Consider the following 52134-nt stretch of genomic DNA (forward strand, 5'->3'; position numbering starts at 1 on the left):
ACCAGCGACAACGGCTTCCCGCTGAAGGCCAGCTACCCCTCCATACAGGAGTACCAGCGCACCGAATAGCCCCGCCGCACCGGCAGAGGAAAGGAGGGCAGGCCAATGCGGCAGCGGATCCGCTGGACCAGAACAACCGAAGCCGACATAGACATCGACCCGGACACCGTTGCCGTCTGGGCCGCCTCATCCCCCGCCTACCGCCACCTCGCACCGGGACATACCACCCCCGGCACCGCATCGACAGCCTCCATACGGCACATGATGGCCGCCAACGCTCACTTCGCCGCCATGGCCACCACCCACTACGCCATCGCCCACGACCTGCTCAAAACCACGGACGCCGAGCGCGGAGACGGCCCGCCGGCACCCTCCCCGACCCTCGCCCGGTCGGAAGAGCCTTAATCCCGTCCCTGACCGCCACCCCGGGCGACAAGGGGCCGGCTGCCGCTTCCCTGAGGGGAGGCGGTATGTCCCCCTTCCTGCTAGAAAGAAAATCGAGACCGTACCCCGTCAAAAGGATTCCCATGGCCACCGATGCCCAAGCCCAGCTGCAGGTCACCGCCGAGAACCTCCGGCAGGTCAACGAGCAGCTGGCACGCCTGCGCGGGCATAGGGCCGGCCTCATCACCAGCGGTCTCGCCCTGGGCATCACCGCCACCGATCTGGCCAAAGCAGCCGGCATCTCCCGTCAGCGGCTGTATCTCATCCGCGGCCCGGAGCCGGTCGAGCCTCCGTCGGCTTCCCCCGCCGACATCCTCGCCGAGCTCCGCCAAACAGCACTGGACCACCAGGACCGGGAAACCGAACACGCGGCACTGACCGGCCGGCTCAACCAACTCATCCTCACCGTCCACGCCGAAGGAAAGCTCAGCGTTGCCGACTTGGCGAAGCTGGCAGGGGTCAGCACCGAATACACCCGCAGGATCCGCCGTCAGGCAGGACACTAGCAAGGCCGGCCAGCCCCCGGTGGCCGGCCGCAGCACCGGCCCGCCGCTGGCGGGCGCAGGCCGAACCACCCCGGGGGTTGAGGGGTTGGGGCGGAGTTCTTCCCTCGGGGCCGGGTTCGGCGGTTCCGGGGCGGTGGGGGCGGCATAAAAGCCGCTTTCAGCGGAACAGCCCGCGAAGCAGCCGTGTTGGGGAAGCGCTCGTGATTGACGGAATGGTTCCATTAGTGGAACCATGGTGGTGTGGCGTCGGTGGAGAAAGTTGAAGAGCAGGCACGGAACTCACCCCAGAACCTGCGCTTCAATGATCTCTACCGGTTGTGCACACACTACTTCGGGGAACCCCGCACGGAACAAGGCGGATGCCACGCCGTCTTCAAAACACCCTGGCAGGGAGATCCCCAGATCAACATCCAGAACAAGGGCGGCAAGGCCAAGCCGTACCAAGTCAGGCAAGTCATACAGGCAATCGACAAACTGAAGGAGACGGGCCATGGCAGATCCTAACGTCTCACTGGTCGCTCACTACCGGTACTCGGTGACCTGGTCGCGCGAGGACCAGGAGTACGTGGCCACCGTATCCGAGTTTCCCTCCCTCTCCTGGCTGGATGAGAACAAAGAGGAAGCACTGCGCGGACTCGAAAAACTCTTACGCGAAGTAGTTGAAGACATGCGCGCCAAAGGAGAAGAGGTTCCCCTTCCCTTTGCCGAACGCACCTACAGCGGCAACCTGAAGGTCCGGGTCACCCCGGAAAAGCACCGCCGCCTGGCCATCGCAGCCCAGGAACAGGGCGTTTCCCTCAACCGTTACCTGAACGACCTGCTCTCAGCCTAGGTCTCATCCACCGGCTCCAGCACAAGCCCCCGGCAGGGATTGCTGAGGGCACGGCTATGGCCGGATTCAGCACCAAAAACCTTCAGCAATCCCCTGCCCCCTGCCGCACGTGTGACTGCATCTCTGCCGTCCTGGATGCTGCGCCCCCAACAGATCCACCGCAGCACCGGTTCAGGCGCGGGCGCCGAGGGCATCGCAGGAGAGCAGAAGCAGCGGCCCGCCAGCGATGATCATGATCCCGAAGGCACCCCTGATCCGGCCGAGCCGGGGACGTACCGTCCGGCGGTGCTCAGGTCTCGTCGATCCAGAATTCCTCCCCAGAAGTCGGGCCCGCCGACTCAGCGGCGCGGTGCAGGGCGATGTTCGCGGCGTGCAGCGTCTCGATCACGGCTTCGTGGGGACCGGCCAGGACGCCGCTGCTCAGCAGGGGGTGGGTATCGCCGGCTCCGGTGATTTCCCGGATGAGCCGGTGCACCACAGCGGATTCATACCGGTTTGTTTCGGCGTTGAGACGGACTTTCAGGTGCGGTGTGCTGAACGGAATCAGCTCGGCATAGCGGCCACGGGCCCGATCATAATTGGCCCAGGCATGGGCCTTCTTCTCCTGCGCCTCGTCGCGGCGGCCGGCGTCGTTCGTGTGCCCGGCTGCCTGGAAGTCTTCCTGCGCCTGCTCGTACTTGTGCCGCCTCTGAGCAATCGTGGCAAGTTTGCTGGGGGCGTGCTCGTTGGCTGCGGCTGCGGCCAGGTTGCGCAGGAGCTCGAACCTCTGCCAGCTCTCCTCATACATTCTCGCGCCGATGCTCAAGTGCTCGACCAGCACGGGCCGGAGCCGGTGAAATACCCGGGCGCTCGCTGACGGTACATTCTGGTGCAGCCGGACAGGGTCAAGAACCTGTACTGCCGGCCCGTGTCCTGTGCCGGGTGCTTCTGCTTCCAGGGTGAAGAGCATGCGCAGGGTCTCGTGACGGCCAGCGGCTGTTGCCGCGATGCCGGCCGCATAGAAGAGCTGGAGGGCTGCCAGGTTGTGCAGCTCCAAAACGGCTGTGTTCCCGTCGGCGTGCGGGGCCGGCAGCAGGGCTTCGATCTCACTGCTCCACCACCGGTCCGTATCCGTGCTCCCCCAGTAGGCGGATGCAGCCACCAGTGCGGCCATGACGGTGGAGGCTTCCTCGAGCCGATCGGCCATGGCCCGATAGCCGCCGTCGGGGGATTCGGTTCCGGTGTAGCTCTGGAGCAGGTCCGGGTGTTGGTGAAGGCGGTCCGATTCCCGCTTGAGCAGATCATGCAGGGGAATCGCAGTGTACCGGCCGGCGAGCTCACGCTTCGCGGTCGCCATGGCGACCGGCACGCTCAGCGGGTCCCTGGCCGCCGCCCGCTCCGCGAGCGCCCGATACGCATCGTGCAGAACCCCCAGTGCCTCGTCGGCAGTGGCCTGAACCTGTGTCGCCCCCAGATGCGCACCCAGCTCCCGGGCCTCATCGGTGAAAGGCCCGGATTCGATCCAGTAGGGCACATAGATCCGTCGGAAGCTGCGGGCCAGCGCCGCCCGCAGCCCGGGGTCGTAGGTGGCCGGCCACCCCACCAGCACCAGCCCGTACTCCTGTACGATCCGGTCCAGGAACGCTTCCGCCACAGCGGAATACGCCCCCGGCTCCGCGACCGGATTGAGCATCTCGGAGGGGACGAGGTAGTCCCCGTGCAGATGCACCACCAGAGCCCGGATCGGATGCAGCGGTCCCAGTCCCGCCAGGTCTGCCTGGTCATGGGCCACGACCGGATGGATGCCCCGGGCTCGCAGGGCTGTTTCCATGAGGTTGTCGAAGTTGAGGGTGATGATGATGTTGACGGCGCCGGCTTCGACGAGGCGGGCGAGGGCTTCGTGGGCTTTGGTGGGCTGCTTGTGTCCGTCTTCCTCCTCGGCGGGTGTCGGTTCGAAGTAGCTGCGGAGGATTGCCTGGCGGGCGTGTTGGGTCGGTGCCAGGTGTTCGAGGAGGCGTTCCCAGGTTGGGTCCTGTCCGTAGGTTGCGGTGTACCAGGCGAGGCGCTCGTCATCGGTTCGCGGGTTCGCGCCCTTGATCGTGGCCAGCCGAGCCAGGAGGTCCTGCAGGACACCCCAGGCCGACGGAACCCCAGCAGCGGCGGAGGCGCCGGGGCCGAGGATGACCGCGTAGGAGCCGGGGGTGGAGGTCAGGGAGAAGGCAAGGCTGATCAGCTGCTCGTCCGGGGCTTGCTGCGGGTCATTGCTCACTGTCGTTTCCTTACCAACGTAAGTTCAGGTCCGAGCATAGGACACCCGCAAACCCCAGAACACCGGGGTGCCCGGGGACATACCACCGTCAGGTCAGGCCTCGTCAGGTCAGGCCCTTCTTGGGTGGGCGGCCGCGCATGCCGATGCGTTTGGTGGCCCGCTCGCGCAGGTAGGTGCTCACTTCCTTCTCGTCCCAGAGTTTTTCGTCGATGACAGGTTCGGGGAAGTCCTTCATCCGGGACCGCTCGGTACGGGAGGACGGGACGGTGACGCCCATCTTGGCGGCGACTCCTTCGGAGTTGATCAGTCCCCTGATGCTGCGGGGCCCAAGACCTGCGGCGTGGATCTTTCGGGCCAGGGACTCGATGTCCTCGCGGACCGTGTCGTCGGAGACGGTCGTGAAGGAGTCGTAACCGCGGTGGCGGGCGATGATGTCGAGCAGTTTTTGTTCCGTGACGTTCATCGTTTGCGTCCTCGTGCCCTGCGGCTGCCTTTGGGTGCCGGGGCGGGCCGGTTCCGGCGCCGGGTGCCCGCTTCGTCCATTTCCTTGCGCTCTTCCTTGGGCCGGACTGCATTGAAGACCGTCATGGTCACCTTCACGACCGGGGCTTTGGTCGGGTCCAGGTCGGCGTAGCGTTCTCCGGACTGGGAGAGGATCCAGCTGGTCATGTCCCCGCCGTGCAGGTCCCGCACGTCGGCCAGGATGTCGGAGGCCAGGTAACCGGCCTTGGAGCCAATATCCATGACGCGCCCCCGGCCGTCGCCGGTGTCGAAGACGACATTGAGCTTGACCCGTTTGTCCCGGCGGGCCTGGCTCTTGGCGACGTTGCGGATCTTGTTCATCAGTTCGTTGATGCCGGCGGAACGCCCCTTGGCTACCTTCGTTTTTGGCATCTCGATCACATGCTGCCGCCCCCCTTCCGGGAACGCGGTCGTCGTCGAGGTGAAGGCACCACGCCTGGGCCTGGGTTCATAGGTGCCGGTGGTGTCCTTGGGCACCGTGACCTTCTCCCTGGCTCCGGCCTTGGCACGCACCGGCACAATGTGCCCGTCCTTCGCCCGACGCCGGGGAGTCAGGTGGGTGACCGTACCGGTGCTGTACAGCTCGGTCAGCGAGCGCCGGTAGGCTTCGCCGCTGGTTTGGCCGGTGGCGACTTTGCGGAGCATCTTTTCGCTTCGGCCCAACTGTTGGCCCAGTTCAGTCCAGGTGTAGCCGTAGATGGAGCGGATGTGCTGGACGAGTTCGGCCGGAGAAAGCTCGTCCGGGTTGGGACGTTCAGGCATGGTACGTCCCCGTCCTAACTGCGGCAGTCATGGGTCTTAGTCCTCCGGTGTCAGGAATTCGGTCTCGAAGAAGGCCGCGTCGATGCCGGCACGGACTGCCCTTTCGCGGAGCCGGTCGCGTTCGTCCTTGGTCACCGGGGTTTTCACCGGCCCCTGCAGCACACCCTGCAGGCGCAGCCGGCCGGTTTTCCCGTCATCTCCCCCGCCCTGCTCCACCGGCAGCGCCCAGCGCGGAACCTCGGTCGTATAAATGGCGTCACCGTTAATACCGATCAGCGTCCGGGCCGGCACGGCGAGCGCACCGCCGGTGTGGTTGTTGGCCATGGGGGCGGAGAGGACTTTCGCCCGCCCCCGAGCCCAGACCTGGGCGGCCAGTTCGGGACGGTAGAACGCCTTGGCCCGGCCGGACAGAGCGCTGGATTCCTTGTAGATGAAGGCCTTGCCCTGGCGCCGCATGCTGGACAGATACTCGGGCGGGACATCTTTGGGGTCCCAGGCTACGACGGTACGTCCCCGTCCCCGGGAGGCGAAGGCGCCAATGGACTGGATAACGATCGCCCGCAGCGCGGCGCTGACGGCAGCGCGGATAATCGGCGGCATTTCCTCATCATTGGTCACCCAGTCCCTGGCCTTAATAATCCGCGCGGCAAAGGTATCCAGCGGCCGGGCAGCGACCGGCTTATCCCCCCGCCGGGAAGGCATGTACTTATTGAAGACCACCGACTCAATCGGGTCGATCATCCACCCGTACTTGCGGGCCACATGGATCTCCGCGGTATCAGCCCACGTCTCCCCCACAGCGCCGGGCCGGTTCGGGTAATACCAGCCCTGGTCCAGCCGCTGATGCTGCACCCCGAAAATCCCCACATGGTCCCAGCTATCGGGGACCCGGAAGCGGATCAGCACCCGCGCCCTCGCATACGGATCAGCGGTCAGCAGGTCCATGGTGTCCTGACGGTTCAACCGCACCCCCGGCCCCACCCCCAACTCCCGACACAGCGACGCATACATGAACCGGCCATCCGTATACGCAAACGTCTCCAACTTCGGAGTGACCACCGGATCCACCAACGGGATGCAATCCTCATGCGCCGAAAACGAAGGACCCGCCACCAAATGCTCCAAATGATGCTGACCCGAAGTGCGATGAATCTCCTCGGCAATATCATCCGAAAGAGGCTCCGGATCCAGATTCTTCGGCAACGACAACGCCCACAAATTCGTCCCCGTCGCCGCCGGCGTCAACGCCAGCGGCGCCCCCTCAAACGCCTCCGACACCATAAACGCCGTCGCATCCCAGGCCTGCCGCGCCTGCTCCGGGACCAACGGAACATTCCCAAACCACTCCGCCGCAGTACGCACCTCAACCCGCTGCCCCGTCGCAACACGCTCAAACCGACCCGTCACCGGCATCCCCAACCAATGACCAATCGGCTTCCACCCCGGAGTCTGCACCAACAACCAATGCCGCTGCCCCTGATCCGCCAACGGCACCCGCCCCGTAAACATAATCCGCTCAGCACCCGCATCAGCAGCCGTATCCAACATGTCCTGCAAATTCGGATTCTTCCGGCGCTCGCCGATTTTGGGGCGTATGGTCTGGCCGTTGGAGGCCACGCCGCGGCCGGTGGTGTAGTCGACCCAGATGGTGGGGACGTTGCGGAGCCCGCCCCAGGGTGTTGGTCGCATGCGCCGGCTTCCTCCCGCTCACCAATTTTGTTGATTCAACAATAACAAAACTGTCGAGGGAGAACGCACGTTCAAACCACCGAAATCTTCGTGTGGCACCGAAGGCATGCCTCTGCCTTCCGAATAGAGTCAAAGGCGGCGAACCGGCAGACCCCACCGGTATACGAAGTAGATTGTCAGCTTAGGCGGGAAATGGTTGCGAACACCATTCGACTCGGAGCGTCAGCGTTTGCGTGCGCCAGGGGCCAAATGCCGTCGAGGACTGATAGCGGCGGTGTGCCACCGGCCCACCGCTTGGCCAGGTGCGCTACGGTCGCTCAGCCTTCGCACTCAGCGCAGTAGGCCAGCCCGTTTTGCTCCCGGGCCTTTTGGGAGCGGTGATGGACCAGGAAGCAGGAGCCGCAGGTGAACTCGTCCTGTTGGATGGGAATAACCTTGACCACCAGTTCCTCACCGGACAGATCGGCACCCGGCAGGTCCACACCATCGACGGTGTCGTTCTCGTCTACGTCGATGACAGCGGTCTGCGCTTCTGCCCGGCGGCTGCGGAGGGCCTCCAGCGATTCGCTGCGGCCCTCGTCCTCATTCTGCTTCGGCGCGTCGTAATCAGTGGCCATCTTCGGGAATCATCCTCCTCGTTGCTGATATGGGCAGAGCAACAATAGCCGATGTCCCTCCCCGAACCTCCGCCAATTCAAGTGCACCGGCAATTTGCCAAAGACGTAGCAGCAGTCTTCGGCTTATCTAGAGCCGCTGCAACGACAGGAATCCGCACCCGAACTTGCAGGTCCGCCTCAGGCCAGGCTTCAGAGCTGATCTGCAGCCAGTCAAAGTCGGTCAAACCAGGCAAAGTCCCCCGCCGGCACTAGCTAGCTTCTGCCGGATAAAGGGGCTTTGTGGCTCATAAACTCACAAGAAGCCCCAAACTCACAAAACTCACAGCTACTCACAGTAGGATGCTGTCCATGGAAAATCCGTTCCGGCCCTCAGCCGGTGCTACACCCCCGGAGATCATCGGACGCTCGGGTCTGCTCGACGAGTTCGATTACGGGCTCAGCCTCGGTTCGGGGGCGCCGGGGCTGCTGACCATCTTCACCGGCGCCCGGGGCATCGGCAAGACCGTCATGCTCGGGGCGGCCCATGACCTGGCCCGGGAGCACGGCTGGGCCGTGATCGCCGAAACAGCCACCGAAGGATTCCTGGGCCGGATCGGCGAATCCATGCGCCGTCTCGCCGAGGAACTCGGCGACGGCCCGCAGCTCCGGCGCATCACCGCCATCGCCGCCGCCGGTTTCAGTATCACCACCCAGCTGCCGCCCGAGCGGCAGGTCGCCTGGCGGACCATCGGCGAAGAACTGCTCCGGCTGCTGGCCGCCCGGAACACCGGACTGGTCATCACCGTCGATGAAATCCATGCCGCCGACCGCGCTGAACTGGCTCAGCTGGCCGCCAGCGTCCAGCACTTCATCCAGGACCGGCTTCCCATCGGCCTGGTCTTCGCCGGACTACCGGCCGCCGTGTCGGACCTGCTCAACGAAGGGGTAGCGACCTTCCTTCGCCGCGCCGACAAGATCGACCTGCACGCCGCAGCCGTCCGCGACGTGGAAACCTCCTTCACCGCAACATTCACCGCAGCAGGCTTCACCGTCGCTCCAGACCTCATCCGCCGCGCGGCGGAGGCCACCGGCGGATACCCCTTCCTCATCCAGCTGGTCGGATACTTCCTGTGGCGCGAAGCCGAAAACAACCACGGAACCCTCACCCCCAACGCGGCCGACAGGGCCATCGAAGCAGCCAGCAGGCGCAACGCCCGCACCGTCATCGAAGCAGCCCTGGCCGCAGCCTCCCCCAAGGACATGGAATTCCTGCACGCCATGGCCCAGGACGACGGCCCCTCGACCGCCGGCGACATCGGACGCCGCATCGGCGCCAAAACCAACCTCGTCGCCAACTACCGCGCCCGACTCCTGGCGGCCGGACTCATCGAACCGGCCGGACACGGCAAAGTCGACTTCGCCATCCCCGGCCTGCGCCAACACCTCCGAAACAAACCCCTGCCCTAACGACCACCACACGGCAAAGGGCTAGCGAATCTGAATTCCGGCGCTTCCAAATCCGGCGGACTTCGAGCGTCTTTCGTGGCCCTGGAGCACGCCCCAACCTGACGTCAGAACAGCATCTGAAAGGCGTCAGATAGAGTTCAAAATCCTGTTTCTTGACACACTCTCGAGAAACTCTTGGATTTCAACCTGACAATCTAGGGGTTGGAGGGCAGAATGGCGGGTCAGCGGATCGGATACGTGCCGGCCAGCACCTGGACCAGAACGAACAGCGCCAGCTCGAAGGCCAAACACTCGACCGGGTCTTCACCGACAAGGCCTCCGGCCGGGAATCACCCCATCCCAATGGGCTTCTATGCTGGCTCCACGCTCCCAGGGTCTTGCGATTCGGTAATCACTGGCACCAGGTACGGCGAGCGGAATATCAGCTTGGCCGCCTTGGCCCACTTGTAGGGGTTATCTTCGAATCGGATCCACTCGCGTGGGTTGTCTGCGTCAGGAGCTGCCGGCGTTGTGTCGATGATCTCGGGATCACCTGTGATTTCGATGGAATTGTCGTCGTGGACGATAAGTACTGCCCTGGTTTCCCAGGTTGCTAATGCGTCGTCAGGTACTTGAAACTCAACCTTGATCACCGCCGCACCTCCTTTTCCCCGGTCGAATTTGTTTATTTTGAATAAACAATATCAATAATCCCCGAACCTGAGAAGAGTCCCTGTTTCGAGCATTCTCTGGGCTCTCCTACGCATGGCTTCGATACGCTCCGGTTCCAGCACCCCATTCAGGCCAAAGGAATCGGGGGAATCCAGCAGCTTGCGCAGTGCCGCCTTCTCATGGTCTTTCAGCAGGTGACGTCTGCTGTCGATTCGTTCGGCCAGGAAGTGGTTGACGTTCCGGACATCCCCGGGACGAGCGAAGGAGAATCCGTGGTCGATGAGGTGCAGTGTGTCGTGGCCGCCCAGGTAGTTGCCGCGGTGGCGGTCCTGCTGGCCAATCAGTGCATCAAAGAATGCCGCGTCGTCTTTCAGGCCGTCGGAGGCACGTTTCTTGTAGCCTTCCCAGCCCGGGACCCCGTAGGAGATGGATCCCATCTGCCCGTCGATCTCCCGCAGAACGCAGGGTGGAACCAGCTTTTCCCACCGTTCTCCCAGATTCCTAGCCATGTGCCAGGCGGCGAATTCGTGAATTGGCTGCACCCGATCCGACTGCCCGTAGGCGCGGGCACAGTTCTGGTCGACGCCCCCGAAAGGCTTGTGGAATCCTTTCAGCCCCTCGAAACCGAACGATACGCAGTTGGTGGTATTCACGCCCGCCACCACGGGAACGGATTTTCTTGGGATGGATTCGAGTAGTTCCCGCTCATCCGGGTGGCCGCCCTGCAGCTTCAGAACGTTGTTGATGCATTCTTGCAGTTGGGGCGTCACCCACCGATCGGAGGAGCGCCACAAAGGGCCCTTCTTATTCTCCGGCTCTTGCCGAAGGGCCTTGTTCGCGGTGTTCCGGCTGCCTTGGAGCATGCCGGACGGTGCCCCCAGTTCTCGGGCCATGGCCTTGAGCTTGTCTGCCGGCTTCCTTTGAAGTGACTCGAGCACCTCGACTGGCAGCTGCTGTTCCCCCGCCCATGCGAGGACGTCTTTGCGGATTTTCCTGTTTTCCCGCCGACGACGGTTATGCGCTTCGAGGGCCTTTGTGCCTTGGCAGCCGGCACATCGTCGGCCGCCTTCATGCAGTGCCCTACACACCGGGCGCATCTTTCCGGGATTGCACCTGAGCTGCGTTTGTTCGCTTCACACAGGGAGTAGGCCTGTTTGCCGGAAGAATTGCTGTCAGGCTGGCACCGGTGTTGATGCTGGTGTGACACATGTTGTCTTAAACGGCGTGTCGGAACCCACAAGGCTATTGATATTGCTAGGTTCGGTTCATGAGCGCAACGAGACTACGACGCCGCCCGCGTGGCACAGCCGTCAATACTGTCCAACTGCTCGCCCATGTAGATCCGCAGGCCAAAAGGAACCTTCAGGACATCGCCCAGCGGATGGGGATTTCCTTGGGCGAGTTCGTGGAGAAAATCGAGAAGAATCTCGAGCTCGATGGCCGGGGCTTGCCCACGTGGTGGGACCCGGAAGAGCAACGCCAGGAAGAACTTTCCCTAAATGAAAGGTCCCTGATGACCGGTTAAAGAAAGAGTGGGCCGCCGCCAAGCAACCCACTTCATTCAAGTATGTAGTTTCTTCTGAACAACCGATCGCCAAATCCCTGTTCAGAGGTTCCTTGGGAACCAGCGCCAACTGGTTCCCGATCTTCATCCAAGGCCTTTGCCATGCCTAAATGAAAGGTACGCGTCCAGAGTACATGGACACCATTTCAAAGTCGAGTATGCCTGCCCGCGCGTCTTCGGACGTCGATAGCGGAAAAGTTTGGGCTGCCCTGGCCCCGCTGATCGCGGGACGCCCCTGGTATCGGTTTGCCGATGCCCATCAGCAGTATGTCCCCCGTAATGAACGCAGGTTGCGGGAGTTGCGCCCCGGGCAGCCGGCGGCCGTGATGATTTACGGCCCGGACGGGACAGCCCAGACCTTATGTCTCGATATAGATATGAAGCTGGGCCAGAACCAGGCTCAGCGGGACGCAGCCGGCATCCGCACGTGGCTGTCTGATTTCGGTGTTTCATATGTCGAGGATGTGTCTCCGTCCGGAGGGCGCCACTTCTATATCCCGCTGCGTCATCGGATGCCCTGCGATGAGGCTCGGGCTTTTGTCGAGGGCCTGAAGACCAGGTTTCCCTCACTCGATCCTTCCCCTCATCGTGCCGCACGCCATGGCTGCATCCGGGTTCCCGGATCCGTTCATAAGCTCGGGGGTTCCCAGCGCCTGGTTACTCCTTTTGATGATGCGCTTCGAATTCTTTCCGTGCGCAATCCGCGCGAAACGGTAAACCGGCTTGTAGCCGATCTGCGCCCCCAGATCGAGGAATGGAGTTCGTCCCGACTTCCAAGCTCAACCCCTGCCCCTGTTACCCGTTTGCCATCGGCTCCGCCGCTTCAGCTTCAAACCGGTCCCATTGCCAGGGACATCGGAATCAACGGGTTCTCCCACCACGGCAGCTACCAGTCCCCCTCGGAAGCCCGTCTCGCGGTACTCAACTCCCTTGCTTCTTCCGGTTGGACCGAACAGCAGGTCCAGGACCAGTTGGCATGCGGTGCCCTGCCTGGACTAGCTGCCCTCTATGCGAAGTACAAGCCTGCAGCTGCCGATCAGACCCTCAGGATCGAATGGTCAAAAGCCGAGAGCTTTGTACAAAAAAACCCCTCCTTCCGCCCCCCGAACAGACGTATCCGTAAATGCGACATAAACGGGACTTTTAACTCACAGGGGGGCGGTACTGGAGGGTCAGCTAAGCGGTTAAGTCACCAGAAGATTCGTGAACTTCGAAGTGTGCTGTTTCTCTTCGACCAGAGGCTGAGTGGTCGGCGCTCCGGTATCTATCAACGACTCCTGCTTCGAGCTTTGATTGCTTACGCACACATGCTGGGTTCTACCACCGTGGACGTAGGATGCAGGGCACTGGCGGTGGCAACAGGACTGCACCACGCCACTGTGGCACGCTTGCTGAAGGAATTAAGCCGAATGCCCGGGTCTCCCCTGCAGCTACGGGAACACGCACAGGGCGTCAAAGCGGATGTCTACGAGCTGGAGCTATGCCCGGAAGACGCGGCAGTAGCAGAAACCAAACCCTGGTCTAAGGGACGTATTCATGCCTTACGCCCTGTATTTCGGGCACTGGGAGCTGTTGCAGCACTCGTTTATGAGGCGGTGGAAACACTGACAGCACCACGCACGACAGACATCGTCAGACAGAGCGGCATATCAGCATCTGCGGTAGATCAGGCACTGAAAACCCTGCACGAGCTCGACATGATCGAACGCTGGCACGGAACATGGCGGATCGTTCATACGACAAATTTGATGCAACTGGCAGACCGCCTCGGCGTTCTGGACGACGTCAATCGGCAGATCCAGCAGCATCGTCGTGAACGCCGAATCTGGCATGAATTCCTGGCAGGCCTCCCCGGCAGCACGCTTTACACCCCGCCGCTCATTGAAGCCGAGGTCTGGGACCGCGAGCGCGAGGATTACTGGTTGCCGCCGCCGGATGAAGATGCTTCGCTGGTTGGATTAGCTGCCTATGCGGCGTAGGTCCTTCACGGATCTGAACCGGATGGTCTTAGTGCTCAGTCGGATTGCCTATGTCTTGGCGAAGCCGAGTCTTGCTCGATGGCCATTTGGCATGGTTATTGCTGCTGTGCCAGGAGCCGGGGTTGCCGAGGAGCGGCAGGCTGGATGCCTTGGGTGAGATTTCTATGACGGTATGTCCCTCTATGTCCTATTTGTCTCGGCTGCGGGTTCGTCGGATGCTGAAGGCCGCTGCGGTGATGATGAGGATCAGTGCAGCAGCGCCGATGATGAGGCGGGGCAGGTCGAGGCCTGCGTTGATCTGGGGCAGGGTCAGGAGGGACTGGGAGGCCGGTACGAGTATGCCGTGCTCGAGGAGCCATTCTCGGATGGTGGTGAAGGCGGCGCCGATGGGGATGATTCCAAGGGCCACTGCTGCTGCGCCGAGGAGAAGCAGGACGAAGTTGTCGGTTTCGTTGTCGTTGTTCACTGATGTCCTTAGAGGTTTGGGTGCCGGACGGGGATCAGCGTTGATTCGTCGAGACTGACGGTGTCTGGTTCACCGGTGTCGAAGGCTCGGTAGTCGAGGACGAGGCAGGTGTCGTCGAGGCCGTCGGGTTCGATGTTTTCGACGATTCCCCAGAGTTCGAGGGATTCGTCGATGAGTGCCAGGTCGCCTTCTGTCAGGTCGGTGATTCGGAGGTGTTCGGGTTCGGTATAGCCTTCGAAGTCCTGGAGCTCCCCGGCTGCTTCCGGTGGCTGCTGCAGGTCTTCCTCGTCCGGGGCCGGGACATACCGGGAGGTATCGGGTGCCGTGGCATCGGAGGGGTTTTCGGCGGGAATGTAGTCGATGATTTTGGCTTGGGCATAGTCATCGAAGGTCAGTTGGATGGGCTTGCCGTCGAGGTCGTCTTGGTCGGGGTCGAGGATTTCGATGGATTTGCGGGGATACAGGGTTTGTGTGGGCCGTAGTTGTGCGACGTCGTCGGCGGCGAAATCCGGGCCGTTGGGGTTGGGATCGGGGGCGTAGAACGTTTGGATCTCTGTGGGCTGGGAGTTGTCGTTGAGGCCGATGCCGCGGCCGCGGGCTGCTCGGGGAATGCTGGTTCCGATGGCGGCGGATTCCCACATCATGAGTGCTCCCTGCGGGGACATTCTTCCCATGGAGACGCGGGCGCCGAAGTTGTCCCGCATTTCACCGCCGACGAATTCGACGTCCGGACGCTGGAGGCCGATCACCATGTGGATTTTCGCGCTTCGTGCCAGGCGGGCCAGATCGGCGATGAGGTCCAGGACCGGTGGTTTGGCCGGTGCGCCTTTGGGTTTGACTTGTTTCCACCAGCGTTCAACCCGCTTGAGGAAGGTGGTCAGCTCGTCGATTACGAGTGCGAGGGGTTCGAAGTCGGCCAGATTCGCCCGTCCGTCTTCGATCAGGGCGTAACGCTCTTCCATTAGCTCGTGGGCGGCGAGCACCAGGCGCACCTGATGCTCGATTCGGGAGGCCACCAGTTCAACATTGGGCCAGTCGCGGAAACCGACGAATTCGATCCGTTTGCCGTCGAGGATCCAGGTACGCCAGCCGGCCTGGGTGATGCGCTGGACGATGTTGTGTTCGAAGACGGTCTTTCCCGTGCCGGTGCCGCCGACCACCATCATGTGGGCCTGGACAGCGGGCCACCATTCCAGCGTTGTGCCGTCTTCGTCCACGCCGTAGGGAATCCGGAATTTCTTATAGTGCTCATGGTCGACGGCGAGCGCGGCCTGCTCTGTGGGGGGACGGACCAGGGTGGGGAGCTGGTTTCTGAGCGTGAAGGTGACGGTATCGTTTTCCAGATCCCAGTGGGCTTTCCAGCGTCCTTTGACTCTGGCGCTGAGGACCCGTTCGACTCTGACGCGGCGGGATCCCATGGCCATATTGTTGCCCTGCTGGTGTTTGATGCTCAGGGTCTTGAGCTGGCCGCCTGTTTCGTCGAAGGTGACGTCGGCGGATTCTCCGAAGAGGTCTTTGATCACTCTCTGGGCTCGTTTGGCTTCCGGGCTGGCGTCCTTGGGCGGCTTGTCGGCGGCGGGGTCGGTTTTGAGGCAGAGGAGTTTGCTGCGTTGGTTGTGTTTGTGGATTTTCAGGTTCGCTTCGAAGGTGCGATTGCAGGTGTCCACGACTTTTGCGGCCCAGGCCGGGTCTGAGCCGTTGATGTGTTTGGCGTACCGGATTGTGATGCTGCCCGGGGTGCCGACGAATCCTCCGTGCCAGTTCGAGCAGCGGATGACAGTGCGGGTGGGCTTCCGGACCCCGAGGAGGCTGCTGAGTTCCTCTACGGCGTTGTCATGGATGTTGCCGCGTTTGGCCGAACGGATTCCGGCTGCCACGGCCAGGATAAGGAGGGACATACCGCCCAGGCCGATGAGCAAGATCAGGGAGGGGCGGCCGGCCAAGGACGCTGCGGCTGCGCCGGCCGCTGTGGATGCGGTGATGGCAACGGCGGCGTAGGGGTAGATGGGTGTTCGCGGGGTCAGCTGTGTGAGCTCCGGTTCGGGACCTGTCCACCGGCTATTGGCTGTCTTGATCGTACGAACCACTTTTTGCCTCTCGCCGTCCGGTTCCTTCTCACCTCCTGTAGGCCGCTCGGCCGGCCGTTGTTCTATTCACTCCACGCCCGGTGCCGGGGCGACACGCCGTCGGAAAATGCCGGTTTCCTCTTGACAGTAGGGTCTATCATCGACACTAGGTTCGCTTGCGGTTCTTAAGGGTCGATGAATCATCCCCCACCGTCAGGAAAAGTATCTCCATCCAGATCCACCGGTTACCTGCCTGCAGGGTTTGTTGCCGTAGCCCCTGGCAGCCGCTCCCTCTTTACTTCCTCTGCCGGATCTAGCGTGAAAGCTGGCAGCGGTTATGGCCTTACGGACCGCACGAGCGACAGATATCCCCGGGTGCTGCCGGGACATACCGCGGAGGGCTCGCACCCGCCCGGAGTGCCCCCTTTTCCGTAGGCCGCCGGGGTCCCGGGTCTATGGGCGGGGTGAAAGGTCAGAATAGCCGCTGACCTTCCAGCCGTCCCCGACCTGTTCAAGCTCGATCAGCTGCTCATACTGGACCGGGTTAGCGGCTTCCCACGGATCCTCGCTGAGCACGCGCACGTCATAGGCCACCACCACAGAGGCGGTGCGGGACCGGCCAGCCTCGGCCACAGCTGCCCGGTTGATATGCACCTCGGTACGGGACCGGCCAGCGACAAACCGCTCCCACGCCACGGACGAGTAACTGACGTCGGAGCCCGTGAGGGCATCGGTGAATCCCGGGGTGGCCGTCCGCGCTATTGCCTCACCCCAGATGCCCGGGGAGTCCTGCCAGGATCTGCTGTGATAGGCGATGACAAAGTCCCGCGCCGCCGCCGAGAGGATCCGCTCCTGCTCCGGGGACATACCGTCCAGAAACGTGTTCACCGGTTCTGGAACAACCGCCGCAGATGCCTGAGTCTGCGGCACTGCGGGGACATCCCCGGATGCGGAACCAGCCGCCGCCGGGGCGGGCCGTTCCAGAACAGCACCGGCCGTGGAGCCGGCATCGGAAGTCTGGAACAGCCAGCAGCCGGCCGCTGCCAACACCGCGGCACCACTCCAGATCAGTGCCTCCGGCCTGAGCCTCACGCAGGTCCCTCCTCGCTGAGCAGGACGAAGTATTCAGAGTCCTCGCTCCAGGAGACCGGATGCAGCAGCGTCCCCTTCTGCGGGTTCAATGCGCTGTACATCATGCCGTTGCCGGCGTAGATACCCACATGGCCCCACACCTCATTCTGCTCGTCCCAGTTCTGGACCACGAGGTCACCCGGTTGCGGATCGGAGGTCTTATCTCCGGCTTTCCATTGGCCGGTCCGCGGCAGCTCGGCCCCGATCTGGGCATAGACCCATTGAACGTAGCCGGAGCAGTCCCACTGGCGAAAAGCGGTTCCGCCCCATTGGTAGCTGCCGCCGATTCCCTCCCGGGCCGCAGCAATAAGTGCCGCCCGGGTGCCGGCGGTGTCGACGGCCTCGACCGCCGCGTCCCGGGCCGGATCACACTGGGCCGGTATGTCCCCGCCCAGAGCAGCCAGGATCTGCTTCGCCGTCGTCTCCCACTTCGCATAAGCGGACGGGAACGCGGAAATTTGAACCGCCTGCGCCGCCTGCCCGTACGGCATACCCTCCCACCCCGGAATGTCGAGCAGACCACGGGGAGACCCGCCGTTCGGCCCGGTCGGCCCCCCGAAGAAGGCACGGGCCGCATAAGCCGGATCCATCAGCTCCCCCACACTCCCCCAGCCGGAGGCCGGCCGCTGCTGAAAGGCATTGACCGAATCATGGTCTGCCCCGACCTGATCGTGCGGGTAGTCCAGCGACTCGGGCACCGCTCGGTTGGCGTACACCTGCAGGTTCGATTCCTGCAGCGCCGTCATCAACGCAATGACCAAAGCGCTATCGGGCACCCCCAGCCGGTGACCCTCACCAATGATGGCCCGGGCCACCCCGACCTGGGCATCGGAAAGCACCATCGGCTCCCCGGACGGGGCCATCACGCTCAGACCGGCAGCAGCAACCGCTTCCGGGGTCTGCGGGACCGAAGAGTCTTCGGCCCCTATGGTGATGCCCCGGTCGGCCAGAAACGTCTCAGGATTGACCGGTTTTCCATCGACCTGGATCTCCAGGTGCAGATGCACCCCCGTGGCCGCTCCGGTGGCTCCGGTTCCGCCCAGCGGATCTCCAGCCCGGACTGTGTCACCGATCTGCACCCTGATGGTTCCGTCGGCTCCGTGCGCATACACAAACCGCGTCCCGCCGCCGGCATCGACGTAAATGACGTTGCCGCCCGAGGACGGCCCGACATACGTCACGGTGCCCGCAGAGGCGGAAAAGAACGGCGTCCCCTCCGGCACCCCGGCAATGTCCACCCCCGCATGAAACGTCAACTGGTCTTCAGAAGTGAAAGGCAACGGGACAACACCCGCACCAAACGGATTCGGCCGCTGCCCGAACCGGTCCGTCACCCGCCCCACCAGAGGATTCGCCACCGACCCCTTGACCGCAGGAACAACGCACTGCCCTGAACCGACCTGCCCCGCACTGAGCTGTTCCGGACGCGACCCGCCCAGCGCACCGGCCATCGTCGTGACCGCCAGCAACGGCATCACCACCAGAGCCAGGACCGTTAACCCGGCCAGGACGGCCCCGCCAATACAGAGCTTCCTCACCGCCGGGCTGCCCGGGCCGCCATCCTGGCGGCCGCCAACTTCCGGGCCAGCGCCTCATGCCGCGGCCGGGGCGTTCGCCGGGCCGCGGGAGGAGTGAGCACCCGTCCTTCCAATGCTGTCTGCACGGAGGCCCGCCCGTCCCGCCCGACCACAATCCGACGGGACACGGACGGTACAGTCCGTGCAGCCGGCCCCGCTGCCGGTGCCCGTTTCCGCTTGACCTCGATGGCTTTGGCCGCTGTCCCGGCAGCCAACGCGATGGCCGTGCCGTGAGGGCCGCCGGCCACTTTCGCCGCAGTGGAGACCGCCTTCAACGTCGTCGCGGCTTTGGAACCCGTTCCCCATCCCGGTGCAGGAGCCGGCGGGCCGGCGGCGGCACTGTCCGGGCCTGCGGTCAGCGCCGACTGCCGCCGGCCGGATACCGCTTTGAGACCCGCGGCCGGGGAGGAACCGCGGCGCTCGCCCAGATCCTCGAACCGTCCACCGTCCTGCTGGAACCGCCCGCTGCCAGCCGCGGAATGACTCCCCGCCCGCCAGGAGCCACCTGCGGGAACGGGGCTGGCCGTATGTCCCCCCTGCCTGGGATCAGCGTGCCCCTTTTCGTCCTGGCGCTTTCGATGCCGGTTCCAGGCATCCCGGGCGTAGGGTTCTGCCTTCTCCATCAGGGTCTTGATCGGGCCGGGCCGCGCCTTGCTTTGGGCACCGGTGATGCCCAGTCGGGAGATCCGCTGGGCCAGCGACTGGCCGCTGGCTTTGGCCTTCCGCCAAATCATCCAGAGCAGAACCGCCAGGAGGATCATCATGAGGTTCACAAAGGCCATCTGCGCGATGATGCCCAGATGGGCGGTAGACCCGGATACGTAGACGATGATTTTCAGATAGGCCGCTAGCAGGACCTGCGCCATGACAATCATGGAGGCGTAGAGGAACACCATGGTCAGTGACTGCCAGAATCCGTTGCGCGCTACCCCGGGCAGGATGCCCCATAACGCTGTGGCCATCAGCTTCAGACCTTCCCAAAGGGTCAAGCCGACAGCGGCAAGAAACACCACAGCCAAAGCGAGCGCGATGATGATCAGGCCGAGGCTGCCGGTTTGAATGATGCCGGCCACGCCGAGCTTGGTCAGTGATGCTGAGGAGCTGTAGGCCTTGGCGTCGTCGTCGCATTCTCCTACCCGGTCGCGCAGGGTGCTGTCTTTGGTATTGAGCGGGTCGGCACCGGTGATGTTGTCGTCAAAGATCTGGTCGCATTCGTCGGTCAGGACATTGCCGAAGGAAATGGTCTGGGCGGGGATGCGGACGAAGATGTCGGAGAGTTGGGCCATGACGGTTTCGCTCAGTATGTCGCTGGGGTCCGTGCTGTGGGCGGGGGACGGGGCATTGGGGTCGGTGACCAGTGCGACGGCGAGTTCGCCGCCGTAGTCCTGGGTTTTGGCGAGCAGTCCGGTGGGGCCCGTGACGGTCTGGACGGGATTGGCCAGGATTCCGGTCGCCATGACGGCCAGGAGCCCGGCAATGATGATTTCGAGGAGTCCGGAGGAGACTTTGCCGCGGATGATGTAGAGGATGGCCACGCCCATGGTCAGGGTCATGGCGAAGGGGACCCAGTGCAGCTGGGAGGTGAGGTCCTGAAACGATAGCGCGATTTCATTGACCGGTGTGGCGATGAAGGCGACCCATTCGAAGGAGATGAGGAATTCGATGAGGGTGAAGACGGCGATGACCAGCAGGATGTGGATCGTCCAGAAGATGTCGATGAGGGCACCGAGCCACCACATGTCCATGTTGGTCAGTCCTCCCCGGTCGATGGGCAGGCTGAGGTATTGGTAGAGGCTGATGCCGTGGCTGTCTTTGATTGCCAGGCTTTCAAACATGGCATCGAGGGCGTTGCCTTCACCGGTGTCGGCGTGGGCGGCAGGTGCGGCTGCCAGGGTGGCGGCCAGGGCCAGGACCGCGGCCGTCAGGATCCGGGTAGCGGCCGTGGATGCCCTCGTCCCGGAGGCGCTCTTCCCGGGGGTACCGGGCTGGGGTGCGGTTGGCTGTTTCCTTCCTTTTCGGACGGTGCTGGGCAGCATGTCAGCGCACCTCCTGGCGGCTGACCTTGGGTGGGGTGGTGAGTACGGCTTGGCGCCTGGCCGGTGAGCGGGGGATGAGGACCTGCATTTTGCCGATGCGGTTTCTGGCATCGCGGTAGAGGCATTCTCCCCGGCGTTCGGGGGCGACACCGCCGCGTTGCAGCGGTGAGAGGTGGTTGGTGACGACATCGACCCATTCGGGAGTATCCATCTGGGCGAGCCAGCGCAGGTTATTGCGGGCCAGGTCATCGTCGCGGTTGCGGAAAACGAAGCGCTGGGGAATCAGGCCCATCAGCTGTGCTGAGCCGAAGTCCGTGGTGGCGTCGTGGGACCCGAGGCCGACGGCTGCTTTGTGCTTGCGGCCGTAGCGGATGACGTCCTTGATCTCGTTTTCTCCCTCGGGTGAGCTGGTCATGTGGTGGGCCTCATCCACGATGAACAGGGTTTCCTGCTCATCGTTGGCAAAGCACAGGGATTTGCCGATGCCGGCCAGCAGGGCGTAAGCGGCCCGGCCGAAGATTTTCTCCAGGCCCAGGTCTTCCTTCAGGGACGGATTGAGCAGTTCATCCCGATTGGGCAGGTCCAGGCCGTGGGTGCAGAAGATGACCGCCTGTGCGTCCAGGGAGAGCGCCGGAAGACTGTCGTCAAAGAGGACGTCCCCCAGATCGGTGCTGGCGATGGTGTTGATCCGGTAGGCCAGGTTCTGGCAGGTCTGCGCGTGGGTCGCTGTGATGCCGTGACCGGATTCGAGGTGGGCCAGCAGAGCGCGCAGTGAGGTGATGTGGTGAGTGGCCGCGTACCCGGGGTCGAGGATTTTGCCGATCAGGGACCCTTCAAGGCTCATCGGCTTGATGCCGAGCATGACAGCGAACAGGGACTGGACCATCCGGGACCCGGCCCGGGGTCCGAAGATGCGCAGCGGATCGAGCGTGCTCGTCGGCCGGGCCAGATCCACCACGGTCGAGCGGGCCGGATCGAGCTGCCGGCCCAGGGCGGCCCATTCCTGATTGTCGGAACGGTCAATGACGACCAGCCGGCCGCCCCGGTCGAAGGTGTAGCCGGCCACCACTTTCAGGAAGGTAGATTTTCCGGAGCCGTTTTCGCCGGTCACCCCGAAGGAGCCCGAGATGTCGTTCTCCATGTTGCCGCCGAAATTCATGTACACCGGTGAGCGCCTGCCGCTGGAGATGTTGTCTCCGATGCGGAATCCGTGGTCTTCGCCGATGTCGGTCGAGACGATGGGCACGCCCATGGCGAATTCGCGTCCGGTGGTGAGCTGGGATAGTTCCATGGTCAGGCGGGTGGAGGGGATGCCGGGGATCATGGACCACCACAGGTCTTCCTGGCCGCCGAGGGGGGCTTCGAAGAGGAATTCGCGGCGTTTGTAGTGGCCGGCGATGAAGCGGGCTTTGTCTTTGGCGTCGTCGGGGTTGTCGGCGCCGACGGCCACGATGATGGTGGCCTGGACTTCCACTTCGCTGTCGGAGTGGGCCAGGGCGGATTGGTAGTTTCCCAGGTCGATGGCGATTTGTTCGAGTTCGCCGCCGGTGCCGGTGAGGGCCAGTTCGCCGTTGTCCTGTTGGTCGAATTGTTCGTTGAGTTTTCGTTCGGCTCGTTGGTTGCGTTGTTTGGCTTTGTCGGCGCGGGTGATGGTGCAGCGGATGGCGAAGTCGGCGTCGACGGGCAGGTCGTCGAGGGCGGCGATGAATTCGACGCCGGGGAATTCGAAGCCGCCGCGGGGGCTGCCGGTGAGCGCCATGAGGGTTTGGTAGGAAGTGGTTTCGGTGCGCTGATTGCCGATTTTGAGGTAGCGGCGCTTGAACGGGGTGAAGCGGGTGAGGCCCTCGGTGTCGGATTGTCCGCCTTCATCGATCCAGGGATCGGTGAAGACTGCCCCGGTGACGGGGCGTGTTTCCAAGGTGGGGTCGGGGTCGGGGACGCCGGGGTCCATGCCGAGTCCGCGGTTTTGCATGTGGTCGAGGATCCACAGGATTTCGGCGGCCGTGGCGGGTGTGGGGTGGAATTCGCGGGGGATGAGGGCTTCGACCTCCCCGCTGATCTGGATGGTGTTGGCCAGTTCCGTGGGTGAGGCGAAGCGGCGCGGCAGCCCGAAATGCTCTCGGAGGACGGCGTCGGCGGCATGGAGTTTGGCGGTCAGGTTCGTTTTGAGGTCCGGTTCGGACAGCGGGACGGCGAGCCAGAAGGCCCGGGTGCCGACCGGGACGGATTCGAGTTCCTGCAGCGTGAGCTCGGCTTCTTCGAGGTAGTCGGGGCACTGGTCCAACGGCACGCCTTCGAGCATTTTGTCGATGACGGCCGCCGGATCGAGGTCGGCGCACAGGCCGAGCAGCAGGGATTCGCCCAACAGGGATTGGAACAGGGCCTGATGATGGCGTTTGACCAGGAACTTGGCTTCGGCGGTGCCGTATCCGTAGGGCTGGGGCTGGAGCCGCCAGAGCGCCCAGACCGTGCCGGCCCGCGTCCACAGCAGGTTGCCGGCCATGGAGGTGATCGGGATACGGCGCATAGGGGTTCTCCTTGGCTAGCGGGAGCTGGTCTGGGACAAAAGGCGCTGGACACCGGAGGTCACGGCGGCCGGCCGCGCGGACACCGGCGGGGCCCCAGGGGGATGTGGCGGCACCGGTTCATCCGATGGGGCTTCGGCCGGTGAGGGTTCGGCCGGTGAGGGTTCGGCCGGGGGCGGTTGGGCTGTTCGTCGGGTGCGGGGCCGGCGCACCGCGACCGGCCGGCCACGGTATGTCCCCTGGCGGGGCCGGAAGGAGGCGGCTGCGGCGTCCAGGACCATGGTGGCCGGGTTCCGTCGGGTGGGCGGCAGTTTGCCGCTGAGCCAGGCGGCCGCCCACCCCGCCCCCAGGGCGAGAACGATATCCAGCAGCATGAGCCCGGAGGACCACAGGCCGCCCCGCGTCAGCAGCGCGGTGAAGCCGACGAGCAGAGCGAAGAACCCCTGGACCAGGGTGTAGGGCCCGCCGGGGATGGGGGTGCCCTCCCAGAACCGGCCCAGCATGGGCTTGACCCGGCGGACCCGGGTGTAGAACTGCCCGACTTCAGGTTCGATGGCGGCCACCGTCAGCGTCCCGAGGCGCTGAATTCACTGTCGATCAGGGACTGGACGTAGTCGGCACCGCTGATCACTCCCCAGATCAGAAGCCCGGCGGCCAAGATGCCCAGGATGATGCCGGTGATGGTCCACCGGCGCCGGTGCGCAACGTACAGGCCGATGCCTGCGGCCACGACGGTCGCCAGGCTGACGATCGTCACCTCGAGCAGGCCCAGCTTTTCGTTGACCGTGGCGATGATGCCCGTGCCGGCCTGGATCAGAAGCGAGTTCATGGATTTATCCTCCGGTTGATTCGTTGTCAGGTGATGCGGTGGGTTCCCCGGCGGGGGTCTCGGCGAGCACCGGCACCGGCCGCAGCTCTGCCACTTCCCAGCGGCCCGCCCGGGACTGCAGGGTCAGTGCATAGGTAGACGGGCTGGCCCGCTCCCCGGAGAGCAGCGATGCGGTCGCGAGGACCTCGAGCCGATCGCCGTCAGCAGGTACCTCGGCCGGGCTCGAGGCGGACAGCAGTGAGACCAGACGCACCTGCCGGTACGGGGCAGGATCGATCGGGCCAATACGTGAGCCCGGGCTGACATACCGCCCGACATCACCGTCTGCCGCCGCATAGGCGCCCAGGAAACCGGTCACGGTCGCGGCCACATCCCCGGACACGGGCAGGGACTGCGGATACTCCAGGGAGACGGCAGTGTCCGAGACGGCCGGGCCGGCCACCGGGGCCGGCAGCCCCACCACCGCCAGGCTCCCGTTATCGCCGGCAGCGACCACGACCTGATAGTGCCGCCGGACCCACGAGGCCGTCGCCCCGCCAGATACACCCTGACCAGACACATCCTGACCAGAAGCATCCTGAACGGACGCGGCCACGGTCACGGCCACCAACGGCCCGCCGTCCTGATCCACCGACACCACCGCCAGATCCTTGTACACCCACGGCACGGCCGGCAGCGCTTCGGCGGCCGAGGCGCCCAGAAAACGGTCCAGCTCCGCATGGTCGGTGCTGGTCGCGGACAGCCACGCGGCCAGATAGGCCGACGCATAGGATGAGGCCGCCGACGACCCGGAGGCTGCGGGCTGAACCGGCGCGGCGGTACGCTCCTGTGCCGACACGGCCACGGCAGTCACACCGGCCGCGATGGACAGCACACAGCTCAGCGCCACAACGCCGTAGAAGGCGCCCACGACAGCCCTGGGCAGGACGGCATGCACACCCGTCCCCGTGCGCACCGGTGAGACGGCAGCACCGGTGCGGGGTCCGGCAGACTTGCCTTTGCGTCGAAAGAATCCCGAATCCATCACTGCTCCTTCGGCATCCCGATCCGGCGGGCGGCAGCATTGGCCTGCCGCAGCTCCGGGGACCGCAGGAACGAGGCCAGGTTCTCCTGACACCCCTCATCGAAGGGACGCTCCAGCAAGTCAGCGATATGACCGTAGATCTCGTCCTCGGTCGAAATGGCAGCGGACGCGTCCGTCAGGAAGCCGGAGAGATCCTCATCCTCCAAAGCAGGAAAAACTGCTTCGCCGTCCTCGCTCATGGGTACTCCCGCCTGATCCTGTTTTCCTTGTCACCCCATGTAGGTCACCGGAAAACGCAGAGTTCCAGACGAATCAAAAAAGTATTTCCCCCGCACTCCCCCACACCCCGACTCCCCGCCGGCACGCGGAATACGGCCGCTCAATCCAGACCCCACACGGGCTCGAAACCGGTCCGCCCCCGGCGGCCGAAATTTTGATCCAGAAGCTCATCCAGAGCAGCTGAGCAACGTGGGCTCCACAGAACCCCTCGACAAAGGAGCCCCCATGAACACCGGAACCGCACCCGTGCGCATGACCACCAGAGGCGTCATCGGCAAACTCAACGCCGAATGGACCAACCGCCTGGCCAGCCGCACCGCCCACTACGGCTCCCTGGGCCAGCTCAGCGGCAGCCAGGCCGTCACGCTCCTGCAAGGATCCACCGGAGCCGAACGAGACCGCCTCTTCTACGCCATGCTCTCCGCCGCCGCCGCAGGAAACCCAGCCGCCGAACGGACCCTCCTGCAGGCCATGCTGCCCAAGACCGTCCAGTTCACCCGAACCTGCAAGGGCCTGGTCACCCTGGCCCACCAGGACGCCCAATGCCACGCCGTGGCCGCCATGTGGGAAGCCATCAGAACCTACCCCCTGCACCAGACCCAAAAGGTCTGCGCCACCCTCGTCCTCAACGCCCTCAGACTCATCACCAACTCCCACCCGGCACCGTCCCAACGATGCTTCCCCACCGACGACGCCATGCTCGAAGGCATCCTGACCAAAACCCGCGCCGACCACGGCGACGACCCGCTGCAGGAGAAGAGCGCATTCGAAGAACTCATCACCGTCATCGGATGGGCAACCGAACACGGAGTCCTCCGACCCGACGAAGCCAAACTCCTGGGCCGCTACACCGTCTCCACCAACGCCGAAAAGCACGCGCTCGCCGAAGAACTGGGACGCACACGCCGGGCACTGGGCCAGCGGATCTATCAGATCCACCGCAAACTGGCCGCAGGACTGGACCACTTTTCCGTATCCCGGGGAGATCTGGTCTAGGTGAGCACCACCAGGCGAGCACAGTATCCGGCGGCGAAGGCAACCGGAGGACCCAGCCAGGTGATAGGCCACGCACAGCAGCCCCTGTGCGGTGCATCCGCCCCTGCCGGGACCAAGTCCACATATCCACAGCAAACCGCGCACCCACTATATGAAATTAAGAAATGGGTTTTTAACTACATGGGGACCCCCGCGCATCCCTTACCGCACAAGGGATGTAAGGCAGCAGGCGTCACAGGATGCACGTGGTCAGCCGTCACAGGATGCACGTGGATAACTCCCGATTTGTTGAGCAGCGATCAACAAAACGTCACAGGATGCACGCGCTGCATCCCTGTGATTTCGGGGATTTCCCACCCTGCCAGCCGGCCCTCTGGCGGCCGGAAGACAGGCGTCACAGGATGCACGTGGAAAAACCGGCTCATCCACAGGAACCGGCCGGGCTGACCGACGGAAGAGCTCAGCACCCGTCACATCCGTCGAAAGCCGAAATCCCATGCCTGACTATCCCCAGGGCCAGCTCCTGACCGAGCGCCAGCTGCACCTCATCGACACCGCCACCAGACTGGAGCAGGAACCGGAAGCATCCGAACCCTACAGCTACGCAGCCCGCCTATGGGCCCAGCTCTCACTGCCCTACAAGGACCCGGGACAGACACCGGAGTGGACACGGCGGAACAACTCCATCACGCTGACCATCACCCCCGGGCTGGTAACGCGTCCCGACGGCACCCGGGAGCGGGCCTACCCCTACGGCGTACTCCCCCGCTATCTGATGACGTGGATGACCACCGAAGCCGTCCGCACACGCTCCCGGCATCTGGAGCTGGGAGCCTCACTGACCGCGTACCTGGCCAGGCTCGGACTGAACGGTTCGGGAGCCACCGGCAGAAGGGTCATGGACCAGCTGCACCGTCTTGCCGTCGCCAGCATGAACATCGAAGACTTGCGCACCCGGGAAGACCGGTGGGGCGTGGCGGGCGCGAACTTCAATGTCGCCTCGCGCTACGAGCTCTGGTTCAGCCGCCGGCAGACCGAACAGCCGGACCGGATGCTCGGCTCCACCATCACCCTTTCGGAAGACTTCTACCGCTCCGTCATGGAAGCCCCGGTCCCCCTCCGGCCGGAGGCGCTGCGGATCCTGGCCGGTTCTCCGATGCGCCTGGACCTGTACACCTGGCTGGTCTACCGTCTGCGCTACCTAGCCAAGCCGACCACGGTCACCTGGGGCCAGCTCGCCGGTCAGTTCGGCAGCGACTACAAACTGCAGCGGCAGTTCAAAGCCGCCTTCACCAGGAACCTGCGCGAAGTTCAGGTCATCTACCCGCAGGCGCGTTTTGCCATCATGGGCGCCGGCCTGCGGCTCCAGCCCTCCCCCGCCCACATTCGCAGCCGCAAATCCTCCAGCTGACCCCGGCACAGACGGCATGAGGGGCCCGGCACAGACGGTCTGCGCCGGGCCCCTCATCATCGCCCGATCAGAGGTAGCGGGCCAGAACAGCCGAAACCAATGCGCTGCGGGACGGAGCGCCCAGCTGTTCGGCCTTGGTATCGATCCAGGTTCGCTGCGCCGAATCCAAACGAAGCTGGATCTGAATACCTGCACCGCCCCGGCGACGGGTCACCCGCCGCGGAATCCCCGAGGAGGTGGGCGGAGGCGGGGCCACGACTGAAAAGTCTGCGGCCAGGGCACCCTCCGGGACGCTGTCGAAGGCATCGATCAACACGTCAGCATAGGTTGACCGCTCCCGGTACGTCCTTTCCTTGAGTCGCTCGAGCAGGTCGGCAGGCAGATAGACCGGGACATTCTGCGGTGCGCCCGCAACGGTCTGGGACGCCTTGGCCGGCTCGGCGCCGCTACGAGCATCGGACGCCGCAGTGTTGACCGGCGCAGCCGAGCGCGCCGGAGCCGCCTTGGGCTTGATCGGCAGGGCCTGCTTCAGCTTTGCCCCCCGGTCGGGGGTCGTAGCGAACTTGGTCGCCTGAGACTCGCGGGCAGGCATCACTTCGCTCCTTCTTCAATCTCGGCCAGGCGGGCAAGAATCTCCTCGGTCAGGGCCTCGTACTCCCCCGCCAACCCATCCATGCGCGAGGCATGGAAGCTGGTTCCATCCACCTTTCCGCTGCGCAGCGCAGCAAACCGCGCCTTATGCGCCTCAGCCACCTGCGACTCCAACTCATGAATCAGCTTGCCGGCCTTACGGGCATCGACAGCAGCGCCCTCCTGATGCCGGATCCGCGTCCTGAAAACCGGCGCGACCTCCCCCAGCATTTCTTCAAGCGACGTCCGCACCCAGCGCTCGAGCCGGCGGGATTGAACACCGACGGCAAAAAGCACAGCCCCGGCCAACTGCAGGTCCGGATTCGAGGACTTGGCCGCGACAAAGCGGTCCGCGGTCGTCTCCACCCCATCCAGCGATGCTTCATCCGACCGGGTCGTGATGACCACCGCCGTGGAGACGGCGAAGGCACCCTCCACCAGCAGCTGCTCGCCGGGAGACGTATCAATCAGGATCAGGTCATACGGATCCGCCACTGCAGAAAGACCCGAATACAGCAGGTCCGCGAAGGACCCGGCATCATCACGGCGGTTCATTCGGGCGAAAAGAATGCCCTGGAGATCGAAGAGCCCGGGACCTCCTTGAACAACATCAAGGTTCTCCCGGACCCCGATAGTGACAGGCAAGGGCTGACTGTCACTGAGGGCATCCCGCAAAGCCCGCCCGTCACTGCGCTCGTACCCCAGGTCCCGATTCAGGTTCCCCTGAGGGTCCAGATCAACCAGGAGAACACGCAGTCCCGCCGCCGCAGCGAGACCGCCCACATTGGCCACCACACTGGTCTTGCCGGTACCCCCTTTGCCATTACCGACCGCAATGACACGGGGAATCGCCTTAGCCAGCGGACGCTCAGGCGCCGAGGCAACTTTCAGAGATCGAGCCATAAAGGAAATACCTCCAGATTTCCCGCCATCAGGCGGGCTGACAATCGTGCTCCAAATCCTACTTCCCTACTACCTACATATCGGGCGACGACACCCGCGTGACGCACAGCCAGTGATCCCGATGCGAAGACACCGGTAGAACTCGCCACTCGCCTAGCCTGAGGGCTGGCAAGTTCTTTAGCCATTTACCAGGCGGCAAATACCTCTGTAGTGCAAGCTAGCTGCACTGCTAGGAAAGAAGCCGTCTAGCTAGCCGTAACCAAGGCTTGAGAGATAGCTATATGGACAGGCTGAGATATGGCTATATATATAGCCATACATATGGTTCTAGTTATGGCCTTATTTGGAAGGTCGCGGGGGGGGGGATCCTCTGAGGGAGATCGGGAAGCTGCCCCGGGAGCGGGGCAACTGCTTCACGAGTTGGCCCTCCCAGCAGAAGAGCCTCGAGCAAGAGACCGAGCCTTCATGAAAGCCAGTTGGACCGAAGACACCGGTAGCACTGGCCGCTTCCCGAGCCTTACGGATGGCCAGTTTCTTAGCAGGTCCTCAGGCGAGATATACATCTGTGCTGCAGGCTAGCTGCACTGCTAGGAAAGCAGCGGTTCAGCCTGCCCCAACCGAGGCATGAAGGATAGCTGTATGGACCGGGTGATACATGGCCATATATATAGCCATACATGTGGTTTCAGTTATGGCCTTATTTGGAAGGTCGCGAAGGGATCCACCGAGGGAGATCGGGAAGCTGCCCAGGAGCGGGGCAACTGCCTGCGGGAGCTGGCCATCCCAGCAGCAGGGCCTCGAGCAAGAAACCGAGCCTCATGAAAGCCAGTTGGACCGCCAGATGGTGGGCAATCCCAATAACAGGCAACCACGCGTCCCGCAGCGCGACCTGAATAGCAGCGGATATGGCTAGCGATACCGCTATACATATGGTCTTGCTTATGGCCTTACCGGAAAGTCACGCAGAGACCATCCGGTCGAGGGCAGGGGGAGTTCCCGGAGAATGGGGCAGGCGGGTGGCAGACTAAATGCTCGGGAGCAGTAGAAGAAGCCGCAGGATTTCGACCTACACCCATTGAGGAGAACACAAGCAAGACGACGAGGCGGGTGGATTAGGTGGGCGGCGGTGAAACGGTTCGCTGCAGGATCTCGAAGAGCCGTGCGAGCTCGGCAGCATTAAAGCTGTACTTGACCCGCCTGCCGTTGCGTTCACCTCTGGGTACATCAGCGCACACGGCGCCGGCCTCCTCAAGGACCGCCAAATTACTGCTGACCGTAACCAGGCGGAGCCCCAGAGCGTCGGCGATGACGCCGGAACCGGCCGGTCCGCTCATGGACAGGTATCGCAGGATGGCGAGCCGGATAGGGGATCCCACAACAATGCTGGCGCGTTCGGCGTCTTTCGGCAGGACCACACGGGCAATTCGCGGCATGGGCCAATTCTGCCCCACCGGACAAGAGGCGCAATCCCAACCTTTATTAAAAATAAGAGCTATGTTACTTTCACCGTGTCAGATCAGCAGGCCGCACAGAAGGGTCCTCCCGTGACAGTCATCGAGAAGGAAGCACCCGAAGGCAACCAGGAACCCCTAAAACATCGGGAGCAGGGACACGCGCCGTGGAAGCCACCTGCGCGTATCGCCAAGCAGAGGCCCGCCTTCCTCGCAGTGGCGCTTTCGCTCGCACTCCTCGGCGGCCTGATCACCTGGTACGGCGTCAACGCCAACGGCCAAAGGCCGGTGATCGTGGCCAAAACGGACATCCTGCGCGGGGAGACCATCGAGGCTGCGGACCTGGGAACCATCGAGGTAGCCAAAGACGCCTCCAACCTCGTGCCCGCCGAACAGTCCGGCCAGGTCATTGGCCAGAAAGCGCTGGTGGACATGCCTGCCGGCTCCCTCTTTACCGGCTCCCACACCGGATCTTCGCTCGGAGTTGAGGAAGGCAAGTCGGTGGTTGGCATCGGTGTGGGCTCGACCAATGTCCCCTCGCGCCCCCTGCGGGCCGGGGACAGGGTTCGGATCATCCAAACGCCCCTGGAAGGACAGGCTGGTGCGGCATCGGATGAATCCGTGCCCGGAATCGTGGACGCAACCCGCTTCGATGAGGTTAAAGGAATAACCGTTGTGGACGTCATCGTCGACTCCGGCACCGCCCCCACAGTGGTCCAGTGGCCAGCAGCCGGCACCGCCGGCATCTCACTGGAAGCAGGGGAGGGCAGCGGCGAATGAGCATGATCGCCCTCGCAAGCGCAGGAACCTCTCCCGGTGTCACCTCGACAGCGGTTGCCCTGACCCTTGGCTGGACACGGCCGGCGCTGCTGGTCGAAGCCGATACCTCCAAGCCGTCATCGGTCATCCCGGGCTTCATGCAGGCGGGAATGGATGCGAGCCGGGGTCTGCTGCCGCTGGCGGTGAGTGCCTCGAGGGAAGGAATGAGCGCCGAAACCGTGTGGGAAGAGCTGATCCCGCTTCATCATGAGCCCGGTTCGGTGCCCGAAGGCTATGACAAGTATGTTCTGCCGGCCTTTTCCAATATCACCGCAGCACGCGGAATGGACGGTCTCTGGTCGGAGCTGTCCCAGACGCTTTCTCAACTGGGAACCGCCGGGGTGGAGGTTTTCATCGATGCCGGGCGGCTTGCGGAAAATGATGCGCGGCTTCCCCTCATCACCGGATCCGACATGGTGCTCCTGGTAATCCAGCCGACCCTGGCTGCAACAGCTGCCTTGGCCGCCTACCTGAACGGGGTGAAAGCGGCACTGGCCGCCCACGGAAAATCCGAACGTCTGGGACTGGTGGTGGTGGAACATCCGACCCAGAACATCCCTTCGCGGGAAATAACGCAGTATCTTCGGGTGCCCGTGCTGGCCCGGATCCCGTGGGACCCGCGTGCTGCTGCCGTGTATTCGACCGGCGCCCCCAAGCCAACCGGTTTCCGAAAGGCCGCCCACGGGTCGTCCATCCGGGCGCTCGGTGCCGCCCTCGAGGGGCAGCTGAAGGCCTATGCGGATGTGCTGGACCGCGGGATCACCTACCGCCAGGAGGCTGGGAATGTCCGATAAACCGTCAGAGTTCAACCTCCAGTCGCTTCCTTTTTTCACTGCACGCAACCGGGACAGCGGCGAAGTGAAAGTGCCCGTAGCAGCTGCCGCCCACCTCACCCGGGGAGCTTCTGCAGCCGCACCTTCGGCGACCATGCCCGAGGACCTGGCCAGCATGTCCGATTTCGAACGCGACCTGCAGACCGCAGAAGAGGCCGACAGCCTCGACAGCACACAGTTCTGGACCGTGGTGGCGACCCTTCGGGGACGGGCCGCCGATGCCCAGGCCAGAGAGCTGGAAGGCCGCAGCGGGCTCTCGGACCGGGAGAAGGAAGCGCTGGGGCAGCAGTGCATCATTCAGGTCGTCTCCGAACATGTCCAGGAACAGATGCGTTCGGGAGGACAGCGGCAGGTATGGTCCGAGACCTATCAGAGCCGGGTCCGCCAGGCCGTGTTCGACCAAATGTTCAGGCTGGGCCGGTACCAGGACCTGATCGACGATGAAAACGTGGAAAACATCCACATCCACGGACACGACGTGGTCTTCGCCGAGTACGCGGGCGGCCGGATGGTCCGCAAGGCCCCCGTGGCGGTTTCCGATGAACAGCTCATGGAGGACCTGCAGTTCTTCGCCAACAGAAACGGCGAAGGCGCCCGGCCTTTTTCATCGGCCCATCCTGACCTGGACATGGACCTGCTGGGCTACATCCGCCTTGCAGCGGTAGCCCCGCCCATTGCTGAACGCCCATCGGCCGTCTTCCGCATCCATCGGTACACCAACATCACCCTGGAAGAACTGGTCGGGCTCGGGACCCTCACACCGGCCATGGCGCATTTCCTCACAGTTGCCGTAAAGGCCAAGAAATCGATCGTCATCAGCGGATTCGGCGGGGACGGAAAAACAACCCTGATGCGGGCCATCGCCGCCAAGATCGGCCCTGATGAGCAGATCGTGACCATTGAAAAAGAGCGGGAACTGCACCTGGACCAGCTTTCCGGCCGCCGGGTGCCGCCCTTTGCCCTGCAGTACCGTCCGGGCACGGGCGAGCGCGACGCCAACGGCCATTCGCCGGGGGAATACACGCTGGAAAAGGCGATGGAGAAGGCGCTGCGGCTCAACAGTCAGCGGATTCTGGTCGGTGAGGTCCGAGGTCAGGAAATTGTGGCCATGCTGCAGGCGATGCAGACGGGGGCCGGGACCTTCAGTACCACCCATGCCTATGATCCGGATGACTGCATTGACCGTCTGGCCGGTCTGGGGTTGAACATTTACGGCGAGGAGTACATGAACCGGCAGCTGGGCCGGCACCTGGACTTCGTTGTTCAGCTGGCCAAGGTAGACCTGCCGGGTGGGAAAGTGGTCCGCAAGGTCACCCACATTGCCGAAGTGCTGCCCGGCGAAGGAGACCGCAAGGTATCCACCCAGGACATCTTCCGTCTTGAGCCGGGGGAGGACGAGGCCCGGTTTGTGGCGCTGCCCTCCAACGTCCGCCTCCGGAGCGATCTGGCCCGGGCAGGGCTGGATGCCGGCCGCTTCCAGGCGGGAGGGCGGGCATGAACGGGTTGATGATTTCCTTTGGGGTCGTTCTGGTGATTTTCGGTTTGCTCGCCGCGGCCGTCTTAGCCCTGACTGCTGCGCCGGAGGCCCGTTACCGGCCGCCGGGTCGGCTGGAGCTTCGGATCCGCGCTCTTCGCCACGGTATGTCCCCCAGGCTGCAGCTGCGGTTGCTGGCGGGGCTGGTGCTGGGTGTGGTGCTGGCGGCGCTGACCGGCTGGATCATCTTCGTGGTCCTGAGTCCTTTGGTCATTGCCGGAGCTCCGGTGATCTTCTCTGATGCCGCGGAGAAGCAGCAGACGGAACGGCTCTCGGCACTGGAGGGCTGGTCCCGGTCGCTGTCCGGGCTGATCGTCAGCGGGGCGCCCCTTGAACGGGCACTGATTGCCTCGCTGTCCAACGCCCCGCCCCCGATATACCGGGAGGTTTCCCGGCTGGTGTCCCGGCTTGAAGGCGGATGGCCCACTTCGGAGGCCCTGCAGGCCTTCGCGGATGATCTGGACGATCCGACCGGGGATCTGGTGGTCATGAACCTCACCCTGGCAGCCAAACAGCGCGGTCAGGGCCTGGTCAATGCTCTGGATGATCTTTCCGGCATCGTCTACGAGGAGGTCAAGGTCCGCCGGCAGATTTCCTCGGATCGGGCCAAGCCCCGGTTGAATGCACGCATCGTCATGGCCATCACCGTGTTCATGCTGGTCTGTCTGCCCTTTGTCGGGACGTTCGCTGAACCGTATAAGACGCCGCTGGGCCAGCTGATCTATGCCGGGTGGATTGGCATGATCGTGGCCATCCTCCTGCAGATGCGACGACTCGTCACGCCACGGCCGGCCGCCCGGCTGATGGGAACCACCGGCGGAAGGAACCTCTGAGATGGAGATCTTCATCGGGGGAGCGCTGCTGGGGCTGGGTCTTGCCGTTCTGGTGGCGCCGCTGCTGCCGTCCCGACCCAAGCTTGCGGCGGCCATGGAACGCATGGGGTCGGCCGAAAGCAGAATCGACACCGGTCCGGCTGATTTTCAATCCCGTATCGGCAGCTGGATCGTCCGGCATCTTCCGGCCCTTCCCTTTCTGGCAGCGCCGGCCAGGGATCTGGTGCTGGTCGGGATCAGCAGTGCCAGGTTCTACTACCAAAAGGCCGTTTGGGCCGTGGGATTCATCGTCTTCGTCCTCTGCCTGGGAATCTACAGCCAGCTGCTCACGGGCATCCCGATCATCATTCCGGCCGCTGCAGCGGTCCCGGCGGCAGCCATCGGCTGGTTCATCCCTGACTATCTGCTGAAAAACCAGGCGGCCAATGCCCGGCAGGAATTCGCCCGGGCGGTCGCGGTCTATCTTGAACTGGTCGCCGCCGAACGGCGCCGGGACGCACCTCCGGCCGTGGCCTTGGAAAACGCCGCCCAGATCGGAGGTTCCTGGGTCTTCCGCCGCATCAACCAGGAACTGACCCGGTCCCGCTACGACCACGTTCAGCCGTGGGAAGCGCTGCTGAATCTGGCAGATGAAATCGGGGTGCCGGAGCTGGCAGAGGCAGCAAAGATCGTCCGCCTCTCCGGGAACAATGGCGCCGCCGTCTATGAGGCGCTGCGCAGCGCCGGGAAGGGCTTGCGGCTGAGGATGCTCAACAACGAACACACCAAGGCCAACAAGGCCTCCGAACAGATGGCCATCATGATCACGGTGCTGGCTCTGGTCTTCACCGGCATCGTGCTGACCCCGCTGATCATGAACCTCATGTAAAGGCCACTCTCGATCCGACCTACCCCAAGTGACCGTCAGAAAACCTCAACAGGGAGTAAAAATGTACAGTCTCATCCTTAAGCTCCAGCTGCTCATTCTCGGGCTCTCCGATGCCGCCACCGGCCGGATGCGCAGACTGCGCGCCCAGGCCGAACGCGGTGACAACGGAGTCGGAACCGTCCTGCTTATCATCGGCATCATCGCCATCGCCACCATCGTCGTCGGTGCCATCACCGCCTTCGTCAACAGCAAGACCGCCCTGATCAAGTAGCGATGACCAGCCGTGCGCGCCAAATCCCGGAGCAGGGAAATTCACCGGTCGGATTCGTCATCATTGCCCCACTGCTGTTCTCCATGATTTTCGGACTCGTGCAGGTGGGCATGATGTACCACGCCCACAACGTGGCCCATGCGGCTGCCTCGGCTGCCTACAACGACTCCCGCACCATCAACGGAACCACTTCCTCGGCACAGGCAGCCGCCGGCGCAGTCCTGGCCGAAAACGGTACGTCCCTGACGGCAACCAACGTATCGGTGCATCGAACAGCCGCATCGGTCACCGTCACCGTCACGGGCAAAGCTCCCGCGCTGGTCCCGCTGGGGCAGGGCCCGGACATTCGCCAGGAAGTCTCCGGGCCGACCGAAAGGTGGATCAGCCGATGAGAAAGCGTTTCCAGAGGCTTCGGGCACGAGGCAGGGAAGCCGGCGAAGGCGTCAGCCTGGTCATCATCCTTCCGGTCATCATTCTCATCCTGGGCCTCTTCCTCCTTGCCGGACGGGTCGCGATCGCCGGCAACGCTGTCACCAGCGCAGCGAACGCAGCCGCCCGTGACGCATCACTGGCACGTGAACCAGGCACCGCCAGGCAGAACGCCCGGCAGGCGGCACAGCGCATCCTGACCCAGCAGGACATCGCCTGCTCATCCCTGTCCGTGGACGTTGATACCGCCGGGCTGCACGCAGCCGTCGGACAACCGGCCACGGTGTCAGCCACCGTCACCTGCGTGGCCAATCTCAGTGACATCGCCATCCCCGGAATCCCGGGTAGCCGCACCATGAGCGCTTCCGGGGCCTCTCCGGTCGACATGTACAGGCAAAGATAGGAGGTACCGCAATGCACACCAGCCCAGATCACCGCGAGCGGGGCGACTCCTCGATCCTCCTGCTACTTCTTGTCCCGGTCCTGCTTCTGGTCGTCGGGCTCGTGGTCGATGGCGGAGGCAAGATCCAGGCAGACGAGGAAGCAACTCTGGTCGCACAATCAGCGGCCCGGGCAGGTGTCAACGCCGCGGTGAACCCGGACCTCGGCACCGGCGGCACCGCCCGAATTTCCCCCGGGCAGGCCATACAGGCGGCCAACGCCTACCTGGCATCCGCCGGGGTATCAGGACACGCCACCGCCAACAGCCAGACCGTCACCGTCACCGCCCAGATCCCCTACACCCCCAAATTCCTGCCCGTTGGTACGTTGACCGGAGAAGGAAGCGGCTCAGCCGAATTGCTGCAGGAACCCTAGAGAGGAAACAGAACTGATGATGAAGAACCGCGGCGGGGGAATGACAGCAGTAGTACTGGCGGCCACCGGCGTCCTGCTCGCCGGCTGTGCCCCCGCATCAGAAGGCACCGCAAGCCCTGCCAGCGAACCGGCCGGCACTCCGTCGGCGAGCGCCAGCCCGAGCCCCAGCACCAGCCTGGAGGCGAGCGCCGGTACCAGCCCGGAGGTTTCGCCCGTGAGCGGACCGGTGAAACGCGAAGCACCGAAGTCCGAGGACGAAGCTGTAGAGGCTGCCTTTGAGACCGTGAAGCTGCTGTGGCGCACCGAAGACGAACTGAGCAATGCCAGAAAGGTGGAGTTCGACGTCGTAGACAAAATCACCGTCGAACCGACCCGCAGCAATGTCCATCAGTTCCTGGAGAAGTCAGCGACGGTTTCCACTGATTATGACGGTCTGCGCACGATTGAACTGCTGAATGGATATTCCTCGGTAATGGCGATTGAAGGGGCACCGCAGGTTGAGCATGGCTACGTGACGGTAGAGATCTGCAACGACACTTCTGCCATTACGGGGACTGAGCCAAATGGTGAGCCAGCCGAGATGCCACAGATGCTTCGCTTCAAGATGGAAGTGGGCGTTCTCTATGATCCGACGGACGGGTACTGGAAGGTCCGTGATACTCCGCTTCCAGAGGAACCCGAAGCATGTTAGCCCGGGGGATCTCAGCCGCCCTGACGGTCCTGCTCATGGTTCTACTGGGGATTGCACCAGCTGCGGCTGCAGCCGAAGTGATTTGTGACTCCCGAGGCAAGTGCACATCGGTGCTCAAGCAGCCAAGCGATACCGGTGGCGGCAAGAGTGATGGGCCGATCGTTGAAGCAGATCCAGTCACTGGGATTCAGCCGGGGCCGACGACCTGTGAAAACGGCGGCAAGGAAATCGCCTGTACTGATGAAAAGCATGGTGCATGGTCAAATGCCGACAGTTGCTACTGGAAGCTGCAGTCGCCTCAGGATCTGCCGCCGTCCGGGAAGGATGCCGGTGAGGGTGCCTGGTACCTGTGTACCAATGCTGCGAGTGAGTGCGATGACGGGGATCAGTTTTGTCGCCCGGGAATCCGCACGTCAGTCAGAAGGTGGCTCTCTGAGCCCCCGGCCGGTGTTGACCAGTTGACCCCGGCGCAGGCGGCCCAGGTGCTGATCTCCACATTCCAACTCAAGGGTGCGGACATCGGCATGGTGCCCCGGTATGAGGAGGGCGGGAAAGGTGCGGTGGGCTTGCCGGTATGGATGTGGGTCAAAAACACAGCCGATCCGCTTGCCTGGGGTCCGTATGAGCGCACCGCCACTCTGGGCGGTGTCACGGTGACCGCGACGGCGGAAGTCAGTGAGGTGGTGTGGAACATGGGCGATGGAAATACGGTGGTCTGCCGTACGGCCGGGACGGAGTATGTGACCGGGTACGGCAACAGGATGTCTCCTGACTGCGGGTACCGGTACCCGCAGATGAGCCCGCGCGAGGGGCAGCTGCCTTATACGGTGACTGCTTTCTCGAATTGGCAGGTGTCGTGGACCGGTGGCGGTCAAAGCGGATCCGAGAGCACTCAAACCCAGTCCGAGGCACAGGTCAGGATCGGCGAACTGCAGGCGGTAAACGTCAACCGGTAAGGCAGAGCGAATCGCAGGACAGCAAAAGCCAGCATGGAATGACCTATACCGAGTAGACGCCCATTGCGGTCAGCAACGAAGAAAAAGGGACAGATGAGATTCATCAAGGGAGCGGCTGCCTTAGCGGTCCTCGTGGCGCTGACAGTCGGGATTCCCGCTGCACTGATCATCGTGGCGGGCAATCCAATACCGCCAGTCGAGGAGCTGCGGACTCTCCTGACCATGCCGGACCTCGGCGGCAGGCTCCTGATGGGCACCGTCATCCCGCTGATTGCCTGGGCGGCCTGGGCAACTTTCGCCATCCCAGTCCTGCTCGCCATCCCCGCAGCCCTGCGGGGCCTTCCCGCCCCGCGCATCCGCGGACTGGGGACACAACAGGCCTTCGCCTCGCTGCTGGTCGGCTCGGTCGTCGCCATGCTCTCCATGTCATCGGCCGCTCCTGCGCTCGCCGCTGACAACCAGCAAGAGCCCGTCGCCGTCGCTGCCCAGGTAGAGAAGACAGGCGCGGAAACCGGGACCGGGGGACAGGGGAGGACCATTACCGCAGGCCCCGCAGCAGCAGACCGGGCAGCGGAACAGCAGCAACCGCAGTACACCGTCGCTGCCGGTGACTCACTGTGGAAGATCGCCGAAGAACGGCTCGGCGATGGTGCCCGTTTCCTTGAAATCGCCCAGCTGAACTATGGCAAACCGCAGCCGGGCGGAATGAGCCTTGGCGCGGACCACTGGATCGATCCGGGATGGACCCTCGTGCTGCCCGCCGATGCCAAACAAGCCCCGGCGGCAGCTGATTACACGGTCGAGCCGGGCGATACGCTCTCCGCCATCGCCGCCGAACAGCTCGGTGGCGCTGACCGGTACCCGGAGATCTTTGAAGCCAGCAAGGGCCTCGACCAGCCCCACGGACAGCAACTGAACGATCCGGACCTGATCCTGCCCGGCTGGCAGTTGGATCTGCCCAACGGTACGTCCCCCCAGACCATCCAGGACGGTTCATCCGCCGCTCCACCCGCCGTAGCCCCGGCTCCCGCCCCGGCCATGGATCAGGAGAATCCCGGACCATCAGAGAGCTCCGCGGCGGCCGAAACCGCGCCGGAGACCGGCCCGGTCGCCAGCGGTCTTGGCCCCAACATCGTTCTCGACGAGCCGCTCGAAGCCAGCGCCCAGGCCACCCCGGAGGTCTCGGAGACAGAAGATACCGCCGAAGCCGAGGAACCCCTGCCCGTCCGCACCGCCGGAGGAATCGGAGCGTTCATGGCCGCAGGTCTGCTCTCGGTTCTCGGCTTGCGCCGGATGCGCCAGCGCAAACGCCGCAAGGCCGGCGAGCGCGTCGTGATGCCCGAAGGTGAGGCTGCGGTGATGGAAGCCCAGCTGCGCGCCGTTGCTGATCCGCTGACCGGTGAGGATCTGGATCAGGCGCTGAAATTTCTGGCTGTCTGGGGTCAGGACCACGGTAAGGCGTTGCCGCAGATGTTTTGTGTGCGGGTCGCGGCGGATGAGATTGCCTTGTACCTTGCCGAGCCGGCGGAGCTTCCGGCCCCGTTTAGGAAGGCTGAGTCCGAGGGGACGGTCTGGACTGTTGCTCCCGGGGACGTACCGGTTCCGGGGCGGGAGCCGTCGGCTCCGTATCCGGCGCTGGTGACGGTGGGTCACGACCGTCATCAGGCTCAACTGCTGCTGGATCTGGAGTACATCGGGGCTTTGGGGGTGGAAGGTGAAGCCGGGTACGTGGGCCAGGTGCTCAACGCTCTGGCCGTGGAGCTGGCGACCTCGCGCTGGGGTGAGCAGCTGCAGATCAGTCTGGTGGGTGTAGCCGAAGGTCTGCCCGGTGCCCTCGGTACCAGCAGGGTTCGGCACATTGAGGATGTGGATGCCTTGCTGGTGCGGCTGCGCGGTCGTGCGGACGCTACGCGTGAAGCCTTCAAGCGCCTGGGCGTGGAGGGGGTGGAACGGGCCCGGACCCTGGGAGCTGACGCTGAGGGGTGGATGCCCGAAATCGTCATCCTGGGCATCGAACCGACAGCGGAGCAGCTGAAGGATCTGCGGGACCTGGTCTCGTCCATTCCCCGGCTCGGTATTGCCGCGGTGACCGCCGGGAAGCTGTCCGGTGACTGGGTGATGCATCTGGCCGGCCGGAATGAAGCGCGGCTGGATCCGATCGGCCTTGACCTGATGCCGCAGTCCCTGACTGCCGAGGAGCACTGCAGAATCGCCGATCTGCTCTCCACCGCTTCGGCGGACCCGGAACCTGCGGAAGGGACAGGACAAGCGGCGGAGATCGGCCTCGGGGACATACCGTCTGCCGCCCCCGACCGGCCTCTGCACTCCGTGAACGATCCTGTCCTCGAAGAACCCCGTCCGGAGCAGCCCCAGGAAGCACCGGCCGAGCAAGCACCGGCCGAGCAGGCATCGGTTGAGGAAGCGGTTGAGGAAGCGGAGGAGCTTGATGACGAAGCCGCGCAGCTGCTCTCCGGGCTCCAGGACGAGACGGCAGCCGAGCCCATCGTGACCCTGCTCGGACCGGTCACCATCCTCCATGCCAAGGGTGAGGCTCCGCGCACCCCGGGTTCCGGTGCCGTCTCACCGGCAGCTGTCGCCCGCTGCACGGCACTGGCCGCCTACCTCACCCTCCACCCCGGCGGCAGCTCCGAGGAATACCATGCCGCGTTCTGGCCCACCCAGGACCCCAACGGCTCCAAGGCTTCCTCCAGCCGCAATAAGCTCTCCAACCTGACCCGAAACTACCTGGGCCAGAACGAGGCCGCAGAACCGTACTTCCCCCACGTCACCACCGAGGGCTACCGGCTCATCGACAGCGTGCGCAGCGACTGGGACATCTGGAAACAGCTCATCGGCACCGACCCGGCCCAGACCAGCACCCTGCGTCTCGTCGCCGCCATGCGCCTGGTCCGCGGACAACCCTTCACCGGAGTCAAGGAAAAGCTCTACAGCTGGGCCGAACGCGACCGGCAGGAAATGATCGAAGCGATCTGCGACGCCGCCCACGAACTGGCCCACCGCGCCCTGACCACCAACAACACCGCCCACGCACGACTGGCCGCCACCGTCGGACGCATCGTCGACCCGGCCAACGAACAGATGTGGCGCAACGCCCTGCTCGCCGAACACGCAGCCGGCGACGGCCCCGGCGTCGAACGCATCATCAACAACCTCACCGAATACCTCGAAAGCTTCGACGAGGACTACGAACCCGAAGAAGAAACCCAACAACTCATCGACGAACTCCGCACCCACCAATACCCCGTTGACGGATAACCCATGACCAGCACCCTCACCGCCCACCTGCACCGCATGAAGGCCAGCGACGGAATCAACCCATTCCCCCTCGCCGCCGCCAGCGCCGCCGCCAGCGCCGCCGCCAGCGCACTCACCATCACCGCCACCGGCCCCCACCAGGCCATGACCGCTGCCGCCTGGACCCTGCTGGCCGCACTGGCGATCTACGGCACCTGGCTCTCCATCATCGACATCCGAGAACACCGGATCCCCGACGCCGTCCTGATCCCGCTCTACACCACCGCCGGTACGTCCCTGACCACGGCAGCACTGCTGGACCCATCAGCGCTCACAGATCTGGGCAGGTCCCTGGCCGGGGCAGTCCTGCTCTGGGCCGCCTACCTCATCCTCGGCCTGGCCGGCGGTCCCGGCTGGGGGGACATCAAACTGGCAGGAGTCATCGGCCTGTCCTTGGCCTACCATTCCTGGTTCACCCTCGTCGTGGGGGCCGCAGCCGCATTTATGCTCGCAGCACCACACGCCCTGATCGCCGCCGCCCACAAACGCAACCTGCAGGCCCGGCTGCCCATGGGCCCATATATCGTCGCCGGCGCCATCCTGGTCCTGCTCCCCGCCACCATCCGGACATGACAACAGCACAGGCAACCTGGAGGGACATACCAGCCATCGCCTGGACAATGAGCTGCGCCTACACCCGCAGAAAAGGCAAAGACCGACCGATCCATGCCGCCCTGGCCTACCCCGTCTACGCCGCCATCACCGCCGGACTAACCGCCCAGGGAACGCTGTACCACCACAACCGGATCACCGTCGCAGCCATGGTTCCCCACGGTACGTCCCCCCTCCGGCCCGCTGCGGCCATGACCGCGGTCATCCTCACCGTCTTCACAGCAGCCCTCACCCTGACCGGGCTTCTCCAGCTTGGGCTGCTTGCCGGCTACACCCTCTCACTGCTCATCCTGCTGCCCGGCCTCATCTCCCTCGCCCGCCGAAACCTCACCGGCCCCCAAAGGACAGCGGAGAAGATCCTCAAAGACTTCACCCAAACCCGGAAAACAGCAGTGATCTCCAATGTCGCGCGCTCGCTGTCAGACCTGTCTGGATCCGGGACACGCCTGATGCTCGAGCTCGCCGCGGATGCGGCCCGGGAAGGGTATGTCCCCGCATGCACGGCTGCTAACCCTAAACTTCAGTTCATCTATGAGCACGGCGGCTTTGTGTCTATTCAAGGATCGTTGGCCATGTACTACCCCGGAAGGTAGAGAAGGAACACCCTCCATCCGTTCATTCCTGCATCGCATTTTGCCCGGAAGAACGTACCCCCCGGCTGCCGCCTTCGCATGAGCATGGGCGCAGCTACACGCACCGTCGGCACCGGCCGCCGGACTACAGTGAGAAAAACAGCCCCGTGAAAGGACCATACGCATGGGACCTGACCTGCACCACGAACACCACGGCAGCAGTCCGGTCAGCGCCAGCAGCACCGAAACCGGTCTCGCCGCATCGGCTCCGCCGGCACGCCCGGGCCCCGTGGCGGATCTGTCCTGGATCTACGAGGGACGCGACCTGACCGGACCGGACACCGATGACTGAGACGCCGAAGCAACCGCGGTTCATGACCCTGCCCCAGGTTTGCGAGGATCTGGCCATCACCCAGTCCCAGGCCTACGCACTGGTCCGCTCCGGAGAGCTGCCGGCCATCCAGATCGGCGGCCGAGGTCAGTGGCGCATCGAACGGTCCAAACTGGAGGAGTACATTGCCGCGGCCTACGAGAAAACCGCGGCCAGCATCAAAGAGGGCCTGAGGCCCGAGGACCTTCCGGAAGACTGAAGGCCCCGGAGGCTAGAGAGGCGTAAAGCAGTACCGGCGGGCAGGAGCCGGGGGAATGCTCCAACCCGCCGGTGCTTTCATCACTCGCACCTTCAAGAGGTAACCACCACCCTAGAGCCGCCGCATGGGCGCCGGTGACGGCTGTTAAAACGTTGAAAGACCCACAGGTCGGAGACAATTCCTGACCGTCTGGTCTCAGGTTGCGTCGCTGTATCGGACGACACGCCAGTGCTCGGCGGAGGCATCCTTGCGCAGGTACAGGGTCCGCAGGGAGGAGCCGGCCAGTCGGACCTGGACCATCCAGTACTCGACCTCGACGACTGCCCCTTGTCCCGGGGCGGCCCGCAGGCCCTGGTTCCACCAGTCCCACCGCCCGAACCAGTGCTGCGGCTCGGCCGCAACCTGCCAGATCCGGTCCCGCCAGCGCACCGCCAGAGGTTTGCCGGCCGTGGTGAAGCGGACCTGCACCGCCTCATCGATCTCAGTCTCCGCTGCTGTCGCTGTCATGCTTCCTTGTCCTCTCATCCAGTCCGATGGGGTTGAGTGGATCCGGGCGGCGGGTGACCGCGCTGGCCCACACCCAGGTCGCACGCCGGGCCGGCCCGTCGTACCAGAGCACCCGCGCGGCCCGGGTCGACCAGGTGCAGACCTCGCCGTCGACCAGTTCCGCTCCGCCCGGAAAACGGATCCAGGCCTTCACCGGGATGCCCGGCACAACCGTGGTGGTCGGGTAGTGCTCAAAATCCAGTTCCTCGACGGTCAGGCCGATCGGCTCGGCCCGCCGCGCGTAGCGGGCCTGGATCCTTGCCAATTCGTCCCGGTCCACACTCCTATTAGAACATAAATACGAAATGGGGAAACCTGGCTAGAATATGTGGATTTACCTGCGGTGCAGCACAGTGCAGGCCTTGCCGGGGGAGCGGGCCGCGCCTGCCGACCCGGACTGCAGAAGCTGTTTTCAGGGTTTTGGCTGGCCACCCACGGCCAGGGATCCGAACTGCGCGCCGAACCCCAGCCCACCGCCCAGAACCCCGGACAGCAGGCGGCCGCGTACCAGTAGGCGGGGTACCAGGGCGGCGGGCAGCAGGACCACGCACCCCAGGCTCCGGGCCGGCAGGTTCCGGCGGCCAGTGACGGCGCCCGGGAGTACGCGCAGCGGACGGATACCTGGCCGCACCTGAACCAGGCACCGGAGTCGGGCCGCTGACCGGCACGGGCGTTAGGTACGGGGGTTAAAAGGAGTGCCCTGACCGGGCGGATACTCTTGGGGGAAAGCACCGAACCGGTCAGGGCACTACCTATGAGTATAGATACATCCTACGGGTATAGATAGAGTAATGAGCAAGCAAAAGCCGGCATCCTTCACCCCCTATTTCCGCATCGAGGATGCCGATCAGATCCGCGCCGCGTTCCTGGCCGCCGGCGGCACGGAAGGCTAGGCCGCCGTGACCGACCTGATCGAGGCGGCCGTGCTGTGGGAGGTGCGCCGGCTGCAGCGCAAATACAACGGCGGCAAAAAATGGGACCCCGTACCGGCCGGGGCCCTGCGCACCGGACGGCGCAGCCTTCCCGGGGAACAGCACCGCGCCGCACATCAGCCCTGACAGGCGGCCGGTCCAGGCGGCAACAGCAAACGGGCCCCTTGTCCTCCGGGCAGGAGGGCAAGGGGCCCGTACATCGCTGCATCTGAACCTTGGGGGAAGCCCAGATGACCCACCGAATTTAACCGGACGTTCGGTCTCCAGCAACTGGACAAACCCGCACACCCCCACCGGTTCCGCAGCTCCCGGCCGGGGTGGACCGATCTGTCTGGTGAGGGGCCGGAGGCGGGATAAACTCTGGCTCGATGGGTTCCTGCCCGAACCGCGGGGGATCAGGCCAACAGCACCCTGGTCCCCTGTTTTATGTCCTCTTCTTTTTCATCAGGAGTCACTGCCCATGGCCCGCAGGGTTCAGATTGAACTCGTCTCCGACCTCAGCGCCTGCCCGGCCGGCCGGTCGGTCCGCTTCAGTGTTGACGGCATCCGCTACGACATCGACCTGACCGGCGAAGAGGCGGCCCTGCGCGAGGCCTTTGCCCCCTACGTCCGGGCCGGCCGCAGGACGCAGACTCCCCGAAACAGGAGGACCGGTACCAGGAGGACTGGTCCCAAGGGTCCGGGCAGTCCGCCAGTGGGCGCAGGCCAACGGCGACAGTATTTCCGCCACCGGTTCCCTCCCGGCCCGCATCACCGACGCCTATCACCAGGGCGCCGCCTGACCTTACGTTCCGGCAACCGGGCCCGGGTCTGCCGCGGCCCGCTGAGGCGGCCTGCCCGGCCCCGTCCCTGTTGCCCGCTCACCTATTGGAGATGGAGAGTAGATGTCCCGCAGATCCCTGCTCGTTGCGATCGGCTCGCTGGTGGCGGCGACCCTGTTCTGGGCCGGCAACTACGTGGTCGGCCGGATCGCCGTGGCGCAGATGAGCCCGTTCAGCCTGGTCTACCTGCGGTGGCTGCTGGCCCTGGTGCCGCTGCTGCTGATCGCCTGGCTGCTGGAGCGTCCGCGGTGGCGGCAGCTGGTGCGGCACTGGCGGTGGCTGCTGGCCCTGAGCGGGCTGGGCCTGGCCGGTTACAACTTCCTGCTGTACGCGGCCCTGCAGTTCACCGACGCGTTCAGCGCCTCCCTGATCAACGCGTTCAACCCCGCCCTGATCAGCCTGGCGGCGGTGGTGTTCCTGCACCAACGGCTCAGCGCCGCCGCGGGCATCATCCTGGCCCTTGCCGGGGTGCTCATCGTGCTCAGCAACGGTCATCCGGCCGCCCTGTTCAGCGGCGGCTTCGGCGCCGGGCAGGCGCTGATGCTCGGCGCCATCAGCGCCTGGACGGCCTACACGATCATCGGCCGCCGGGCCCCGCGGATCCCGCCGATCACCTCCACGGCCGTCCAGGCGCTCATCCTGGTGGTGCTCCTGACCCCCGTGGCGGGCCTGCGCGGCATCGAAGCGCCGGATACAGGGGCCGGGGTGTGGTCGCTGCTGTTCATCGCCGTCTTCCCGTCCCTGCTGTCCTACATCTGCTGGAACCGGGCCCTGCACACGATCGAACCGGCCAAAGCCGGGGTGTTCCTGAACCTCATCACCGTCTTCACCGCGATCGCCACCGTGTTCCTGGGCCACCCGCTCACCGCCGCCCAGATCATCGGCGGACTCACCGTTCTGACAGGCGTGGCCCTGGCCAACGAACAGGCCTTCACCCGCCCCCGTGTCCCGCATCCTGCCGACACCTCACCAGCGGCCCGCTCCTCCTGAGCGCAGGACCCGCCGGCAGCCGGGCAGGCCTGGCGTCCCTGACACGCGGCGGGGCATCCGGCTGCCGGTCCCGTTTCAGGTACGCACGCGCCCTATTCTGCGGATCTGCCGGACCGGCAGACCCGAGGCCGCAGCCAGAACGGGGACGGGAACAGCCTGCGCCAGCCCGTCAAGGATCTCTTCGCGAAGCGTCACGTCGGCGTGATCGAGCCTGAACTGCGCCGATTCCCTGTCTGCGGCAGCAACACGGACCCTGTCAATGCTCTTATCCCTGCTGGTGGCTTCCACGTCCGTCCCTTTCCCTGAACCGGCCGACGGTGCCCCCGAAGCCGCTGCAGCCCGGGGCGTCGATTCCTGGCCCCGAGGCATGAGGCTGAAGCCCCAGAGTACGGCCCGGGCCCCGGCCCTGGGAATACCCCCACCCGTTACCGAACGCACCGGGCCGGCGGGCACCCGGCCGGCGGCCGGTCCGCCCGCAGCCCCGGAACGGAACAGCGAAGGCCGCCCGCCTGCAGAGCCGAGGATTACACGGCCTGCGGCCGCCTGCATCCGTTCCACCGGCAGCCGCCGCCGCTGCGACACACAGCCCCCAAGTGTTGCGCGGGTCACATCCGTGTTCTAGGCTGGCTTGCGGCCGCGGCATCGCGGCCGGTGATGGGGGGGAAGAGTTTCGTGAACGAGAAGATCCGTGTTCTGGTCCGTCTGGACATTGATTGTGCTTCGGCCCGTATCGAGGTCGGCGGCCATGTGACCGGACGAAGTGTTCAGGCGCTGTGCGCGGTGGCCCGGCGGACCAATTCCCTGCTCCCCGGTCTGGCTCTGGCGGTTGATATGAGCGCCGCTGCGGTTGAACCGGAGGCCATGGCCCTGCTGGAATCCTGCTCGGCCGCCCACCGGCTGCCGCTTCACATCGACCCCGTTCAGAACGAATGCCGGCTCAGCATCCTCACGGCCGACCGGCCGGCAACCGGCCGGGCGCATCCGGCGATGGCAGCCTGACGACAGCCTTGAATATTTCCGCCCGCCTGTGGACCTGCCCGGTCACCCGGACCAGGCTTCAGAACCGGAACCGCCCCGATCCCTGCAGCATCCCAGGAGAGTGACCGTGACCGATGATCTGACCATTACACGCACCTTCAATGCGCCCCGCGAGCTGGTCTATGCGGCGTGGACCAGCCCTGAGCTCTTCTCCGTCTGGTTCGGCACCGAAGCGGTCGATGTTCCGCTCGAGGAACTGTCGATGGATGTGCGGGTCGGCGGGACCTGGAAGGCCCTCATGCGCCTGCCCGAGGGCAGCACGATCCGGTGGGCCGGTGAATACACCCAGGTTGATCCGCCCGGGCGCCTGGCCTTGACCATGAACGATGATCCGGGCGCCCCCTTGGACTCTGATCCTGTGACCGTGGTGCTCAGGGAGGCCGGGGGAGGGACCGAGATGGTCCTGACCCAGCCCCGCGGCGGCTTCACCGACGAGCAGATTGAGCAGACGGCGGCCGGTTACAACGGCTTCTTCGACACGATGGAGAAGGTCCTGGCCGGACAGGCGCCAGCAGACCTGCCCTAGGCGCCCCCGGGAGGCGTCCGGCTGAGCGCTTCGGCGCTCAGCGGCCCTGTTCATTCCCCCGGAACCTCCCGGTCATCCCAGCGCCATGACCATGGCGGCTGGCATCATCACGGGCCGGGTTGTCATCTGCGCGGATATCGGCACCAGGCCATTGGCTGCTGTGTGAGGACGGCGTGTGTGAGCAGGCATTCCTTATATATGGGGATACGCAGAGGGGTGCCGGGGAGCCGCTGGCCTGTCCGGGGTCGGGTTCTGATCGGCCAGGCGTGTCCTGTAGGGGTGTGCGGCGTAGACGCCGAGGATCCGCACGTCGGTGGTGAAGAAATCCAGTTCGCTGAAGGCCCGCATGAGCGGGGCGTCTTCGGGGTGTCCTTCGACATCGACCATGAATTTCGTGGCGGCGAAGTCCCCGCCGACCATGTAGCTCTCCAGCCGGGTCATGTTGATGCCGTTGGTGGCAAATCCGCCCAGGGCCTTGTAGAGGGCGGAGGGGATGTTGCGGACCTGGAAGACGAAGCTGGTGATGACCCGTTCCGGCAGGTGGGTCCGGGGCGGGTAGGACTGGCTGTCGGCCAGGATGACGAACCGGGTGGTGTTTGTGGGATCGTCCTCGGCATCTGCGGCCAGTACCTCCAGTCCGTACATGTCCGCGGCCAGTGGCGGGGCGAGGGAGGCCTTGGCTGGGTTGTTCCACTCGGCGACTTCGCGCGCGGAGCCGGCGGTGTCACCGGCGATGACCGGGGTCAGGCCGTGGCGGCGGATGAGTCGGCGGCACTGGCCCAGGGCGTGGATGTGGCTGTGGACTTCCCTCACCTGGTCCAGGGTTGTTCCGGGGATGCCGAGCAGGTTGAAGCGGATGCGCAGAAAGTGTTCGCCCACGATCTTCAGCCGGGTTTCGGGCAGCAGTGCGTGGATGTCCGCGACCCGTCCGGCGATCGAGTTGTCGATGGGGATCATGGCATGCCGGGCACGCCCGTCGGTAACTTCTGCAAAAGCGTCTTCGAAGCTGGCGCACGGAACAGCAGTCCAGTCGGGGAAGACTTCCCTGCAGGCGATGTGTGAATTGGATCCCGGTTCACCCTGGTATGCGATTGCTGGACTCACAATACGGAAGTATCCCATTGCCGGGCTCCGTTTCTGCCGTCCTGACGGTTTGTGGTGGTGACCGGCGCGGTGCTGCCACCGGTTCGGTCGTGCCGGGCCGACACATGAAAACCGTGCTTGAGAGGAAGGAACCGGGCCGTTACAGCACCAGTCGGGCACCCGGGGGCCGCGGGCCTGTTGCGCTGGGCCGTTGCAGAGAGCCTTGGCAGCCGGAGAACACCTCTCATATGCGCTGCTAGCGGTGCTGGAAGGAATCAGTGCAGGGGGTCTTCGATTCCGTCGTGGGCCGGTGCCGGTTCAGGCGGCGGTCCAGCCGGTTCCGGAGATCCCGGACCATAACGCCGAAGTGCCTCAGGCTAAGTACCAAAGCAGTACCATGTCTTGTCTCAAGACATCATGGACACACGATCTCATGACATCGTGGACACGATGTCTCACTACTTCGGGGACAGGTGTCGCGGCCGTGGTGGGTGAGAGTCGACGGCATGACGAATTCACTTCCGCCCCGCACGCGGGCCACGATCATCAACTACGACCCCTCGCAACCCCACTCGTTATCGGTGACCGAGTTCTGTCGAACATTGAAGATCTCGCGGAGCGTGTTCTACAAGATCCGTGGCCGGGCGGCGGGCGAGTCGACAGCAGCGCTGCACCCTCGGTCCCGGGCACCAAGGCACCCGGCCAGAAGGTACGGTCCCGAGGTCGTCAACGAACTCGTGAGAATCCGCAAGCAGCTCAAGACGGACGGCTGGGACTACGGCCCACGTTCGATCTACTACGAGGCCGCACTCCAAGACATCTTCCCGGGCGGGCGTATCCCGTCGGTGGCCACGATCGCCCGACTGCTGTCCAGCGTCGGCCAGGTCGACTCCTCGCCGAAGAAGCGTCCGAGGTCCTCGTACATCCCGTTCGTGCGCGCCACGGCGATGTCGTTGTGGCAACTGGACGCGTTCGAGTATCGGCTCGCCGGAGGGCAGGCAGTGACGGTCTATCAGGTGCTCGACGATGCGACCCGGTATGACGTCGGGACGTGGGCACACGTCCGTCACGAGAACAGCGCCGACGCCAAGGAGGTCCTCGAACGGGCGATCAACGCCCATGGCGCACCACGAGAGCTCTTGTCGGACAACTCGCTGGCGTTCAACCAACTCCGCGCCGGCACGATCGGATCGGTCGAGATCTTCCTCGCCTCTTGGGGCACCATGCCCATCAGCGGGCTTCCGGGAAGGCCGACCACGCAAGGCAAGAACGAACGGTCCCACCAGACCCTGATCCGGTTCCTCGACGCCAACCGGCCGGTCACGCTCGAGCAGCTGCGGGAACGGATCACGAGATTCCGCGAACACTACAACCACCGCCGACCGCATCAGGCGCTCGATCACGCCACCCCTGGCACGGCGTGGGAGCTGCTCGAGCACACGCCCGCGACGGAGCCGGTCCCGCTTCAGGTGCTCGAAGCGAAGGCCTCCGAGTATCGGCAGGCACGCCGCCTGCGCCAAGGTGATCTCGGACGATCCGCCGTGACGATCTCAAAAACCGGGCAATTGCTCCCCGACCAGCCCGAGAATGTGGTGGAGCAGGCTGCAGACCAGTCCATCGTGGAAGTCACCCCGGCGAACCGGCAGGTCTACTATCAGGGATATCAGGTGTCGCTGCCGACGACCTTCGCCGGGCGCGAGTTCCACCGCACGATCTCCGACGACGAATTCCTCTTATCGGACATTGCCAGCGGTGAGGTCGTGTTCTCCTTCCCGCTGCCGATGATCGCACTGCAGGTACGAGACCGGTATGTGGCCTCCTACGCCATCCAGGGCGTGGAGATGACGAATCCGACCAAGCACTGGGAACGCAAACACTCGGAGTTCCGGGCGCAGTTCGCCCAGCGCCGAGAAGAGGTCCCGGCAGTCTTCAACGCCGGATAGACCGCTGATCAGGGCGGCAGGGGCGCGCTGGTAGTCGTGCACGAAGCCCTGAGATTCAGCGTCCCCGAAGTGACGGAGATCCAGTGTCCACGATGTGACGAGATCACACACCAAAGCAGTACCACGGCGGTACCAAACCGGCACCGAACCTGTACTGCAGTGGTACCTGCTGGTCCCGCCGGATCTGTCCGCCTGGCCCGTGCTGCCCGGTCCGCAGGGGGACCGGCTAGGCCGGTTTCGCGGCCGGCGGCGCCGGTCGTGAAGCGGCTCCGGCCCGGTGGCGGGGCGGGCCGGGGGGAGCCCGCCGTCCCGCCCGCCGCAGGCCCCGCCTCGCTTCAACAGGCCCGATTATTGCCTACGATAATGCCCGGTTATGCTACCGATCCTCCGGCGGCCCCGTCTTTCGGCCCGGAACCGCGGAAACCGGGAGACGGCGAGAATCCGGGCCTCGCGGTGCCGGATCAGCGCCCGGCGGGCCCTGGACAAGGCAGCCGGGATCGGCGCAGCGCGGAGCCGACGGTCACCTGACCCT

The 52134-nt window shown here is 64.4% G+C and carries 56 protein-coding genes and 2 pseudogenes; 33 read left to right on the forward strand and 25 right to left on the reverse strand.

What is annotated here, in order from left to right:
- Positions 1-105: 105 nt before the first annotated feature.
- Complete coding sequence (locus tag AC5RWU_RS16090; RefSeq protein WP_494032073.1) at positions 106-405, forward strand: hypothetical protein; 300 nt, start codon at positions 106-108, stop codon at positions 403-405.
- Positions 406-527: 122 nt separating this feature from the next.
- On the forward strand, positions 528-950 hold the full coding sequence (locus AC5RWU_RS16095; RefSeq protein ID WP_494032072.1) for a hypothetical protein: 423 nt from the start codon (positions 528-530) through the stop codon (positions 948-950).
- 279 nt (positions 951-1229) lie between these two features.
- On the opposite strand, the gene AC5RWU_RS16100 is transcribed toward AC5RWU_RS16095, so the two are convergent.
- Positions 1230-1442 carry a hypothetical protein gene (locus tag AC5RWU_RS16100; RefSeq protein ID WP_494032071.1) on the reverse strand — a complete coding sequence of 71 codons (213 nt, stop codon included), beginning with the start codon at positions 1440-1442 and terminating at the stop codon, positions 1230-1232.
- Between AC5RWU_RS16100 and AC5RWU_RS16105 the strand changes: the two genes are divergently transcribed.
- Positions 1441-1782, forward strand: coding sequence for a type II toxin-antitoxin system HicB family antitoxin (locus tag AC5RWU_RS16105; RefSeq protein ID WP_494032070.1), 342 nt, complete (start codon positions 1441-1443; stop codon positions 1780-1782). The genes AC5RWU_RS16100 and AC5RWU_RS16105 overlap by 2 nt on opposite strands.
- A gap of 289 nt (positions 1783-2071) precedes the next feature.
- On the opposite strand, the gene AC5RWU_RS16110 is transcribed toward AC5RWU_RS16105, so the two are convergent.
- The 5 genes from AC5RWU_RS16110 to AC5RWU_RS16130 all read right to left on the reverse strand — a co-directional run bounded on the left by AC5RWU_RS16110 (position 2072) and on the right by AC5RWU_RS16130 (position 7620).
- A complete protein-coding gene (locus AC5RWU_RS16110; RefSeq protein ID WP_494032069.1) occupies positions 2072-4030 on the reverse strand; it encodes an SIR2 family protein in 1959 nt (652 codons plus the stop codon).
- A gap of 103 nt (positions 4031-4133) precedes the next feature.
- Positions 4134-4493: a hypothetical protein gene (locus AC5RWU_RS16115; protein ID WP_494032068.1), complete on the reverse strand. Its 360-nt coding sequence runs from the start codon at positions 4491-4493 to the stop codon at positions 4134-4136.
- The gene (locus AC5RWU_RS16120; protein ID WP_494032067.1) at positions 4490-5314 is read right to left on the reverse strand and encodes a hypothetical protein; all 825 of its coding nucleotides are present in this window, start codon (positions 5312-5314) and stop codon (positions 4490-4492) included. Before AC5RWU_RS16120 ends, AC5RWU_RS16115 begins: the two co-directional genes overlap by 4 nt.
- Before the next feature lie 36 nt (positions 5315-5350).
- Positions 5351-6931 carry a hypothetical protein gene (locus AC5RWU_RS16125; protein ID WP_494032066.1) on the reverse strand — a complete coding sequence of 527 codons (1581 nt, stop codon included), beginning with the start codon at positions 6929-6931 and terminating at the stop codon, positions 5351-5353.
- A gap of 389 nt (positions 6932-7320) precedes the next feature.
- Positions 7321-7620, reverse strand: coding sequence for a DUF4193 domain-containing protein (locus AC5RWU_RS16130; RefSeq protein ID WP_494032065.1), 300 nt, complete (start codon positions 7618-7620; stop codon positions 7321-7323).
- A gap of 348 nt (positions 7621-7968) precedes the next feature.
- On the opposite strand from AC5RWU_RS16130, the gene AC5RWU_RS16135 reads away from it, so the two are divergent.
- Together AC5RWU_RS16135 and AC5RWU_RS16140 are read left to right on the forward strand one after the other, a co-directional pair.
- Positions 7969-9066: an ATP-binding protein gene (locus AC5RWU_RS16135; RefSeq protein WP_494032064.1), complete on the forward strand. Its 1098-nt coding sequence runs from the start codon at positions 7969-7971 to the stop codon at positions 9064-9066.
- 213 nt (positions 9067-9279) lie between these two features.
- Positions 9280-9407, forward strand: a pseudogene (locus tag AC5RWU_RS16140) (recombinase family protein); the annotation flags it as partial.
- Positions 9408-9416: 9 nt separating this feature from the next.
- On the opposite strand, the gene AC5RWU_RS16145 reads toward AC5RWU_RS16140, so the two are convergent.
- Positions 9417-9698: a hypothetical protein gene (locus AC5RWU_RS16145; RefSeq protein ID WP_494032074.1), complete on the reverse strand. Its 282-nt coding sequence runs from the start codon at positions 9696-9698 to the stop codon at positions 9417-9419.
- A gap of 51 nt (positions 9699-9749) precedes the next feature.
- The gene (locus AC5RWU_RS16150; protein WP_494032063.1) at positions 9750-10610 is read right to left on the reverse strand and encodes a hypothetical protein; all 861 of its coding nucleotides are present in this window, start codon (positions 10608-10610) and stop codon (positions 9750-9752) included.
- Positions 10611-10984: 374 nt separating this feature from the next.
- Here AC5RWU_RS16150 and AC5RWU_RS16155 point away from each other — a divergent pair, with 374 nt between their 5' ends.
- Positions 10985-11242: a hypothetical protein gene (locus AC5RWU_RS16155; protein ID WP_494032062.1), complete on the forward strand. Its 258-nt coding sequence runs from the start codon at positions 10985-10987 to the stop codon at positions 11240-11242.
- Positions 11243-11415: 173 nt separating this feature from the next.
- Positions 11416-13260: a helix-turn-helix domain-containing protein gene (locus tag AC5RWU_RS16160; RefSeq protein WP_494037067.1), complete on the forward strand. Its 1845-nt coding sequence runs from the start codon at positions 11416-11418 to the stop codon at positions 13258-13260.
- Between the two features lie 187 nt (positions 13261-13447).
- On the opposite strand, the gene AC5RWU_RS16165 is transcribed toward AC5RWU_RS16160, so the two are convergent.
- The 10 genes from AC5RWU_RS16165 to AC5RWU_RS16210 form a co-directional block, all read right to left on the reverse strand.
- Positions 13448-13726: a hypothetical protein gene (locus tag AC5RWU_RS16165; protein WP_494032060.1), complete on the reverse strand. Its 279-nt coding sequence runs from the start codon at positions 13724-13726 to the stop codon at positions 13448-13450.
- 8 nt (positions 13727-13734) lie between these two features.
- Positions 13735-15813 carry an FtsK/SpoIIIE domain-containing protein gene (locus AC5RWU_RS16170; RefSeq protein ID WP_494032059.1) on the reverse strand — a complete coding sequence of 693 codons (2079 nt, stop codon included), beginning with the start codon at positions 15811-15813 and terminating at the stop codon, positions 13735-13737.
- 432 nt (positions 15814-16245) lie between these two features.
- Positions 16246-16884 (reverse strand): hypothetical protein, encoded by a 639-nt coding sequence (locus tag AC5RWU_RS16175; RefSeq protein WP_494032058.1) that lies wholly within the window; start codon positions 16882-16884, stop codon positions 16246-16248.
- On the reverse strand, positions 16881-18461 hold the full coding sequence (locus AC5RWU_RS16180) for a peptidoglycan DD-metalloendopeptidase family protein (protein ID WP_494032057.1): 1581 nt from the start codon (positions 18459-18461) through the stop codon (positions 16881-16883). The genes AC5RWU_RS16175 and AC5RWU_RS16180 overlap by 4 nt, the downstream gene beginning before the upstream one ends.
- Positions 18458-20536 (reverse strand): hypothetical protein, encoded by a 2079-nt coding sequence (locus tag AC5RWU_RS16185; RefSeq protein WP_494032056.1) that lies wholly within the window; start codon positions 20534-20536, stop codon positions 18458-18460. Before AC5RWU_RS16185 ends, AC5RWU_RS16180 begins: the two co-directional genes overlap by 4 nt.
- 1 nt (position 20537) lies before the next feature.
- Positions 20538-23063: an ATP-binding protein gene (locus tag AC5RWU_RS16190; RefSeq protein ID WP_494032055.1), complete on the reverse strand. Its 2526-nt coding sequence runs from the start codon at positions 23061-23063 to the stop codon at positions 20538-20540.
- Between the two features lie 15 nt (positions 23064-23078).
- On the reverse strand, positions 23079-23624 hold the full coding sequence (locus tag AC5RWU_RS16195) for a hypothetical protein (protein ID WP_494032054.1): 546 nt from the start codon (positions 23622-23624) through the stop codon (positions 23079-23081).
- A 2-nt stretch (positions 23625-23626) separates the two neighbouring features.
- The gene (locus AC5RWU_RS16200; RefSeq protein WP_494032053.1) at positions 23627-23890 is read right to left on the reverse strand and encodes a hypothetical protein; all 264 of its coding nucleotides are present in this window, start codon (positions 23888-23890) and stop codon (positions 23627-23629) included.
- 4 nt (positions 23891-23894) lie between these two features.
- Positions 23895-24914, reverse strand: a complete 1020-nt coding sequence (locus tag AC5RWU_RS16205) for a conjugal transfer protein (RefSeq protein WP_494032052.1) — start codon at positions 24912-24914, stop codon at positions 23895-23897.
- On the reverse strand, positions 24914-25153 hold the full coding sequence (locus AC5RWU_RS16210) for a hypothetical protein (RefSeq protein ID WP_494032051.1): 240 nt from the start codon (positions 25151-25153) through the stop codon (positions 24914-24916). Before AC5RWU_RS16210 ends, AC5RWU_RS16205 begins: the two co-directional genes overlap by 1 nt.
- A gap of 265 nt (positions 25154-25418) precedes the next feature.
- On the opposite strand from AC5RWU_RS16210, the gene AC5RWU_RS16215 reads away from it, so the two are divergent.
- The gene (locus AC5RWU_RS16215) at positions 25419-26189 is read left to right on the forward strand and encodes a hypothetical protein (RefSeq protein ID WP_494032050.1); all 771 of its coding nucleotides are present in this window, start codon (positions 25419-25421) and stop codon (positions 26187-26189) included.
- A 496-nt stretch (positions 26190-26685) separates the two neighbouring features.
- Complete coding sequence (locus AC5RWU_RS16220; RefSeq protein WP_494032049.1) at positions 26686-27600, forward strand: replication protein RepA; 915 nt, start codon at positions 26686-26688, stop codon at positions 27598-27600.
- A 67-nt stretch (positions 27601-27667) separates the two neighbouring features.
- Here AC5RWU_RS16220 and AC5RWU_RS16225 read toward each other — a convergent pair whose 3' ends face one another.
- From AC5RWU_RS16225 to AC5RWU_RS16235, 3 genes are all read right to left on the reverse strand, one after another.
- Complete coding sequence (locus tag AC5RWU_RS16225; protein WP_494032048.1) at positions 27668-28192, reverse strand: hypothetical protein; 525 nt, start codon at positions 28190-28192, stop codon at positions 27668-27670.
- Positions 28192-29133 (reverse strand): ParA family protein, encoded by a 942-nt coding sequence (locus tag AC5RWU_RS16230; protein WP_494032047.1) that lies wholly within the window; start codon positions 29131-29133, stop codon positions 28192-28194. Before AC5RWU_RS16230 ends, AC5RWU_RS16225 begins: the two co-directional genes overlap by 1 nt.
- 1112 nt (positions 29134-30245) lie before the next feature.
- Positions 30246-30566 (reverse strand): ArsR/SmtB family transcription factor, encoded by a 321-nt coding sequence (locus AC5RWU_RS16235; protein ID WP_494032046.1) that lies wholly within the window; start codon positions 30564-30566, stop codon positions 30246-30248.
- A gap of 111 nt (positions 30567-30677) precedes the next feature.
- On the opposite strand from AC5RWU_RS16235, the gene AC5RWU_RS16240 reads away from it, so the two are divergent.
- The 16 genes from AC5RWU_RS16240 (at position 30678) to AC5RWU_RS16315 (ending at position 43723) form a co-directional block, all read left to right on the forward strand.
- Positions 30678-31364, forward strand: coding sequence for an SAF domain-containing protein (locus AC5RWU_RS16240; protein WP_494032045.1), 687 nt, complete (start codon positions 30678-30680; stop codon positions 31362-31364).
- Positions 31361-32197, forward strand: coding sequence for a hypothetical protein (locus tag AC5RWU_RS16245; protein ID WP_494032044.1), 837 nt, complete (start codon positions 31361-31363; stop codon positions 32195-32197). Before AC5RWU_RS16240 ends, AC5RWU_RS16245 begins: the two co-directional genes overlap by 4 nt.
- Positions 32187-33734 (forward strand): TadA family conjugal transfer-associated ATPase, encoded by a 1548-nt coding sequence (locus tag AC5RWU_RS16250; protein ID WP_494032043.1) that lies wholly within the window; start codon positions 32187-32189, stop codon positions 33732-33734. The genes AC5RWU_RS16245 and AC5RWU_RS16250 overlap by 11 nt, the downstream gene beginning before the upstream one ends.
- Complete coding sequence (locus tag AC5RWU_RS16255) at positions 33731-34603, forward strand: type II secretion system F family protein (protein WP_494032042.1); 873 nt, start codon at positions 33731-33733, stop codon at positions 34601-34603. Before AC5RWU_RS16250 ends, AC5RWU_RS16255 begins: the two co-directional genes overlap by 4 nt.
- A gap of 1 nt (position 34604) precedes the next feature.
- Positions 34605-35471, forward strand: coding sequence for a TadC protein (locus AC5RWU_RS16260; protein WP_494032041.1), 867 nt, complete (start codon positions 34605-34607; stop codon positions 35469-35471).
- 61 nt (positions 35472-35532) lie between these two features.
- Positions 35533-35742 (forward strand): hypothetical protein, encoded by a 210-nt coding sequence (locus AC5RWU_RS16265; protein ID WP_494032040.1) that lies wholly within the window; start codon positions 35533-35535, stop codon positions 35740-35742.
- A 2-nt stretch (positions 35743-35744) separates the two neighbouring features.
- Positions 35745-36134: a TadE family protein gene (locus AC5RWU_RS16270; RefSeq protein WP_494032039.1), complete on the forward strand. Its 390-nt coding sequence runs from the start codon at positions 35745-35747 to the stop codon at positions 36132-36134.
- Positions 36131-36574, forward strand: a complete 444-nt coding sequence (locus tag AC5RWU_RS16275) for a pilus assembly protein (RefSeq protein WP_494032038.1) — start codon at positions 36131-36133, stop codon at positions 36572-36574. Before AC5RWU_RS16270 ends, AC5RWU_RS16275 begins: the two co-directional genes overlap by 4 nt.
- An 11-nt stretch (positions 36575-36585) precedes the next feature.
- A complete protein-coding gene (locus tag AC5RWU_RS16280) occupies positions 36586-36987 on the forward strand; it encodes a pilus assembly protein TadG-related protein (RefSeq protein ID WP_494032037.1) in 402 nt (133 codons plus the stop codon).
- 16 nt (positions 36988-37003) lie between these two features.
- On the forward strand, positions 37004-37678 hold the full coding sequence (locus AC5RWU_RS16285; protein ID WP_494037068.1) for a hypothetical protein: 675 nt from the start codon (positions 37004-37006) through the stop codon (positions 37676-37678).
- A gap of 110 nt (positions 37679-37788) precedes the next feature.
- Positions 37789-38634, forward strand: a complete 846-nt coding sequence (locus AC5RWU_RS16290) for a hypothetical protein (protein ID WP_494032035.1) — start codon at positions 37789-37791, stop codon at positions 38632-38634.
- A 93-nt stretch (positions 38635-38727) separates the two neighbouring features.
- Complete coding sequence (locus tag AC5RWU_RS16295; protein ID WP_494032034.1) at positions 38728-41910, forward strand: AfsR/SARP family transcriptional regulator; 3183 nt, start codon at positions 38728-38730, stop codon at positions 41908-41910.
- 3 nt (positions 41911-41913) lie between these two features.
- Positions 41914-42522, forward strand: coding sequence for a prepilin peptidase (locus tag AC5RWU_RS16300; protein ID WP_494032033.1), 609 nt, complete (start codon positions 41914-41916; stop codon positions 42520-42522).
- Positions 42519-43154, forward strand: coding sequence for a hypothetical protein (locus tag AC5RWU_RS16305; protein ID WP_494032032.1), 636 nt, complete (start codon positions 42519-42521; stop codon positions 43152-43154). The genes AC5RWU_RS16300 and AC5RWU_RS16305 overlap by 4 nt, the downstream gene beginning before the upstream one ends.
- Positions 43155-43317: 163 nt before the next feature.
- Positions 43318-43485 carry a hypothetical protein gene (locus tag AC5RWU_RS16310; protein WP_494032031.1) on the forward strand — a complete coding sequence of 56 codons (168 nt, stop codon included), beginning with the start codon at positions 43318-43320 and terminating at the stop codon, positions 43483-43485.
- Positions 43478-43723, forward strand: coding sequence for a helix-turn-helix transcriptional regulator (locus AC5RWU_RS16315; RefSeq protein ID WP_494032030.1), 246 nt, complete (start codon positions 43478-43480; stop codon positions 43721-43723). Before AC5RWU_RS16310 ends, AC5RWU_RS16315 begins: the two co-directional genes overlap by 8 nt.
- A 195-nt stretch (positions 43724-43918) precedes the next feature.
- On the opposite strand, the gene AC5RWU_RS16320 is transcribed toward AC5RWU_RS16315, so the two are convergent.
- Together AC5RWU_RS16320 and AC5RWU_RS16325 are read right to left on the reverse strand one after the other, a co-directional pair.
- On the reverse strand, positions 43919-44230 hold the full coding sequence (locus tag AC5RWU_RS16320) for a hypothetical protein (protein WP_494032029.1): 312 nt from the start codon (positions 44228-44230) through the stop codon (positions 43919-43921).
- Positions 44205-44549, reverse strand: coding sequence for a hypothetical protein (locus AC5RWU_RS16325; RefSeq protein ID WP_494032028.1), 345 nt, complete (start codon positions 44547-44549; stop codon positions 44205-44207). Before AC5RWU_RS16325 ends, AC5RWU_RS16320 begins: the two co-directional genes overlap by 26 nt.
- 63 nt (positions 44550-44612) lie before the next feature.
- Between AC5RWU_RS16325 and AC5RWU_RS16330 the strand changes: the two genes are divergently transcribed.
- The 5 genes and pseudogenes from AC5RWU_RS16330 (at position 44613) to AC5RWU_RS16350 (ending at position 47012) form a co-directional block, all read left to right on the forward strand.
- Positions 44613-44783 (forward strand): hypothetical protein, encoded by a 171-nt coding sequence (locus AC5RWU_RS16330; protein WP_494037069.1) that lies wholly within the window; start codon positions 44613-44615, stop codon positions 44781-44783.
- A gap of 385 nt (positions 44784-45168) precedes the next feature.
- Positions 45169-45327, forward strand: a complete 159-nt coding sequence (locus AC5RWU_RS16335; RefSeq protein ID WP_494032026.1) for a ParB family protein — start codon at positions 45169-45171, stop codon at positions 45325-45327.
- A 334-nt stretch (positions 45328-45661) separates the two neighbouring features.
- Positions 45662-45817, forward strand: a pseudogene (locus AC5RWU_RS16340) (Lsr2 dimerization domain-containing protein); the annotation flags it as partial.
- Complete coding sequence (locus AC5RWU_RS16345; protein ID WP_494032025.1) at positions 45798-45983, forward strand: Lsr2 family DNA-binding protein; 186 nt, start codon at positions 45798-45800, stop codon at positions 45981-45983. The pseudogene AC5RWU_RS16340 and the gene AC5RWU_RS16345, both read left to right, overlap by 20 nt.
- Positions 45984-46085: 102 nt before the next feature.
- On the forward strand, positions 46086-47012 hold the full coding sequence (locus AC5RWU_RS16350; RefSeq protein WP_494032024.1) for a DMT family transporter: 927 nt from the start codon (positions 46086-46088) through the stop codon (positions 47010-47012).
- A gap of 75 nt (positions 47013-47087) precedes the next feature.
- On the opposite strand, the gene AC5RWU_RS16355 is transcribed toward AC5RWU_RS16350, so the two are convergent.
- Positions 47088-47300 (reverse strand): hypothetical protein, encoded by a 213-nt coding sequence (locus AC5RWU_RS16355; RefSeq protein WP_494037070.1) that lies wholly within the window; start codon positions 47298-47300, stop codon positions 47088-47090.
- Between the two features lie 384 nt (positions 47301-47684).
- Here AC5RWU_RS16355 and AC5RWU_RS16360 point away from each other — a divergent pair, with 384 nt between their 5' ends.
- Both AC5RWU_RS16360 and AC5RWU_RS16365 read left to right on the forward strand, forming a co-directional pair.
- Positions 47685-48011 carry a hypothetical protein gene (locus tag AC5RWU_RS16360; protein ID WP_494032022.1) on the forward strand — a complete coding sequence of 109 codons (327 nt, stop codon included), beginning with the start codon at positions 47685-47687 and terminating at the stop codon, positions 48009-48011.
- A 106-nt stretch (positions 48012-48117) separates the two neighbouring features.
- Positions 48118-48576, forward strand: a complete 459-nt coding sequence (locus AC5RWU_RS16365) for an SRPBCC family protein (protein ID WP_494032021.1) — start codon at positions 48118-48120, stop codon at positions 48574-48576.
- Between the two features lie 192 nt (positions 48577-48768).
- Here AC5RWU_RS16365 and AC5RWU_RS16370 read toward each other — a convergent pair whose 3' ends face one another.
- A complete protein-coding gene (locus AC5RWU_RS16370; RefSeq protein ID WP_494002555.1) occupies positions 48769-49680 on the reverse strand; it encodes a prephenate dehydratase in 912 nt (303 codons plus the stop codon).
- Between the two features lie 485 nt (positions 49681-50165).
- Here AC5RWU_RS16370 and AC5RWU_RS16375 point away from each other — a divergent pair, with 485 nt between their 5' ends.
- Positions 50166-51602 carry an integrase core domain-containing protein gene (locus AC5RWU_RS16375; protein ID WP_494002554.1) on the forward strand — a complete coding sequence of 479 codons (1437 nt, stop codon included), beginning with the start codon at positions 50166-50168 and terminating at the stop codon, positions 51600-51602.
- Positions 51603-52134: the final 532 nt, after the last annotated feature.

It is taken from the genome of Arthrobacter sp. B0427-1-12 (assembly GCF_059092905.1).

Bases quoted from the DNA above. Each gene is read 5' to 3' on its own strand.
- AC5RWU_RS16095 (WP_494032072.1), top strand. From the start codon at position 528: ATGGCCACCGATGCCCAAGCCCAGCTGCAGGTCACCGCCGAGAACCTC.
- AC5RWU_RS16270 (WP_494032039.1), top strand. From the start codon at position 35,745: ATGACCAGCCGTGCGCGCCAAATCCCGGAGCAGGGAAATTCACCGGTC.
- AC5RWU_RS16230 (WP_494032047.1), bottom strand. From the start codon at position 29,133: ATGGCTCGATCTCTGAAAGTTGCCTCGGCGCCTGAGCGTCCGCTGGCT.
- AC5RWU_RS16090 (WP_494032073.1), top strand. From the start codon at position 106: ATGCGGCAGCGGATCCGCTGGACCAGAACAACCGAAGCCGACATAGAC.
- AC5RWU_RS16300 (WP_494032033.1), top strand. From the start codon at position 41,914: ATGACCAGCACCCTCACCGCCCACCTGCACCGCATGAAGGCCAGCGAC.
- AC5RWU_RS16210 (WP_494032051.1), bottom strand. From the start codon at position 25,153: ATGAGCGAGGACGGCGAAGCAGTTTTTCCTGCTTTGGAGGATGAGGAT.
- AC5RWU_RS16120 (WP_494032067.1), bottom strand. From the start codon at position 5,314: ATGCCTGAACGTCCCAACCCGGACGAGCTTTCTCCGGCCGAACTCGTC.
- AC5RWU_RS16160 (WP_494037067.1), top strand. From the start codon at position 11,416: ATGGACACCATTTCAAAGTCGAGTATGCCTGCCCGCGCGTCTTCGGAC.
- AC5RWU_RS16280 (WP_494032037.1), top strand. From the start codon at position 36,586: ATGCACACCAGCCCAGATCACCGCGAGCGGGGCGACTCCTCGATCCTC.
- AC5RWU_RS16350 (WP_494032024.1), top strand. From the start codon at position 46,086: ATGTCCCGCAGATCCCTGCTCGTTGCGATCGGCTCGCTGGTGGCGGCG.
- AC5RWU_RS16255 (WP_494032042.1), top strand. From the start codon at position 33,731: ATGAACGGGTTGATGATTTCCTTTGGGGTCGTTCTGGTGATTTTCGGT.
- AC5RWU_RS16285 (WP_494037068.1), top strand. From the start codon at position 37,004: ATGATGAAGAACCGCGGCGGGGGAATGACAGCAGTAGTACTGGCGGCC.
- AC5RWU_RS16275 (WP_494032038.1), top strand. From the start codon at position 36,131: ATGAGAAAGCGTTTCCAGAGGCTTCGGGCACGAGGCAGGGAAGCCGGC.
- AC5RWU_RS16250 (WP_494032043.1), top strand. From the start codon at position 32,187: ATGTCCGATAAACCGTCAGAGTTCAACCTCCAGTCGCTTCCTTTTTTC.
- AC5RWU_RS16215 (WP_494032050.1), top strand. From the start codon at position 25,419: ATGAACACCGGAACCGCACCCGTGCGCATGACCACCAGAGGCGTCATC.
- AC5RWU_RS16235 (WP_494032046.1), bottom strand. From the start codon at position 30,566: ATGCCGCGAATTGCCCGTGTGGTCCTGCCGAAAGACGCCGAACGCGCC.
- AC5RWU_RS16245 (WP_494032044.1), top strand. From the start codon at position 31,361: ATGAGCATGATCGCCCTCGCAAGCGCAGGAACCTCTCCCGGTGTCACC.
- AC5RWU_RS16205 (WP_494032052.1), bottom strand. From the start codon at position 24,914: ATGGATTCGGGATTCTTTCGACGCAAAGGCAAGTCTGCCGGACCCCGC.
- AC5RWU_RS16100 (WP_494032071.1), bottom strand. From the start codon at position 1,442: ATGGCCCGTCTCCTTCAGTTTGTCGATTGCCTGTATGACTTGCCTGAC.
- AC5RWU_RS16130 (WP_494032065.1), bottom strand. From the start codon at position 7,620: ATGGCCACTGATTACGACGCGCCGAAGCAGAATGAGGACGAGGGCCGC.
- AC5RWU_RS16225 (WP_494032048.1), bottom strand. From the start codon at position 28,192: ATGCCTGCCCGCGAGTCTCAGGCGACCAAGTTCGCTACGACCCCCGAC.
- AC5RWU_RS16220 (WP_494032049.1), top strand. From the start codon at position 26,686: ATGCCTGACTATCCCCAGGGCCAGCTCCTGACCGAGCGCCAGCTGCAC.
- AC5RWU_RS16190 (WP_494032055.1), bottom strand. From the start codon at position 23,063: ATGCGCCGTATCCCGATCACCTCCATGGCCGGCAACCTGCTGTGGACG.
- AC5RWU_RS16305 (WP_494032032.1), top strand. From the start codon at position 42,519: ATGACAACAGCACAGGCAACCTGGAGGGACATACCAGCCATCGCCTGG.
- AC5RWU_RS16260 (WP_494032041.1), top strand. From the start codon at position 34,605: ATGGAGATCTTCATCGGGGGAGCGCTGCTGGGGCTGGGTCTTGCCGTT.
- AC5RWU_RS16320 (WP_494032029.1), bottom strand. From the start codon at position 44,230: ATGACAGCGACAGCAGCGGAGACTGAGATCGATGAGGCGGTGCAGGTC.
- AC5RWU_RS16185 (WP_494032056.1), bottom strand. From the start codon at position 20,536: ATGCTGCCCAGCACCGTCCGAAAAGGAAGGAAACAGCCAACCGCACCC.
- AC5RWU_RS16135 (WP_494032064.1), top strand. From the start codon at position 7,969: ATGGAAAATCCGTTCCGGCCCTCAGCCGGTGCTACACCCCCGGAGATC.
- AC5RWU_RS16155 (WP_494032062.1), top strand. From the start codon at position 10,985: ATGAGCGCAACGAGACTACGACGCCGCCCGCGTGGCACAGCCGTCAAT.
- AC5RWU_RS16265 (WP_494032040.1), top strand. From the start codon at position 35,533: ATGTACAGTCTCATCCTTAAGCTCCAGCTGCTCATTCTCGGGCTCTCC.
- AC5RWU_RS16295 (WP_494032034.1), top strand. From the start codon at position 38,728: ATGAGATTCATCAAGGGAGCGGCTGCCTTAGCGGTCCTCGTGGCGCTG.
- AC5RWU_RS16150 (WP_494032063.1), bottom strand. From the start codon at position 10,610: ATGGCCCGAGAACTGGGGGCACCGTCCGGCATGCTCCAAGGCAGCCGG.
- AC5RWU_RS16200 (WP_494032053.1), bottom strand. From the start codon at position 23,890: ATGAACTCGCTTCTGATCCAGGCCGGCACGGGCATCATCGCCACGGTC.
- AC5RWU_RS16115 (WP_494032068.1), bottom strand. From the start codon at position 4,493: ATGAACGTCACGGAACAAAAACTGCTCGACATCATCGCCCGCCACCGC.
- AC5RWU_RS16310 (WP_494032031.1), top strand. From the start codon at position 43,318: ATGGGACCTGACCTGCACCACGAACACCACGGCAGCAGTCCGGTCAGC.
- AC5RWU_RS16375 (WP_494002554.1), top strand. From the start codon at position 50,166: ATGACGAATTCACTTCCGCCCCGCACGCGGGCCACGATCATCAACTAC.
- AC5RWU_RS16105 (WP_494032070.1), top strand. From the start codon at position 1,441: ATGGCAGATCCTAACGTCTCACTGGTCGCTCACTACCGGTACTCGGTG.
- AC5RWU_RS16315 (WP_494032030.1), top strand. From the start codon at position 43,478: ATGACTGAGACGCCGAAGCAACCGCGGTTCATGACCCTGCCCCAGGTT.